The sequence below is a fragment of the Zunongwangia profunda SM-A87 genome (assembly GCF_000023465.1).
GTDB lineage: Bacteria > Bacteroidota > Bacteroidia > Flavobacteriales > Flavobacteriaceae > Zunongwangia > Zunongwangia profunda.
The window spans coordinates 1990001-2047671 of the sequence record NC_014041.1; the positions used below are offsets into that span (position 1 = coordinate 1990001).

The window sequence follows — 57671 nt, forward strand, 5'->3', positions numbered from 1 at the left end:
CTTTGAACTGGAACCAGAATAATTCTAATTGATGCATATTTTCATCGAAGAAGGCTTTTACTTTTGGCCAATCTTTTTTATTATTAATACTAACTTTTTCGTTTAAGAGCACATATACCCTGGAAACTATTTTGCCTTCTGGTAATTCAAATTCTTCGTCTAAAATAACTTCTGGTAGGTATTCGGATTTTAAAATTGTCCTTAAGGATTGAATTTTTTCAAAATAATAAGCTCGGATGAGTTCATCTTCAGCATCAATATCTAAAGAAACCATCGCTCTTTTTCGATCAAAAGAAAATTTGAATTGTATTTCTTTAATCTTGGTATTATACAGTATCCATTTTCTGGAATATTCTTGTCCAAAGCTCGTCCAAAATTCTTCTCTTATTCTTTTACTTTCTTCTTTACTAAACATGGCTACATAAAATAGGCTAATATAATTCCTAATATAATAACACCTAATTTGGATGCGTTAAACTTATGGTTTTTAGAAGCTTCAAATAAAATTGTGGTAGATATATGAAGAAAAACACCGATCACAATTGCATTTAAATAGGCTGCATAAGTTTGTATAAATTCAAATTGTAATTTTAGCCAGCTTCCTAAAGGCGTCATTAAAGCGAAAAGTAATAAAAATAAAAATGCCTTAATATTACCAATTTTAGAGTTAAATAAAAAGATACTTAATATCGCTGCTACTGGTATTTTATGAATAGCCACCCCATATAGTAAATGAGAACTTTCATTTAAAGGAAATCCTTCCAGTAAAGAATGAATGCCTAAGCTTACCAGTAACATCAAGGGGAATTGTTGAGTATTTGGGTTGTGGTGCATATGGCCATGTTCGAGCCCTTTCGATATAAACTCCAAAATAATTTGAAATAATAATCCCAGTAGTATAAAAACTCCGATTTCTTTGCCGCTATGCTCATAGACCTCAGGAAGCAATTCAAATACAGTCACTGACAATAGATAAGCACCACTAAAGGAAAGCAATAATTTAAAAGTGCTTGAAGAAGAAGGTTTTAAAAATTTTGCAATTAAATAACCAATAAGAACTGCTAAAAGCGGTAAAATAAATATCATTAAATAGTACTGTTAATTTAGGCTTTAGTTAGTCGGTTGTTTTATAAAATTATTTCAGTTGAAATTATTTTTTTAACCAATTAAGCTTGGGTTATTAATTGCTGCGAAAATAACGTAATTTTGCCACTCTTTAAAAAGATGATTATGGAAGGTAATTTTAAAATGATCGCTAAGACTTTCTTTGGTTTTGAGCCCATATTAGCAAAGGAGCTAAGAGATCTTGGTGCGATGGATGTAAAGGAAGGCAATAGAATGGTTAGTTTTGTAGGTGATAAGGGGTTTATGTATAAAGCAAACCTTTGTTTACGTACCGCCATAAAAATTTTAAAGCCTTTCGCTGGTTTTAAAGTATTTTCTGAAGAGGATTTATATCAAAATATAAAAAGATTGGATTGGGATGCTGTTTTGGACGTTAACGGCAGTCTTGCAGTTGATGCTACATTACATTCAGAGGTTTTTACCCATTCAAAATACATATCCCTTAAAACTAAGGATGCTATTGTAGATCGTTATAGAGAGAAATACGGAGCCAGGCCAAATGTTGACCTAAAGTTCCCTAGTCTTCGTGTAAATATTCATATCGAAAAAACATGGTGTAATGTATCTTTAGATACCAGTGGGGATTCTTTGCATAAAAGGGGATACCGTACGGCAACAAATATAGCTCCTATTAATGAGATTCTAGCTGCGGGGATGATATTGAAATCAGGATGGCAGGGACAATGTGATTTTCTTGATCCCATGTGTGGTAGTGGTACTATTCCTATTGAAGCTGCTATGATCGCCTGTAATATTCCCGCTAATATAAACCGTAAAGAATTTGGTTTTGAGCGTTGGAAGGATTGGGATGAAGATTTATTTGAAAAGATCGAAGCTTCCAGTCTTAAGAAAGTAAAGGATTTCCATTTTGAAATCGTAGGATATGATAAAGCACCATCTGCAGTTGAAAAAGCTAAGGATAATGTGAAGAATGCTAATCTTACCGAATTTATAAAAATAGAAAGAGTGGATTTTTTTGAAACTGAAAAAAGAAATGATCGCCACTTGCATATGGTATTTAATCCTCCATACGGAGAAAGGTTACAGGTGAATATTGCTGAATTTTATAAAAAAATAGGAGATACGTTGAAGCAAAACTATCCAGGTACACAATCTTGGTTTATAACTTCAGAAGATGAAGCAATGAAAAATGTTGGATTGAGACCATCTAGAAAAGTAAAGATGTTTAATGGGGGCTTGGAATCTCGTTTTTTGAAATATGAAATTTATGAGGGATCGAAAAAACGAAAAAACCAACTTTAAATATGTGCTAATTGAGCGAATTGACGGTTTACAATCCCTGGAGGAGCGTAAATTAAATATAAATTCACCAAAACTATTAAGATTGTTTAGAAAAATCTTTATTTAATAATCAATGCGATAGTATCCAAACTATGATTAAATGGATGAGCTATGATTAGAATGAATAGATTTTAAAAACAATTTTAATTTTCAAGTCAATGTCTTATAGACTGATCCTAATAGAATAGATAATTTAATTTTTTGCTTTTTTGAATATTGGAATCAGGTAAGAGATGGAATATCCATAGCCAATTCCGAAATTACTTTCGTCGAAGGTTCGACCGAAGCCAGGTATGGTAAGATTGTCAAAACCATCAGGTGTAGTTTGACTTAGTCTGCGTTTTAATTGCACATTAGCTGATAAAAATAAATTTTTAAGCACTTCAACTTTAAATCCGGCCATTAATTCGATCCAACTGGCATTTAATCCAGAGGCTTTCGAGCCATCGATTCTTATATCATCTCCAAAATAATTATTGGTAGTATAGATTTGGTATTCTTCAAGATCCTGGCTAAAAGTAGAGAAACCGTATCTTAAACCTGCAAAAACAATGTTTTGCATTCCTTCCCAGTTTTCGTAAGCATTATAATTTGCTCCAATCTTAACGAAGCTTCCAGATGATGAAACTTTAATATAATCTTCACCAAAAGGCAGGGTTTCGTTACCAATTTCAGCAGCTAAGTAGTAATTTTTATAAATGCGCATATCAGCTTCTAGCATAAAGCCGGTATAGTCATCATCAAGAACGGTTCTGGCTAATTTGCTTAGGTCTATACCCACTCTTAAACCATATTTTTCTTTATAAACGGTATCTTTTTTAGTCTCCAAAGCTATTGGTTCTTCCTGATTTTGTGCAAATAAGGAATCAGTGCTTATAGAAAAGAATATGGTGCTAAATACTAAAGCCGTTTTTATATAATTTCGGGATATTTTTTTAAGCATTAATCAAAAAATATATTTAAATGTGCAGTAGGCACATCTTCATTGTCATCATTATCCTCATCCTCCTCATCGTCATTTTCAAAATTGTCTGTGGTAATGTTATTTGTTAGAAATCTCATACGACTAATCCATCGGCCATCTTCCCCACCTTCAATGATGTAATCTATATTTAAATAATTCACCTTAAAAGAACAGGCTCTATTTATATATTCTTCTTCAGGGTCGTATGTAAATTCTATAATATCGGTATTGGTTTCAAGATTATTATCTTCATTTTCTATGATCTCTCCATTTTCATTATAAGCAGGCCCATTATAAATAAATTCATATTTTGTAGAATTTTGGCCTGTTTTCAGTGGAATACGGATGCTTTGGCTATTTACCCGATATAATAGCATATCTAAAGTATCCCTGCCTACTTCACGCACGGTAAGGTTTACAGAGGTTCTAGGTTCGTTTTGGGCATTATTTGCGTAAAAATTAATGACCAACATGGGCGTAGTATCTACCGTTTCTGGGCAAATATCATCTCTTTGGCATCCTGCAAAGATTAAAAGGCTTAAAAAGCCTAGAATAAATTGTTTTTTTTGAATGATAAATTTCATTATTTTCTTTCTAAACATACCACATTTTCAACATGAAATGTTTGTGGGAACATATCAACGGGCTGTACCTTTGTAACTTTGTAATATTCGTCCAGCAAAGCTAAATCTCTAGCCTGGGTTGCCGAATTACAACTAACGTAAACAATTTTTTTAGGTAAAATATTTATAATTTGCGCAACAACGTCTTTATGCATCCCATCACGTGGTGGATCTGTTATAATAACGTCTGGATGGCCATGTTTATTGATAAAGTTTTGAGTAAAAACTTTTTTCATGTCTCCAGCAAAGAATTTGGTGTTCGTAATACCATTTCTTTTTGCGTTTTCAATTGCATCGCTAATGGCTTCGGGAACAGCTTCAACACCAATTACCTCTTTGGCATTTTTGGCTACAAATTGTGCAATCGTTCCTGTACCGGTGTAAAGGTCGTAAACAAGTTCTTCCCCTTTAAGACCGGCAAATTCTCTTGTAATTTTATAAAGTTCGTAGGCCTGTGCAGAGTTAGTTTGATAGAATGATTTGGCATTGATCTTAAATGTAAGCCCCTCCATTTCCTCAAAGATATGGTCTCTACCTTTATAGCAAATTACCTCCTGATCATAAATAGTGTCATTTCCTTTATTGTTGATTACATACTGTAAAGAAGTAATTTCAGGAAATTCTTCCACAACCGCATTTAATAATAGCTCTCTAACTGTTTTATTTTCTTCGAAAAACTGAATAAGGACCATGATTTCCCCGGTGCTTGATGTTCTAATCATCAATGTACGTAGAAGTCCGTTTTGCGCTCTGGTATTAAAAAAGGGAATTTCGTTTTGAGTCGCAAAGATTTTTACAAAATTTCTAATAGCATTGCTTGGATCTTCCTGAAGGTGGCACTTCTTTATGTCTAAGATTTTATCCCACATTCCAGGAATATGGAATCCAAGTGCATTTTTATCTTCAAAATCTTTACCACTTTGAATTTCTTCTAATGTTAACCACCTACTGTCACTAAAAGAAAACTCCATTTTATTTCGATAAAAATAGATTTCTTTACTACCTAAAATAGGCGTGATTTCAGGCAATTCTATTTTACCCAGTCGCTTAAGGTTATTGGTTACTTCCTGTTGTTTGTAATCGAGTTGATATTTATAATCCATAAACTGCCATTTGCACCCCCCGCAGGTCCCAAAATGTTGGCAAACGGGTTCTACCCTTTTATCAGAATACGAATGAAAATTAACGGCAGTCCCTTCAAAATAGGACTTTCGTTTTTTTGTAGTTTGGACATCGATAACATCACCAGGGACTGCATTATTTACAAAAATAACACGACCATCTGGTGATTTCGCAATACTTTTACCCTTAGCACCGGCATCTACAACTTCAACAGCTTCAAAAAGCTTATTTTTATTCCTTCTTCCCATACCGCAAAAATAGAATAATTGCAGGATTAAAGGTAGGGGTCTCTAAAAAAATCAGTAAACATTTAGTAAATTGCGAAAACATTAAAAATGGATGATTTCTCTCCTAATCTGTAAAAGCAGAACAAGAAGGAATTGCAGATATTAATGAATAAAATTTGAAAAAGGAATGGCATTAACAAAAATCAATTCATCACAACAAGCTATCGAATTAGAAGATAAGCATGGGGCGCATAATTATCATCCGTTACCAGCTGTTTTAAGCAAAGGAGAAGGTGTGCATGTTTGGGATGTTGAAGGGAAAAAATATTATGATTTTCTTTCGGCCTATTCAGCAGTGAATCAGGGGCACTGTCATCCCAAAATTGTAGCAGCTTTAAATGATCAGGCAGCTACTTTAACCTTAACCTCAAGAGCATTTCATAATGATGTTTTGGGACCATTTGAAGAGTATGCTACAGAATATTTTGGCTTTGATAAGTTATTACCAATGAATACCGGAGCTGAAGCCGTAGAAACTGCTATTAAATTAGCCAGAAAATGGGCTTACGAAACTAAAGGTGTTAAAGAAACGGAAGCTGAGATCATTGTTTGTGAAAATAACTTCCACGGAAGAACGACCACTATAATATCATTTTCTAATGATGAGGATGCCAGAAAGAACTTTGGCCCTTACACGCCAGGTTTTCAGAAAATACCTTATGATAATATTGATGCTTTAGAGAAAGCATTAAATGAGAATAATAACATTGCGGGATTTTTAGTAGAACCTATTCAGGGAGAAGCAGGGGTTTATGTGCCATCTCAAGGTTTTTTAAAGCGCGCTAAAGCGCTTTGTGAAAAACACAACGTGCTTTTTATTGCTGATGAAGTTCAAACCGGTATTGCAAGAACAGGGAAATTATTAGCTGTAGATCACGAAGAGGTAAAACCTGATATTCTTATTCTAGGAAAGGCAATTTCAGGCGGAGTATATCCTGTTTCAGCAGTTTTAGCAAATAATAATGTTATGGATGTTATCAAGCCGGGACAGCATGGGTCAACTTTTGGAGGGAATCCACTAGCTTGTGCAGTTGCACATGCTGCTTTAGAGGTGATTAAAGAAGAAAAATTAGCAGAAAATGCGGAGAAATTAGGAGGATTATTCCGTAGACTCTTAGATGATTATATTAGAACCTCCAATATTGTGGAGTTAGTTAGGGGTAAAGGGCTTTTAAACGCAATTGTAATAAACGATACTCCAGATAGCTCTACTGCTTGGGATATTTGTATGGCTTTAAAAGAAAATGGTCTTTTAGCTAAACCTACACATGGAAATATTATACGTTTTGCACCACCTTTAGTGATGGACGAAGAGCAACTAAAGGATTGTGTGGAAATTATTATCAAAACGTTAAAAGCTTTTGAAAAATAGAAAGTAAGTCATAAAACCTAAAATCCCCGGAGTTACCGGGGATTTTAAGTTTATATATTGTTCTGGCTTTTTTTAAAATCCTGATCCGTATATTTCTCTTTGCATTTCCATAAGACCTTCTATACCTCCGGCGGTGATAATCATGATGATAGAAGAAATAAATGAAAGTGCACTTAGTACTAAACCGATAATTCCTAAAATCCGGCCAGTTTTTACATTTTCATATCCTGTATATAGTTCAGGATTCGCGTAATAAAGCTCTTTTGCTTTATTCGACATTACAATGGCTAGAATCCCAAACACGATCCCGAATAGGCCATAACAGCAACAGCCTATAATTGACAGTATTCCAAAGATTAAAATTAAGGTAGAATTAGGTAGTTTCTCTTTCATGATATTGCATTAATTGGTTAGGTTATAAAATTGTATCATTTTAAAAATATACGAAATTATCATTATCGATGCGTTTAAAATAATAAAGGCGATTTTAATTTTAAAATCGCCTTTAAATTTAAACTTAATATTTATAATTAAAAATATTGCAAAGATTACCAGAGTATAAATGGCAGGATACATTAAAAATGCTTCTCTAAAATTTCCCTGAAAAAGTAATATAGCAGCTCTTTGGCCTCCACAGCCGTAACAATCTATGCCCAACAATGTTTTGTTAAGGCATGGAAGCATATATTCTTCGTAACCCGTATTAATTTTTAACTGTAATTTTCTTTGTTACTGTTCTATTATCTGTGGTTTTGATTTGAACGATGTAAATGGCATCCATCAAATTAGTGGTAGAAAAGCTCAATTCCTTTTCTAAAGTGGAGATATCCTGGTTAATTACTGCGCCTGCATTCAAATTATATACAGCTACATGTTTTACTTTTACATCTTTTGGTACAACAATCTGTAAACGACCTTCATTATTATTTTGAAAAATATCGATAGAAGCTACAAAAGTCTCTTCTTCTTTAGTTTCCTGAATCTTTTCTTCTTCAGTAGGCTGGTCATTTTCAAAAGCAATAAAGAAGCGATCTTTAAAATCTCCGTTTAATTGTAGCTTGTAATGCTCTTTTTTAATATCGGTATATCTATTATTTTCAGAATCATAAAGATAAATATTTTCATTATCAAGGAAATCTGTAGTGTCAATAGAAAAATCGACTTCCATTTCACTTACGGTTACGATATTTAAAGGAATCATTTTTGAACGATCAAAGGGTAAAACGTTGATCATATATTCCTTTTCTTCAATATTAAAAGAAGCATCACTGGCCAGTTTTCCAAACATTGGTGCGTCCATAGCTTTATCTGGTCCAACGGTAGCATTCTCATTAAAAGCTACCAAAAGTTGTCTGGTATAGGTATCATTAAGATTAACATTCAATCTAATTTTTACCGCTTCATCATTTTTAATAATTACAGAGGAGTTAGTGCTCCCGGTTTCAGCTGATTTCTCACGTAATTTTATAGCTGTATTGGGATCATAGATACGATGACTATTCTTAAATGTCACGGTTCCTCCTGTAGCATTACCAATAACGTTAAAGCCCGCGCCAATTGGTAGATACTTTACATTATATTTAGCTCCACTTTCGCCAGCATTTCCAATCACATTTCCAGATTGATTGGCATACTTTTTAAAAATGGCGGGAACGTAACCTCCTGCTCCCGGTGAATAGGCTCCATAGCCTCCCTCGTAATCTTTTAAATAATGCGATTTTCCATTAGCCTCGCTATCCCAAAAATAAGCAATGCCCGTAATATCATTATCCGGATCTTTTAGAAATGCATCAAGATCTATAGCCGAAGGATAAGGGTTACCTACCAATATTGATTTATTTGGGTCGATGTTTAAGGTAATATTTCCATTATTTGGAATACCTCGAAAATCATATCTTTGAGCGCTTCCCGGATTGTTTTTTACTCCATCAATTGTGGTATTGTCAGTGCCATTTGTTCCTTTCATAGAGAAACCCAATCCTGCTGCAAGTTGATTAATATTATTCCCAATATGCTGCCATGAATTATAGCCTAAACCAGAAAATTTGTAAATCCAACGAGAAGATATGGTTAACGGGTTGGCGGAACCATTGAGATTAGAAGTTATCTGAACAGGTCTACTTGCTGTTTTGTCTATAGGTTCGTATAAAATTTGATTCAGTTTTTTACCGGTGGTTACTACCGGCATTCCCCAATAATTATAATCAAAAGCATTTGAAGTCCCCTCCTGGAAAACAGAAAGATAACCATCTCCAGAATTATCTATATCGTCTCCCTGTAGCAATTGTGCTTTACTTCTTAGATATATGCTCGCTTCTGTAGATGAATTATTATTTTTTTCAAGGTTTATTCCTTTAGTGACAAATAATATTTCATTATTCACATATACATAACTATCTTCCCCATCCGGAGATGGAGAGACACTTAAATCTACCTGAGCGTTTACAAATAGGGGAAAGATTAATACAAAGAATATGTAATATTGCTTCATAATTAAATTAATTTTGCATACAAAAATACTTCAATTTTTGATTTAATGGTCTAAATATTTTAAATTTTAGACAAAAGGTTTTAAAAATAAGATGAAAAAGAATAGTTCGCAAATACTTAATACTCTTGTGATTATAGTTGGAGCAGCGGTTTTGATTTATGGAATGTCTGTAGAGGACAATTCGCCATATGCAAAGATTATCGGACTGGTTATTTTAATGTTTGGTTTATACAGAGCCACTCAATACTGGTCGGCTACTAAAGATGATTATAAAAAAGATCAAGAAAATGAGAATGACTAATGGAATTTAGAATAGGGGATATTGTTCAGGTAATAGATGATGATATTGAAGGTGAAATTATTGAAATACTTGACAGTAATATATGGATTGAAACTTCAGATGGTTTTTCTATGAAATTTCAGTTGAAAGATTTGGTGAAAATAGAGAAAGAAACAGAACCTTTGCTAATTGTGGAGAAGGAAACTATAGCGGAGGCACTTCAGGAAAAAGAACATTTCAGGAAAAACAGGAAACGTACTTTCAGTAAAAAGAAAGAAAAACAGGCTCCGCCCATGGAAGTCGATTTACATATCGAAAAATTAGTTCCCTACCTAAAAGGCTTGTCAAATCATGATATTCTTACTAAACAAATAGATACCGCAAGAGGACAATTAGAGTTTGCCATTCGCAAAAGAATCCAGAAAATTGTTTTTATTCACGGAGTAGGTGAAGGGGTTTTAAAGGCAGAACTTGAGTATCTTTTTAGTAGGTATGACAATGTTAAGTTTTACGATGCCGATTATCAAAGATATGGATTAGGAGCTACTGAAGTTTATATTTTCCAGAATTCCTAATCCACTCTTTAAAAATATTTTACTCGATAATCAAGAGTAAATGTTGCAATCCCAATGGTTGCTGTGATGTCTTGCAAAAAATATAATAAATGCCTAATTGCTTTTAGGAAATTTACTCTACTTCGGTTTCGGTATCACTGTCTTCTTCAGAATCTATATTTCTTTGGTAGATTATGTTGTATGAGGAGGTAAAGCTTCCCATATTAAAAGCGACATTGGTGTTGATATCTGGCGAATTACCATCACGGTCTATTAAACTAAAACCAGAAATTCTCACTTCAGTAACTATGTTACGCTGAATTCTGTTAGGAATATAAGTTGGATTCTCTCCATTTCGTTGGAAATCTTTATTTAAGTAATCGGGAATCCCGTCTTGTTGCTGGTAAATCAATGGGTTTAAATATTGCCCTTCATCTAAATTTTCCAGGTCATTATCGTTTACTTCATTACGTGTGGGTACACCATCCCCATCATCATCGGTATCCAGATAATCTGCTGTGCCGTCCCCATCAGTATCTAAAAAACCAAAATCTTTCCAGGATCCTTCTTCCGGATTTAGTTCATTTTCGGTAAGTACATTGTCCCCGTCGTCATCGATATCCAGATAATCTGGTATGCCGTCTCCATCGGTATCCAGCATTTCTGCATCTGTAAGGTCAGGATCATAACCTTCTTCAATGTTAGGAATACCATCACCATCGGCGTCATCGGTGTCTTTGGAAACATCGCTGTAAGCTAATTTAATACTTACGATGCCCGCATCACCACTTGTAAATTCTTGCAAGACCTTAGGCTGGCTTGGCGGGATATTGGAGCAAAAATAAGAGTTCTCTATAGGTCCGTCGTAAATTCTGTATATAAGTTTATTATTGCCGCTTAAATTAAAAGTATATGCTGTATCTCGAACCTGCGTAATTAATGCATTACTTACACTGTCGTTTATGGGGCCGGTGGCATCTAAAATAAGAGAAATACTTTCGTAAACACCATCGTTATTTATGGCATAAATCACTTTTTGGTCTAATCCGCAAACATTAAGTGTAGCATCCTCAATTTCAAAATCGGTCACCACAATATCTCCATCGTCACAAGAGAAAAACAAGAATATAAGGCTTAATATGCCTAATGTCTTTTTCATAAATAAGCTTTTGAACAAAAATAGAAGTTTTATAGATTTTCAACGGAGCTTCTTTAAATTTATTTTAAATAGCCTTATCTTTGCGCACCATGGAAAAAGTATATTTAGACTCTGCTGCCACAACCCAAATGCGTCCGGAGGTTATCACCAAGATAACTGAAGTGATGCAAGAAAATTATGGAAACCCTTCATCTACACATAGTTTTGGTCGTTCTGCTAAATCATTGATTGAGAGGGCTAGAAAAACAATCGCAAAACAGTTAAATGTGACCGCCGCTGAAATTATTTTTACTTCTGGCGGTACTGAGGCCGATAATCTTGCCCTAAATAGTGCGGTTAGGGATTTGGGTGTTCGACGAATCATTACTTCGGAAATTGAACATCATGCTGTATTGTATTGCGTAAATCAGCTAAAAGATTGTTTTGATATAGAAGTTGAATATGTTAAACTTACCGCAGAGGGTGAAGTTGATCTAGAGGATTTAGGAAATCGTCTGGAACATTCAGATGTAAAAACTCTGGTAAGTTTAATGCATGTAAATAATGAAGTAGGGAATAAGCTTGATATTAAAAAAGTAGCCTTACTTTGTAAGCAAAACAATGCTCTATTTCATTCAGATACGGTACAATCTATAGGACATTATGAGTTGGATTTAAAAGAAATACCAGTAGATTTTACCGCGGTTAGCGCCCATAAATTTCATGGACCTAAAGGAGTAGGTTTTGCGTTTATAAGAAAAAATAGTGGCTTAAAACCGCTAATCTTTGGAGGGGAACAAGAGCGAGGTTATCGCGCCGGTACTGAGGGCTTGCATAATATTGTAGGTTTAGAGGAAGCATTTAAACTGGCCTATCAAAACCTTGAAGAAGAGAAGACCTACACGATGGCATTAAAATCTCATTTTATCGAATCGCTTAAAAAAGAAATTCCAGGAGTGAAATTTAATGGGAAATCTGGCGATTTAGATAAAAGTACGTATACGTTGATTAACGTAAACCTTCCTGTAAGTGAAGAAAAAGCTTTAATGCTCTTATTTCAATTAGACTTAAAAGGAATTGCCTGTTCTAAAGGTAGTGCATGCCAAAGTGGAAGTGATAAAGGATCTCATGTTTTAAACGCTTTTCTTCCAGAAGAAGATTTAAAAACGCCCTCAATCCGCTTTTCTTTTTCAAAATATAATACTAAAGAAGAGATTGATTATGTGGTAAAAACACTTAAGGAATTTATCGAATCTTAACTTGATAAGAGAGATAAAATGCCCAAAGTTTTGCCATATAGTAATTACTAATTAAAAGGCTTTAACTAAAAAACGCTTCGCAATTTGCGAAGCGTTTTTGTTATTTTACAGAATTAGTTTTTTCTAAAAAACTTCGCTTCGTAGGTGTTGATATTACCTACATTATCGGTAACGATCAATTTAAAGTTATTCTCGGTATCCGTTACCACGCCGTCGGTAAAATCATGCGTTAAGGTATTGTTTTTATACTCGTACTCCATTAAGATCCATTTGCCATTTACTGTAGCTCTAAAACTTTGGATGCCGCTTAAATCATCGCTAATTTTTACCTGTAAATTAGTGTTGCCTGAAATCCATTGTCCGTCTTTAAAATTTACCGGGCGTATAGAAGGCGGGTTCACATCTGAAACCAGGGTGTACTCTCCAAAAGTTCGTGTGCCGGTGGTAAAACGTGAGGGTTTTTTATAAGTTGTTGAATAACTTGGGCGCCCGTAAGCATTTAATCTTGCGATAAACATTTTTTCTTTTTGTGCCGTAGGGATATCGCTTACGTCAAAACCAATGGTGATATTTTTATGTAGCGGGACATCATCATGATGAACTTTTACGGTATCGCCCATAAATTCTATATCTAAAAATGTATCGTAATACAAAGCATTTTTAGGAATATAAATGTCGATTCCATTTTCTTCAATAGAGAAAGTTTGATTATAACTGGTAAAATAATCGGTTTTTTCTTCATCTTTTGGTGTGATATTGCCAGAGAAACTTCCTTTTATAGGAATTCTGATTGTTTTAGAATTTCCTTTAAAATCGGTGACCTGCACGACATAATTATAATCCAGCCCATCTTCAATTTCTAATTTTCCTTCGTTTACAACGCTGTTGTAAATACTTAAGGGGTTGTTAGCTTCTTTAAATAATTTCTGAACTCTTTTGCGGTGATTCGAGTAATATTCATAATCGATAAGAAAATTTAGATATCTGCTTTCTGCAAAAGAAAATCGTCGAAAATCCAGATTCATCACCGGGCTCCCGTTCAGGCTGGCCTCAATTTTATACACGCCGTTTTTATTGGGAGCCAAACTTTTTTGATCTACCGTAGAAATACCGAAGCCAATTTCTCCACAGGCTTCAACACTATTAGTTGTATATGAGCCATCATTTTGGGGTATCAAACGTAATTTTTGTCGTTTAGCCGAATTATTTACATGAGCTTCTCTTCCGATAGGGTAGGCAAACAATCCATCCACAATAGGATCGCGAGTATCCTGAATCTCGATGCCAAACATTTCAGGATTCATAGGTCGCTGGCTGCCATCGCGAATTTCAAAGTGAAGATGGGGGCCACCGCTACCACCGGTATTTCCGCTATAAGCGATAACTTCCCCCTGCTCAACCGATAATTCACCGGCTTCGGGAAATAATTCAATTTCATACGACTCTTTATTATATTGTCGTTCCTTTAGATATTCTTCGATTTTTGGCGCCAGTTTTTTTAGATGCCCGTAAACGGTGGTATAGCCATTAGGATGTTGGACGTACAATGCCTTGCCATAGCCGTAGTGCTGAATTTTGATTCGGCTTATAAAGCCTTTTGCTGAAGCTTTAACCTCTAATCCCTGGCGTCCCTGGGTTTTGATATCTAATCCGGCATGAAAATGATTAGATCTTAACTCCCCAAAAGTACCTGACAAGATGAGCGGGATATCTAAGGGATCTTTAAAATAATCCTGTGGAACATTATCTATCTGTGCATTTGCTATCAAAGAAAATACACCGAAAAAAAGGCTGAAAAATCGCTTCATATATCGTCAAAAATCATTAAATTCTACTGGTGTAAAGGTAATCAAACTTCGTGCAAAATTAAACCGCTATAATTTAGAAAGTTAGACTTTATAAGGCTTAAAAAAGAAAAATGAAATAAAAAATCATTGCAAATTTAAAACGGTATGTTAACTTTGTAAGGATTAGTATCGAGTTTGACTTTTATGAGCGAGATCACCGAAATAGTTGATAGCCTTGAGAATAGGATTAGTAAGTTGTTGCATCGGCACGAGTTGCTGAAGCAGGAAATGCAATCACTACAACGGGAAATGACAGCGGTTGAATCTGAAAATACATGGTTAAAAGGACAATTAGAGAATTCTAATAACCAGATAAAAGATCTAAAAGCTGCAAACGCGATGCTTGGCAGTAATGATTATAAAAAGGAAACTAAGCTTAAAATAAATAGTCTTATTAGGGAGATCGATCAATGTATCGTTCAGTTATCTGAATAAATGTGGATGGAAGACAAGCTTAAAATAAAAATTTCGATTGCAGATAGGGTATATCCCTTAACGATCAATCCCAGACAAGAAGAAGGGTTAAGAAAGGCTGCAAAAAAAATCGAAGCCATGATTAAGCAATTTGAGCAAAGTTATGCTGTTAGGGATAAGCAGGATGTATTGGCTATGTGCGCTTTACAATTTGCCGCCCAAACAGAACAAAAAGATATAGATAAAAGTGAAGAAATGCAGGAAGCAGAAGACAAGTTAAGGTCACTTAACGAGTTATTGCAAAAGCATATGGCTTCATAAACGTTCTTTAAATAAAACTAAGGTTACTGCCTGTATTAGTTATTTTTTGATAAACTCAACAGATAATTCTTTAAAGAGGGTGAGTCTAAGTTGTAAAAGCGCGCCGTTCCCTTTTAGGGATTACGGATTCTTGATCAGCTTGTTAGCCCTAAACCTGATTTTAAGGAGTTTAAACAAAACATCTACTAATACAGGCTTTTTTTATATATAAACAACAAATATGGATATAGTATACGCGATAATTGGAGTATTAGTTGGTCTTGGTATTGGCTTTGCCATTGCCAAATCTTTAGAAAAGAAAAAAGCTTCAGGAACTATTCTGGAAGCCCAGAATAAAGCTGCCGGAATAATAAAAGAGGCAAAAAGCGAAGCCGAAAGTATTAAAAAAGATAAAATCCTTCAGGCTAAAGAAAAGTTTATTGAGCTAAAATCAGAGCATGAAAAAGTAATTCTTGCCAGAGATAAAAAGATTGGTGATGCTGAAAAGCGTACCCGTGATAAAGAATCTCAAGTTTCTAGCGAGCTTTCTAAAAACAAGAAATTAAATAAAGAATTAGAGAATAAGAGTAAGCAACTGGATGATCAGATTGCAGATTACGAACATCGTACTGATTATTTAGAGAAGAAGCAGGAAGAGATTGATAAGTTGCACAGTAGTAAGGTGCAGCAATTAGAAGTAATTTCTGGTCTTTCTGCAGATGAGGCTAAATCTCAATTAGTAGAGAGTCTTAAGGAAGGAGCAAGAGCAGATGCGATGGCTTTGATTCAGGATACTATAGAAGAAGCTAAACTTACCGCACAGCAGGAAGCTAAAAAGATTATCATCAATACCATCCAGCGTATAGGGACAGAAGAAGCGGTAGAAAATTGTGTTTCTGTTTTTAATCTAGAAAGCGATGATGTTAAAGGAAGGATCATTGGTCGTGAAGGGCGAAATATTAGAGCCTTAGAAGCTGCCACGGGGGTAGAAATTATCGTAGATGATACTCCTGAAGCAATTATTCTTTCCTGTTTTGATTCGGTTAGAAGAGAAGTAGCACGTTTATCCTTACATAAACTTGTAACTGATGGTCGTATTCACCCTGCTCGTATTGAAGAGGTAGTAAAAAAGACTAAAAAACAAATCGAAGAAGAAATTATTGATATAGGAAAACGTACCGTAATTGATCTTGGTATTCATGGACTGCAACCGGAATTGATTAAAATGGTTGGTAGGATGAAGTATCGTTCTTCTTATGGCCAGAACCTTTTACAACACTCGCGTGAAGTAGCAAAACTTTGTGGGGTGATGGCAGCCGAATTAGGAATTAATCCTAAATTAGCGAAACGTGCCGGGCTGTTGCACGATATTGGTAAAGTTCCGGAAACTGAAACCGAAGTGCCTCATGCTATTTTAGGGATGCAATGGGCAGAGAAGCACGGAGAAAAACCAGAAGTTTGTAATGCTATTGGTGCTCACCACGACGAGATCGAAATGAATTCTTTATTATCTCCTATCGTTCAGGTTTGTGATGCGATTAGTGGCGCAAGACCGGGTGCAAGAAGACAGGTACTGGATTCTTATATTCAGCGTTTAAAAGATCTTGAAGAAATCGCTTTTGGTTTTGGTGGTGTTAAGAAGGCTTATGCTATCCAGGCGGGTAGAGAGCTTCGTGTGATCGTAGAGAGTGAAAAAGTAAATGACGAAAAGGCAAGTAATCTATCTTTTGAAATTTCCCAGAAAATACAAACCGATATGACCTATCCAGGTCAGGTTAAAGTGACGGTTATTCGTGAAACCAGAGCGGTAAATATTGCTAAATAGTTTTGAGCTAAAATGCAGCGAATATAGATTCTTAATAGGATCTAAGATTGGATAAATAGAAATAAAAAAATCCCCGGAATTAAGAAAAATTCCGGGGATTTTTGATTTATAGAATACAAAATGAATGTAGTTTATTCATCGTAAATATTGGAATACGAATTTCCGTCGGTCACAAAAAATTCTCCTGTTACGTATCTAAAGTGCTCATCTAATTTATCGATTTCAGCTAGATCTTCTTTATCTAATTGATATCCAGAGCTGGCCAAGTTTTCTATGATTCTTCCCTTATTGGTAGATTTTGGGATTACTGCCGTTCCTCGTTGTACTGCCCAGTTAATTAATACCTGTCCTGCAGAAGCGCCATGTTTTTTAGCGATTTTTACAATGGTAGGATTTTCCAGTAAACTTGGTTCGTCTTTAGCTTTCATTGCGTCGGCGCGATCACCGCTTCCTAATGGTGAATATGCAGTCACATTAATTCCGTTTTTACTGCAAAATTCTAAAAGTTCGTTTTGGTGTAAATATGGGTGCAATTCTACTTGTAGTGCTTCAGGTTTCTCATTGGTTTTGCTCATCAAATCTTTCAGTTTCTTTATACTGAAATTAGAGACGCCAATGTGTTTTACCAAACCTTGTTTTTTTGCTTCAACCATTGCTTCCCAGGTTTCGATAATGGGAACTTCTTCCAAAGAATAATATTCATCATCACTTTCAGGAAAACCAACTCCTTTTTTAAAGGCGACAGGCCAGTGAATTAAGTAAAGATCTAAGTAATCTAATTTTAAATCTTTAAGGGTTTTCTTTAATGCGGGGATAACATCTTCCTTTTTATGTGAATCATTCCATAATTTAGAAGTAATCCATACCTCTTCGCGATTAATCTCGCCCTCACCAAATACTTTTTCAAAAGCTTCTCCAACTTCGTTTTCATTGCCATAGGTTGCTGCACAGTCTATATGTCTATAGCCGTTATTTAAAGCAATTTCAACGGCCTTGGTAACCTCTCCTTTTCCAGATTTCCAGGTACCTAAACCAATTGCCGGTTGTTCGTCACCATTCTTATACTTTAGCGTTCTTAAAGGTTTCATAGTTAAATTTTGTTTTTCTCTAAATTAATAAGAGAAATTCCTAAAACGAAGCGTATAGCTACTTTTAGCAGAAATTTAATAGGAGTTCTTAACCTAAGTTAAGTTTTCTTTGGATGATAAGTTTCCAGGACTTCGCGTAGATACGTTCTATCCATATGCATATAAATTTCAGTTGTAGTGATGCTTTCGTGCCCCAACATTTGCTGTATCGCTCTTAAATCGGCTCCGTTTTCTAAAAGATGGGTTGCAAAAGAATGTCTAAAAGTATGCGGACTTATCTTTTTCCTGATATTCGCTTTTTCAGCTAACTGTCTTATAATGGTAAAAATCATCGCACGGGTGAGTTGTGCACCCCTTCGATTAAGAAATAAGGTGTCACTTGCTTCAGGTTTTATTTCCTGGTGTGCTCTTACCTGGTCTTTATAGATTGTAATATATTTAATATTGTAATCTGAAATGGGGACAAAGCGTTGTTTATCGCCTTTCCCTGTTACTTTTATAAATCCTTCTTCAAAATAGAGGTCTGAGATACGTAGATTTGTTAATTCTGACACCCGTAAACCACAGCCGTAAAGGGTTTCTATAATGGCCCGATTTCTTTCTCCTTCGGTCTTGGTTAAATCTATGGCAGCAATCAATTCGTCGATCTCCTCAACAGAAATGGTTTCTGGTAGTTTCCTTCCTATTTTAGGAGCTTCGATAAGATCTGTGGGGTTATCCTTTCTGTAATCTTCAAATATCAGATAATTAAAAAAGCTTTTTAATCCTGAAATAATACGAGCACGAGAGCGGGAATTTAGTTCTTTTGCTATCTCGTATAAAAATAATTGCAGTGTTTCCTGGTCGATTGTAAGTGGACTAGCCGAAATACTTTTAACTTTTAAAAAATTAATAAGTTTGATTAAATCCAGTTCGTAACTGCTAATTGAATTAACTGAAAGTCCGCGTTCTAACTTTAAATAGGTAAGGTAATCCTTTAAAATATATTCCCATTTCATGTGTTAAAGATACGATTTATGGCAATTTAACCTTAATAATACTTTAGCCTTTGGTAAGATTTCTTTAAGAATCGCTTGCTTACATTTGCCCCGTAATCAAAAACAAAATGTTATTATGAAGAAGTCAATTTTAATTATTGCTTTAGTATTGTTTGGAGCCACTACGATGAGTGCTCAGGAAGCTTGGAATTTTGGTATTAAAGGTGGTGTTAACTTCGCTAATTTTACCGGAGACGATTTTAGTTCAGATAATTCAAGAACAAGTTTTAATGTAGGTTTATTAGCTGAAATTCCTTTAGCAGACCGATTTTCTATTCAGCCAGAGGTTTTATATTCTGGGCAGGGATACGAGATTTACGAAAATGATCAGGCTAATTTTTTAGATGTAGATGATAATGTAGAATATCAACTAGACTACGTAAGTGTACCTGTTTTAGCTAAGATCTATTTAGTAGATGGATTAAGTGTACAAGCTGGACCTACCTTTAATTTTAAGGTTAATGAAGAGATCGATTATCAACCAACTCAAGACGGCGGAGATATCGATAATCCATATCCAGGAGCTCAGGATTTTGAATTTGGTGGAGCAGCAGGATTAGAGTATAAATTCAACAATGGATTTTTTATCCAGGGTAGATATACTTATGGATTCTCTGAAACTTTTGAAGATCTAGACATACATAACTCTGTATGGCAAGCCGGTGTAGGTTTTATGTTCTAAGAACCTATAAAGGTCAACTAACTAACCAAATTATGAATTAAAGCGGAAGTATTTTCTTCCGCTTTTTTTATTATTCCTATTCACGATTTGTAGATTTCAAATTGAAAAGTGAAGGATTTTATTATTGCCTAAGTTATTTTCACTCTTAAGAATAAAAAAACACTTTCCAATTTAATGTTTTATTAAAATTAGAATACTTTTATCCCATCAATTAAAAAATATCTTTTGATGCTTAAAAAATTATCATTTGTCATTTTCTTTTTAGCGGGAATGACTTCTTTTGCGCAGCGCACGGAATTCGGTATAAAGGGCGGTCTTAATTTTTCTAATTTAGCCGGTGATGCAAGTTCAGAATTTGAGTGGGTAACAAGCTTTCATATTGGAGGTTTGGTGGAATTTCAGGTTAATGACTTTTTGTCTATTCAACCAGAAGCTCAGTATTCATTGCAGGGGTTTGGATTTACTAATGATGAAAATGTTAGTATTGGGTATGTTAATATACCGGTATTAGCGAAATTTTATTTAGGGGGTAAAAACTTTAGTTTAGAAGCTGGCCCTCAATTTGGAATCAAAGTAAGTTCAAAATACGACTTTGATGGAGGAAGTGCAGATATTGAAGAAGGCTTGAATAACTTTGATTTCTCTGGAGTTTTAGGTGCATCGTATGAATTTGATAATAATTTATTTTTTAGTGCAAGATACATTGCAGGTTACACCAATGTTATAGAAAAGGAAGCATTCGCAGGAGAGGATGCCTCTACTCCTAATAGTGTTTTCCAATTCTCTGTAGGATATAAATTTCAATAAAAAATAATTTTCTGATAAATGTCCCATAGGATTACCTTGAGGTAGTTTATCTAAAGCGGAAGATTTTCTTCCGCTTTTTTTATATTTAAAATTTTTATCTTTATCATTAAATAGAATATATCATGAAGCTTCTAATTATAAACGGACCTAATCTAAATCTTTTGGGTACCAGAGAGCCTGAAATATACGGAAATCAGACGTTCAAAGAATATTTTGATGATCTACAAAAGAAATTTGAAATAATAAAGCTTTCTTATTTTCAAAGTAATATCGAAGGAGAGATTATAGATATGCTTCATGATGCGCGCAAGGAGTTTGACGGTGTGATTCTAAACGCTGCGGCTTACACGCATACTTCAGTAGCTATTGCAGATGCCATTAAAGCCATCGAAACTCCGGTGGTCGAGGTTCATATTTCTAACACTCATGCTAGAGAAAGTTTCAGACATAAATCATATTTGTCTCCAGTGGTGAAAGGCGTTATTTTGGGATTCGGACTTAAAAGTTATGACCTGGCTATACAAAGTTTTTTATAATTTTAGTCTGAATTCGATAATTTCAGTATTCCTTTAATTCGGAATTTCTTAAGCCAGTAAGAAATTTTATCAATTTTTTGTTCGTAATGAAAAAATCTTATTTGAATTGGAGTAGCGGTAAAGATGCCGCTTTTTCTTTATATGAACTTCAGCAACAGGGCGATTTTGATGTTGTTGAGCTTTTTACAGCAATCAATACTGATGTAAACCGAATTTCGATGCATGGAGTGCGTCTTGAACTGCTACAAGCGCAGGCTAGAAGTATTGGACTACCATTACATTTAGCCGAATTTTCCGGAAATGTTTCTATGGAAACCTACAATAGGGTTATGGAAACTGAAACTAAAAAACTGAAAGCAGCAGGAATCGATTTTGCCTGTTTTGGCGATATTTTTTTAGAAGATCTAAAAGAATATCGAGATTCGCAGTTAGCCAAGGTTGGTTTAACCGGTATATATCCGCTTTGGAAAAAAGAAACCACAAAATTAGTGGAAGATTTTATAGAATTAGGATTTAAAGCGATCATAGTATGTACCAATGCTCAATATTTAGATGAATCTTTCTGCGGAAGAGTGATCGACCATCAATTTTTAGCCGATTTGCCCGAAAATGTAGACCCATGTGGTGAAAACGGTGAGTTTCATACCTTCGTTTTCGATGGGCCTATTTTTTCTGAATCCATTAAATTTGAAATTGGCGAAAAAGTACATCGAACATACAAAAGCGTAGAAGACGGGGAGGATAATTGTTTTACAGATGAAGATACCAACTGGGATACTGGTTTTTGGTATTGCGATTTAATCTAGAATACAGACCGCTGCGCTATTAGATGTTAGAACATAGATTTTTTTGAATATAAAATAAAAAATATCCAAATTCGTCATTTTTAGATATTTTTTTACTTCACAAAAGCAGTTTCGCTTGTTTTTATCATATTTCTAAAAAGATTCGGTTTTTGTAAGCTCTTAGCTTCTTATTGAAACACGGAACTATCGACTAACTACTTTTACAAAATAAAACCAAATAAAAAAGCCCTGAAAATTGATATTTTCAGGGCTTTTTATCATGTCTAAGATCTAATCTCTAAAATCTCAAATGGTTAGCTTAGATATGAATTACTTCATCGTAAGCAGCAGCAACAGCTTCCATCACCGCTTCACTCATTGTAGGGTGAGGGTGAACTGTTTTTAATACTTCATGTCCTGTGGTTTCTAATTTTCTACCAAGAACGGCTTCAGCGATCATATCGGTAACACCGGCACCAATCATATGGCATCCTAACCACTCACCGTATTTTGCATCAAAGATTACTTTTACAAATCCGTCTGATTTTCCGGCAGCTTTTGCTTTACCAGAAGCAGAGAATGGGAATTTTCCCACTTTAATTTCGTAACCAGCTTCTTTGGCTTGCTTTTCAGTCATTCCTACTGATGCAATTTCAGGAGTTGCATAGGTACAACCAGGAATATTTCCGTAATCTAAAGGCTGTACATTCATTCCCTTAATTTTTTCAACACAAATAATTCCTTCTGCAGAAGCAACGTGTGCAAGCGCTGGGCCGTGAACAACATCACCAATAGCGTAAATCCCGTCTTTATTTGTTTTATAGAAATCGTCTACAACGATCTTGTCTTTATCGGTTTTGATCCCTAATTCTTCAAGACCAATATTTTCGATATTTGTTTTAATACCAACTGCAGAAAGCACGATATCTGCTTCTAAAGTTTCTTCTCCTTTTTTGGTTTTAACTTTTGCTTTAACGCCATCGCCAGAAGTATCAACGCTCTCTACAGAAGAGTTTGTCATCACTTTAATTCCGGCTTTTTTAACGCTACGCTCAAATTGCTTAGATACCTCTTCGTCTTCTAAAGGCACAAGATTTGGTAAGAATTCTACGATAGTAACCTCGGTTCCCATTGAATTATAAAAATGAGCAAACTCCACACCAATGGCGCCACTACCAACAACGATCATTTTCTTTGGTTGCTTGTCTAAAGACATAGCCTCACGATATCCAATAACTTTTTTACCGTCTTGTTTTAGGTTAGGCAGTTCACGAGAGCGAGCACCTGTAGCTACGATAATATGGTCGGCAGAATATTCTGTCTTTTTATCTTTAGCATCGGTAACTTCCACTTTTTTACCTGCCTTAAGTTTTCCGTAACCATCGATAACATCGATTTTGTTCTTTTTCATAAGGAATTGTACACCCTTACTCATCCCATTGGCCACATCACGACTTCTTTTAATTACGGCACCAAAATCCTTATCGGGGCTTTGAAGCTTTAAACCGTAGTCTTCTGCATGTTTAAGGTATTCAAAAACCTCTGCGCTTTTAAGCAATGCTTTTGTTGGGATACATCCCCAGTTTAGACAAACACCACCAAGGTTTTCTTTTTCCACAATGGCTGTTTTAAAGCCTAATTGTGAAGCACGGATAGCAGTTACATAACCACCCGGGCCACTACCTAAAACAATGATATCGTATTTACTCATATTTAGATTTTTTTATACAAAAAATAGTTCTTGCGAATTTAAGGAATAATCCCTTAACCGAAAAGTTTTGAACTTGTAGGATTGGCTAAAAGTTTTATGAGTTTCTCTCCAATAAAAAAAGCTTTACCGAAAAGATAAAGCCTCTGAATTTTAAACTATAAAGAATTTTAGTTAGCCATTTTTATATCTGAAGTTTTTATATTCAATTCTTTCATTACCGAATTATAATTGGTAATATCAAGTTCATTGTGGGAAGCTAAATAATTTGAAGGAACAACAACCACTCTAAATATTTGATTGTTGGTATAATCCGTACTAAGGTTACTTAAATCAAAATTTCCTTCAATAATGATCTCCACATCTGATGCGGTATGATTGTAAACATATTGAATTGTTCCATCATTTAGAAAGAAATTTTGAGGGATTAAACTCCAGGTATCCATAAAATTACCTTCATTATCTTGAATTTCTCGGTATCGATACACTAAAACCGCATCAGCTTCAGGGTTTATTGTTTGCACATCATCTGGAATTAAAATTACCCTTGAATAACTATTCGTGTCATCATAATAATCAAAAGTAATTTGCTCTTCTAAAGTATAAGCTAATCCATCAAGTCCATCTTCTCCCGGAGGACCTTGTGGTCCTGGTTCTCCATCATCAGAACAGGAAGTAAATAAAAATGTGGTTACAAAAAGTAAGGTGAATATCTTTTTCATAGTGGTAAATATTTAAGGGTTTCTAATTGTTTTTAAAATCTATACTGGCCGAATTTACACAATAGCGCTGGCCGGTTTCTGTAGGGCCATCGTCAAAGACATGGCCCAAATGACTTCCACAGTTGGCGCATAGAATTTCGGTTCTTATCATTCCAAAGGTGCGATCCTGTACATACTCAATTTTGCCTTCTATAGCTTCATCGAAGCTTGGCCAGCCACAACCGCTTTCAAACTTACTATCGCTTTCGAATAACTTTTCATTACAAGCGGCGCAACGATATTCTCCATCTTCAAAATGTAGGTTATATTTACCGGTGTGCGGTGCTTCAGTTCCTTTTTTTCTTAAAACACGGTATTGTTCCTCAGATAGCTGCTCTTTCCATTCAGCTTCCGGTTTCTCGATATTATATTTTTTCATTGGGGTTAATTATTTTTCAGTTGGTATAAAGTTCATAGCGACACCGTTTATACAATGTCTTTTTCCGGTAGTTTCTCTTGGTCCATCATCAAAAACATGACCTAAATGTCCACCACACTTTGCGCAGTGCACTTCGTCGCGTTGGTAGCCCAGTTTAGAATCAGAGCCAAAAGCTACTCCACCTTCTATAGCACGATCAAAACTTGGCCATCCGGTACCGCTTTCGAACTTGTGTTTATTTTCATAAAGTTCGTTTCCGCAGGCAGCGCAAACAAATGTTCCGTTTCCTTTTACCGTTAGAAGGTCACTGGAATAAGGACGCTCGGTCGCAGCTTTTCGAAGTACTTTAAATTCGGCATCTGTAAGTTCTTTTTTCCATTCGCTTTCAGATTTAGAAATTTCGAACTTTTGCTTCTTTTTAGAATTTTCGTCCTGAGCGTTTCCTTTGCAACTTACCAGGGTAAACACGGCAATAAATATGAATAGTAACTTTCTCATTTGTTTTTATGTTGAAAGTTACAAAGATTATGCCGTGATGAACGTTGTGATTTTGTTAATAACCTTTTGGTCTCCCAGGATTCGACGATGTCCAAGACCTTCGGTTAAATAGAGTTCGCTGTTTTTTAGTTTGATTATGAATTTCTTCAGCACATTTGTAATGCACATCCACATCATTTTTATCGTGGATTACCAAAGTAGGAATATGAACACTTTGCGCTGAAATTGCTCCAGAGTAATTATCCATATCCTGCCCAAATTTTTTATCAAAATGGGCTTTCATCAAATAAGCCACTTCTTTGTCCATATGCAGGTTTTTCACAAATTCCTGCGTGATCGCAGTCACGCTATTTGCGGTGCCAATAATCACGGCTCTTTCTGGAGATATTCCTTCTTTAATTGCTTTTAGTGTAGACATTCCGCCTAAGGAATGTCCAATGATCGAATGAAACGGACCATATTTTTTATTCAAAAAATGAATAGCTTCTATAAAGTGAGGCATCATGCTCATTTTTCCCGAAGCTTTGCCGTGGGCAGGAGCATCAAAGCTTATTGTACTAAATCCTTCTTTTAGCACGGCATCGGCGATTTTAGAAAGTTGTGTACCACGGCCACTCCATCCATGTACGAGTAAAACTTTTTGGGCACTTTCACCATATTCATAAACAATGATTTGTTTTTTGCTTTTTGGTAAAATCTGTTGCGTTTGTATGGTATTTTGATCCATAGCCTTTTCGCGATTGGGAAGCTTATATTTTAGTGGAGTGAGAAATAATTTACCTGCAAATTTACTGGCTAGATAAGGGGACACCCAGTTTAAAAATTTACCGGTATATAAAATATACCAGGGAAGCAGTAATTGCTGAATAGGGGTTTTATCTTTATGCTTTTTTGCCATTTTTAAAATGAATTGTTATTCAGATTCGAAAATTTTGGAATCCTTTTTGAAAGCTGAAAAATTGTTAAATCCTACTTAAACAAAACTTTAAAGCGCTGTGGCTTTTGTAATTTTAACAAAACTAATCTAATTAAAATATGAAAGTAAAGAAGTGGATAGTAGTTCTTTTTGTTGCTACTTTAACAGTAGTCGCCTGTAAAGTAAATCCTTTCACAGGACAAAAGAATTTAAATTTTGTAAGTAATGATCAATTGTTCTCCGCCTCGTTTCAGCAATACGATGCATTTTTGGATAGTAGTAATGTGGTGACCGGTACTGCTGAATCCAGGATGGTAAAAAGAGTTGGTGATAAAATTAAAACTGCAGCTGAGCGTTATTTAAACGCAAATGGATACCAGGGATTTTTGGACGATTTTAGATTTGAATATAATCTTGTAAAGGACGATCAGGTAAACGCATTTGCTATGCCAGGAGGAAAAACCGTGGTATATACTGGTATTTTGCCAATTACTCAGGACGAAACTGGTCTGGCGGTCGTGATGGGACACGAGGTGGCACATGCATTAGCCGATCATGGTGCGCAACGAATGAGTGCAGCACAAGTGCAGCAAGTGGTTGGTGGAGTAGGAGCAGCGGCTCTTAGTGGTAAAAGCCAGCAAACCCAACAGATTTTTGCTCAGGCTTACGGAATTGGAACACAGTTAGGAGTGATGCTACCTTTTAGTAGAAGTCATGAATCTGAAGCCGACGGAATAGGCTTGACCTTAATGGCTATTGCCGGATATAATCCAGATGAGGCAGCCGATTTATGGAGAAGGATGCAGCAAAACAGTGGAGGAGCTTCAACACCCCAATTTTTAAGTACACACCCGTCAAATCAAACCAGAATAAATAATCTTGAAGCCTGGGCTCCTGAAGCAAAAGCTGAAGCCCGAAAATATGGAGTAACAAGTTTTCAATAATATTTAGAAATAAATAAGTTGAAAAAGCTACACTATCTGGTGTAGCTTTTTTATTTTTAGTCCATGAAAAATCTTCCAAAGGGTAGCAAAAAGCTACTTAACGCATGGGCATTTTACGACTGGGCAAACTCGGTGTACAGTCTGGTTATTTCTTCAGCAATATTTCCTATTTTTTATGGGGCACTAACCATTATTAGAGATGCTGAAGGCAATAATATTAATGATACCGTTCATTTCTTAGGATTTGATTTTAATAACGATGCCCTAATTTCTTATGTAACCGCAGCAGCTTTTCTGGTCGTTTCTGTACTTAGTCCGTTTCTGTCAGGAATTGCGGATTATGTTGGGAACAAGAAGAATTTTCTGAAGTTTTTCTGTTACCTGGGCGCTTTATCATGCATAGGTTTGTTTTGGTTTAATATGGAATTTTTATGGTTCGGTTTACTTTGTTATTTCCTGGCGCTAATTGGTTTTTGGTCAAGTTTGGTATTTTATAATAGTTATTTACCAGATATCGCTTTTCCAGAGCAACAGGACAAAATAAGTGCTAAAGGTTTTTCTTTAGGATATATAGGTAGTGTTATCCTGCTTATTCTTTGTTTATTGATGATCCTTAAATACGACATGTTTGGTTTTGAAGATGAAGGATTACCAACCCGCTTATCCTTTGTCTTAACTGGAATATGGTGGATAGGTTTTAGCCAGTACACCTATTACTATTTACCAAAAGGGACGAAAAAAGCGAAGCTTACCAAAAATGTACTGTTTAACGGATTTAAAGAACTTCGTAAAATCTGGAGTTCTCTAAATCATAACCTTCAGCTAAAAAGGTATCTTGGAGCTTTTTTCGTATATAGTATGGCGGTACAAACCATTATGCTTATCGCTACGTATTTTGGAATTAAAGAATTAAATTGGGGAGAGCAGGATGCTACAACAGGATTAATTGTAAGTATTTTACTCATCCAGTTAGTGGCTGTTTTGGGAGCCACCTTAACGTCGAGAATAGCCGCTAAGATTGGTAATATTAAAACCCTGATTTTTATAAATATTATCTGGGCTTTAATTTGCGTATATGCCTATTTTATAACCACGCCTAATCAATTTTACGTGGCAGCGGCCAGCGTTGGTTTGGTAATGGGAGGTATCCAGTCACTTTCACGGTCTACCTATTCTAAAATGCTTCCTGAAAATGCTATTGATACCGCCAGTTACTTTAGTTTTTATGATGTTTCAGAAAAAATAGGGATTGTTATCGGGATGTTTATGTATGGTTTAATAGCCCAGCTTACCGGGAGTATTCGAAATTCGATATTATTTTTGATCATTTTTTTTATAGGTGGGATTATTTTATTGATTAGAGTACCGAAAATTAGAAGTTAGGATTTAGAGCGCTGCGCTGCGAGAATATAGAAAAGAGAATATAGACCATATACGAGAGAAATAAGATCCAGGAATAAAGCTTAAAAATGCTAAATTTTGTATGCTAAATTTTGGATTTGAACAAGGACGTCGTCTCAACCTTGCCTCACCGGCATGCAAAGTGGATAGCTCTTTTTTGAGTTAGAAGTAGCATTTAGACCGCTACGTCGTTAAATAGAAAATAAACTAGAGATACATAAATCTGGAATCAGCATTGATTTGGGATGAATGTGCCAACAATTTATGTTTAGTTCCGGCTGATTACAAGTTAATATTCTTCATTTTACCCAAATAAAAACTAGAGATGTGAGATGAAATAATTAGTTTTAAATTCCTGATTCCTGATTCCTGATTCCTGATTCCTGATTCCTGATTCCTGATTCCTGATAACCCTAAACAATTTCCAAACAAAAAATCCCTTCTTTAAGGGAGAAGGGACTTCGCATTCAAAAAAATTAAACAATAATTATCAATATTGGGAATTAATGTTTTGAGATATCTCCAGATCCTGAAGTTTTAAAGTTTTCTTTGCTGGGATTCCCTTTATATTCAATATCTCCAGAGCCTGCAACTCGTGCTTCAAGCTCTTCTTCGGCATAAACCATCACATCACCAGAACCAGAAACCTGTGCGCTTACTTTTTTTGCTCTAAGTTTAAAAGCGTCAAAATCTCCAGATCCGGTTACGCCGCAATCCAGGCTTTTTGCGTTTCCTATTAATACTACATCACCGCTGCCGGTAACGTTTCCGGTAATATCATCAGCTTCGATTTCTAGTTTTAAATCGCCACTTCCGGTTACCGATAAGGAAAAATCTTTTGCGGTGATTTTATCCTCAGTCCAGATATCACCGCTTCCGGTTAAATGAGCCCCCTCTAAATCTTCAAAAGGAACGGTTACTTTAATCATGTTGTTTTTAGAAGGACTAATATTTACCCCTTTTTCTACTGAAATTTTTAAAGTTCCGTTTTTCACTTCCGTAGTAATATATTCCTGAAGATTGCTTTCGGCTTCAATGGTCAGGTTTCCTTCAGTTCCGCTAACCAAGACAACATCCATAAAACCTACAAGGCTTACTTTGTCGTAATCTGATGTTTTGCGGCTTTTATTTACCATATCGCCATTTCCTTTAATACTTTTATTGCTGCTCCACCATTGGGCACTTGCTGAGGTGATGCTTATACAAAAGATAACTACTACTGTTAAAATTGATTTTTTCATGATGTGATTGATTAATGGTTATGCCAGATGGCTATTTTTATTGGCACCGCCAAAGGGTTTAATACCCCGAGACTCGCCTCGAAATTATAATTTTGTCTCTATCGGATACCTCATGGGCTTGCCCCAAGGTTGTTTACTTGCTGAATTATATGTTTTTAATATTCTTTATGGAAACTAACGCTTCCATAGCTTGTGGTGATGTTTATTGAATTTTGGCTGTTTTGTTTACCATAATATCCTGAAATCTCCTTGCTGGTATTACGATCATGCCTTTTTTGAACTTCCAGATCATCCGTACCTTTTACGCTCCCGTAAGAGGTATGCACGTTAAAGATAAAATCCATTTCTGCATCAAAACCTAATTTGATTCCCGCGTAGTCGGTATCAATATTTACGCTTTTTACCCCGTTGATTAATTTTTCAATAGAAATCGAACCGTAGTCCTGATTTAGGCTAAGGGATGAGAACACCCGGCCAATCTTAGTACTTAAGTAATCACCATCAGCTTCAAGGTCTTTTACTTTATCTACTCTAAAGCTTCCGTAATCACAATTGTATCGAAGACGTTCAACTTTTTCAACTTTCGAGTCGGTATAATCAGCACTAATGATCAAGTCTTCAGCTTCTTCAATGGTAAATTCAGAATAATCGGCATCGATTTCCGCAGAAGAAATAAACCCAAAGTGAGAATTTCGGGTATAATCGAAATTCAAAATATTTCTGGATCCTCTTAATTCTCCGATGTCAATTTTTCCATAATCACAGGAAATATCGGTATTTCCGTTTACTTTATCGATGTAAATGGCTCCGTAATCATTATCGATTACCATATCATGATTTACAGGAGCTTTTACTACATAATTGATCTCCATATTGACATTATTACTGCTGCTAAATAAACCGCTCCACCAGGATTTTTCTTCTTTTTGATACCGCGTTCTTGCACTTACACGATTGCCGCTTTGCTGAAAATCTACTGAAATATCGTTTAATTTTTTCTGAACTCTTTCAGGATCATCGCCGTTTGTTTTTATAAAAACCTGAATGACAATTCGGTTTTCGTCCCAGGTAGAAATATCTATATTTCCGTAGTTATTATTAATGTCCAAAACACCTCTTTGGGATACTTTAAATTCTTTTTTTATCGTTTTTTCTTTAGTATGCCTGCCATCCAAATCTTTGTTGGCAAAACCTAATGCCGGCACTAATAGTGCGCAGAACAAGAGCTTATATAATGTTAGTTTCATTTTTTTGTGTGTTTAGTTGTTTTATCGTTTCAATTTGGTCCAGTACCTGATTTAACAGGTCAATTCTTTTTTGAAAGTTGTTAATCATGGCGTAGATTACGCGTTTATCCTGCCCACTTTCTAAAAGGTCTTTTTTTAGTTTATTGTATTCTTTTTCTAAGGTTTCTAGTTGCACCAAGGCATCGTTAATGATTTTATTGGTTTGTGGGCTGCGCTCTCCTTCGATAGATTTAAGTTCCCTTTCGATAAGTGTACTATAAAAATCCTGTGTTTCCTTCATTTGCGGGGATACCGCAGCAAGGCCTGTTTCCTTAGCAAAGGCAGGAGTATTAAATACCTTTCCAAAAGCAAAAAATACTATGATAAGGGCGGCTGCTATGCTACTTAGAGGGATCCAAAGTTTTCTTAGTTTTCCTTTTTTAGGATGTTTGTTTTGATGCCGCCGGTCAAGTTTTTCGAGAAATCGATCTTCGTGTCCTGAATTTGGTTCAGCAATATCGAAGTTCAATTTTTTCAGATCCTCAAAGTATTCGTCATTTTTCATCTTTCATCATTTTTTTTCTTAAACTTTCTTTAGCTCGCGAGATGGTCGTCCTACAATTGGCATAAGAGATATTTAAAATATCGCCTATTTCTTCATAATCATAACCTTCAATTAAATGAAGTGTTAGGCAAATCCTGTAATTCTCCTTTAGTTCTTGCATGGCGTTTAAAACCATTTTCACTTTTTGATTTTGAGTATCAGTAGTAGTTATTCCTTCATTATCGTCTATTTCGTTTTTAAGATAATCCTTGTAGCTTACTTCTTCGTATTTCGATCTTTTACTGTGTGCATTAATGCTGTTATTTACCACAATTCGCTTTAGCCAGGCACCAAAAGAAGCTTCAGCTTTAAACTGATCAATTTTTTCGAAAGCACTTAAAAAAGACTCTTGCATAATATCTTCTGCCTCGGCGCTGTGATGAACGATTCTTAATGCGGTATTATACATGGCCCTGTAATACCTGTTGTAAATCTCCATTTGGGCGCGTTGGTTACCCAGACGGCAGTCATTTACAAGATTGTTAATATGTGTGATGGTTGATTGCAAAAAATTATCTTGTTTCTAATATAAAGATAGGGGTAGTTTCTGTTTGTTACAGTTTTTGAAAATTATTTCAGAAAAAATATGCTGGCATAGGAATTGAAACATCTAATAGATAACAATTTTAAGTGCCTGAAATATAGGAATTGCAGGTGTAGAGGTCTCAAAACAAATTGAAATAAACAAACTGTAATGACAGTTTGACTTTTAAAGATAACTTATGGCTAAAACAAAATTCACGGATATTGACAGTTTGTCATTACAAGGTATAAATGAAGATGCAGAGTTGATACCGTTAATGACGCCTGAAGATGAAGAGGAAATAAACAGAGAAAAATTACCTGAAAATTTACCAATATTACCTTTAAGGAACACGGTGCTCTTTCCGGGAGTAGTAATCCCAATTACTGCAGGAAGAGATGCTTCGATTAAATTAATTAACGAGGCGAACAATAATGAAAAAATTATTGGTGTTGTCTCCCAAAAAGATGAAGAAGTAGAAAATCCCGGTATTAAAGATATTAATAATATTGGTGTAGTAGCCCGTATTCTAAGGGTTTTAAAAATGCCCGATGGAAATACAACGGTGATTATACAAGGTAAAAAACGTTTTAATATTTCTGAAATAACGCAGGAGGAGCCGTTTCTAAGAGCAAATGTTGAAGAAATTCCTGAAACGAAGCCGGATGTTCAAAATGAAGAATTTGGAGCTATAATCGATGCAATCAAAGATTTGGCGCTTCAGATTATTAAAAGTAGTCCTAACATTCCCTCTGAAGCTTCTTTTGCAATTAAGAATATCGAGAGTAATTCGTTCTTAATCAATTTTGTTTCTTCTAATATGAATCTATCGGTAGAGGAGAAACAAAATCTTTTAGCGACTAATGACCTTAAAGAAAGGGCTTTGGCTACGCTTAAATTTATGAATATCGAAAACCAAAAACTTGCGTTGAAAAACGATATTCAGTCGAAGGTGCAAAGCGATATGAGCCAGCAACAGCGTGAATATTTTCTTCATCAGCAGATGAAAACCATTCAGGAAGAATTGGGTGGCGTTTCTCATGAAGATGAAATTGAAGAAATGCGTGTTCGTGCCAAGGATAAAAAATGGAGTGAAGATGTACAAAAGCATTTTGAAAAAGAACTTTCCAAAATGCAACGTATGAATCCCCAGGTAGCTGAATATTCTATTCAACGTAACTATCTGGATTTATTTTTAGATCTTCCCTGGGATGAATTTAGTAAAGATAAATTTGATCTTAAACGTGCTAAGAAAATTTTAGATCGTGATCATTACGGTTTAGATGATGTAAAAAGAAGAATTATAGAATATCTGGCAGTATTAAAATTGCGTAACGATATGAAGTCTCCTATTCTTTGTCTTTATGGGCCTCCCGGAGTTGGTAAAACAAGTTTAGGAAAATCTGTAGCAGAGGCTTTAGGTCGTGAATATGTTCGAATTTCTTTAGGTGGTTTAAGAGACGAAGCTGAAATTAGAGGGCATCGTAAAACCTATATTGGTGCGATGCCGGGAAGGATTATACAGAGTCTTAAAAAAGCAGGAACCAGTAATCCAGTTTTTGTATTGGATGAAATTGATAAGCTAAGCATTGGGAATGCCGGCGATCCATCTTCAGCCTTATTAGAAGTTTTAGATCCCGAACAGAATAGCGAATTTCACGATAACTTTTTAGAATTAGGTTTCGATCTGTCTAAAGTGATGTTCATTGCTACTTGTAATAGTTTAAATACTATTCAGCCTGCATTACGTGATCGTATGGAGATCATTAATGTTACGGGGTATACTATTGAAGAGAAGATTGAGATTGCTAAAAGGCATTTACTTCCGAAGCAATTAAAAGAGCATGGATTAACGAAAGACGATCTTAAAATTGGTAAAGCACAGCTTGAAAAAATAGTGGAAGGCTATACTCGTGAATCTGGAGTTCGAGCTTTAGAAAAACAGATCGCTAAAGTAGTACGCTATGGTGCAAAAAGTATCGCCATGGAAGAGGATTATAATAAAAAAATAACGAACGAAGATATTATCGAAATTTTAGGTAGTCCTCGTTTAGAGCGTGATAAATATGAGAATAATGAGGTTGCCGGAGTGGTAACCGGATTGGCCTGGACGCAGGTGGGGGGTGATATTCTCTTTATCGAATCGATTTTATCCAAAGGAAAAGGCAATTTAAATATTACTGGAAACCTGGGTAAAGTGATGAAAGAGTCGGCAACCATTGCCATGGAGTATATTAAATCTAACGCGGAAGAATTAGGTATAGAAGCCGGTATTTTTGAGAAATATAACGTACATATTCACGTACCTGAAGGAGCTACACCTAAAGATGGGCCTAGTGCAGGTATTACGATGTTAACATCTTTAGTTTCTTTATTCACTCAGAGAAAGGTAAAGAAAAGTATAGCTATGACCGGTGAGATAACTTTAAGAGGAAAAGTGCTTCCGGTTGGTGGTATTAAAGAGAAAATCCTTGCAGCTAAAAGAGCCAGAATAAAAGAGCTTATTCTGTGTAAAGAGAACGAACGTGATATTAAAGAAATTAAAGACGAATATTTAAAAGGTCTTACGTTTCATTATGTAAACGAAATGAGTGAGGTTATTGATATTGCGATCACTAATGAAAAGGTGAAAAACGCAAAGGAGTTGTGATCATAAATTTATATTTTAAAAGCCTCGAAGAAATTCGGGGCTTTTTTGTTTTAGCCATTTTCAAATCTCTATTTTTGTACAAACTTCAGCTAGATGACTAAAAAAATTACTATTGCCATCGATGGGCATTCTTCAACAGGAAAAAGTACAGTTGCAAAGCAATTAGCTAAAAAGCTAGGTTATATATATGTAGATACCGGCGCTATGTATCGTGCAGTAACGCTGTATGCTATGCGTAAGGTAATGGTAACAGATGATAAATTAGATGAGGAAGCTTTGTTAAGGCATTTAGCTTTTATTAGTATTAAATTTGAGTTTGATAAGGATCTTGGGTATGGTGTAGTACATTTAAATAATGAAAATGTGGAAGAGGAAATCCGATTGATGGAAGTTTCTAATAATGTGAGCAAAGTCGCGGCGATTCCCCAGGTTCGTAAAATGTTAGTAGCACAGCAGCAAGAAATAGGGAAAGAAGGAGGTGTGGTTATGGATGGCCGTGATATTGGCACTGTGGTATTTCCTAATGCAGAATTAAAGTTGTTTATGACCGCTTCTGCGGAAAAAAGAGCTGAGCGTCGTTACAATGAACTAAAACAAAAAGGAAACGATGTTAGTTACGAAGAAGTACTCAAAAATGTGGAAGAACGTGATCATTTAGATTCTACCCGGGAAACGTCTCCATTAGTTAAAGCTCAAGATGCTATCGAGATCGATAATACTAATCTTAGCAAAGAGGAGCAATTCGACAAGATTCTTAGTTTGGTAAAAGAAAAAACTGACGCCTAAAATGGCCAAAGTTGATAATGCTTCTGAAGAGGGAATTAGTAAATCGGTACTTTATTTAATGTCGGCCGGTGCAGGTTTAGTAGTGGCCAACAATTACTATAATCAGCCTTTATTAAATTTAATAGCCAAAGATTTTGGGGTATCAGAGTCAGCCGTAAGTAATATTCCGCTTTTTACACAATTGGGATATGCCTTTGGATTACTGTTTATTATTCCATTAGGTGATAAATTTCCTCGGAAAAAAATGGTAATGATTGATTTTATATTTATCATCGCAAGTCTTTTAGTGATGGCTTTAGCTCCAAGCTTACCAGTGCTTACCATATCTGGCTTTTTTGTAGGTTTTAGTTGTGTGGTACCACAGGTGTTTGTGCCAATGGCGGCGCAGTTAGCAAAACCAGAAAAGAGGGGTAGTGCCATTGGAATCGTAATGAGTGGATTGCTGATAGGGATACTGGGAAGCCGATTTGTAAGTGGTTTTGTGGGAGAATATTTGGGCTGGCGTGTGATGTATTATATTGCAGCTGGAATGATGCTAGTTTTATGGGGATTATTAAAATTGAAATTACCCGAATTACAACCCGATTTTACAGGAACCTATAAAGAACTTATGCAATCTTTATGGGATTATTTTAAAACCGAATCTTCTGTACGATTAGCTGCGCTTCGTGGCGCTTTAGGTTTTGCTGGTTTTAGCGCTTTCTGGACTACTCTGGTTTTTCTTATGGAAGATAATTTTAGTTACGGAAGCGGGATAGCGGGTACCTTTGGTATATTGGGAATTGCTGGCGCCTTAGCCGCAAGCTTAATTGGTAAATTAAGCGATACAATGAATAAAAACCTATTGATCATTATTGCCACTTTAGTCATGATACTTGCCTGGGCAGTTTTTGAATTTTCGGGATATTCAATTATTGGGTTAGTTATAGGAGTGATTTTGGTTGATATGGGGTTACAGTCCTTACATATCACCAATCAAAATATTATCTTTTCCAGAAATCCTGATGCACGCAACAGGATTAATACCATATACATGGTGGGGTACTTTATTGGAGGTGCTTTGGGAACAACTACCGGGGCTTATGCATGGGAACTTTTTCAGTGGAGGGGTGTAGCTTCTTTGGGTTTGATTTACAGTGTTTTGATACTTGTTTTTCATCTTCTTTTTCGAAAACCTATGCCTGATGAAAATTAAGTTTTTATTGAGTTTGAAAATACTGAAATTAGTTGTATTTTTGCACTCCTTTTTGGCAAAAGAACGGAAATCCAAAAGGGTTTGAAAATCAAAACGTAAAACATCTTCTTAGTTTTATTTTGCTTAAATATTTCCGAAAAACTTAGAATACAAATTTTAATCAGCAGTTATTATGGCTGAAGAACAAAAAGAACAAGAAGTTCAGGAAGTAGCAGGAATGGCTACAGCATCTCAACCAGAAGTAGAGGAGCAACAAGCTAATCCTGACAAATTCCTTAAAGAATTTAACTGGCATAATTACGAAGAGGGTATTGACCCTATCGCAGATGATAAGCTGGAAGAATTCGAAAAGTTAGTAGAAGAAAATTTCGTAGACACTCTTGATGATGAGGTTGTAACAGGAAAAGTAATCAATATTACTGATCGTGATGCAATTATCGACATTAACGCAAAAAGTGAAGGTGTAATCTCTCTTAACGAGTTTCGTTACAACCCAGATCTTAAAGTAGGGGATGAGGTAGAAGTTTTAATCGACGTTAGAGAAGATGCTACCGGTCAGTTAGTACTTTCTCATCGTAAGGCTCGTGTGATTATGGCATGGGATCGTGTGAACAAAGCACATGATGAAGGTCTTATCGTTAACGGTTTTGTTAAGTGTCGTACTAAAGGTGGTATGATCGTAGATGTATTTGGTATCGAAGCTTTCTTACCAGGTTCTCAAATCGATGTGAAGCCAATTAGAGATTACGATGCTTATGTAGGTAAAACAATGGAATTTAAAGTGGTGAAAATCAACCACGAATTCAAAAACGTTGTGGTATCTCATAAAGCACTTATCGAAGCTGATATTGAAGAGCAGAAGAAAGAAATTATTGGTCAATTAGAAAAAGGTCAGGTATTAGAAGGTACTGTTAAGAATATTACTTCTTACGGTGTATTCGTTGATCTTGGTGGTGTTGACGGACTTATCCACATTACTGATCTTTCTTGGTCTAGAATTAACCATCCAAACGAGATCGTAGAGCTAGATCAAAAACTTAACGTTGTAATCTTAGACTTTGATGAGGCTAAAACAAGAATTCAGTTAGGTCTTAAGCAATTACATAAACACCCATGGGAAGCTCTGGACGAAGAGTTAAAAGTAGGTGACAAAGTAAAAGGTAAAGTAGTTGTAATCGCAGATTACGGTGCATTTATCGAAGTTGCTGAAGGTGTAGAAGGATTGATTCACGTTTCTGAAATGTCCTGGAGTACGCACCTAAGATCTGCTCAGGATTTCGTAAATGTAGGAGACGAGGTTGAAGCTCAAATCCTTACTTTAGATCGTGACGATCGTAAAATGTCTCTTGGAATTAAGCAATTAACTCCAGACCCATGGACAGATATCACTTCTAAATATCCTGTTGGATCTAAGCATACAGGTGTAGTTCGTAACTTTACTAACTTTGGAGTATTTGTAGAGTTAGAAGAAGGAATCGACGGACTTATCTATATCTCTGATCTTTCTTGGACTAAGAAGATTAAGCACCCATCAGAGTTCTGTAATGTTGGTGATAAATTAGATGTTGTAGTATTAGAATTAGATGTTGAAGGACGTAAGCTTAGTTTAGGTCACAAACAAATAGAAGATAACCCTTGGGATAAATACGAAACTGAATTTGCCGTAGGTACAACTCATACTGCTGCAATTTCTGAAATCGTAGACAAAGGAGCTACTATTGATTTTAATGAAGATATTACTGCATTTGTACCACAAAGACACCTTGAAAAAGAAGACGGAAGTAAACTTAAGAAAGGTGAAACTGCAGAATTCCAAATCATTGAATTTAATAAAGAGTTTAAACGTGTTGTAGCATCTCACGCTGCTATCCACAGAGAAGAAGAGCAAAAAATCGTTAAGCAAGCTGCTAAAAAAGCCGCTTCTCAAAATAACGATAAAACCACTATTGGTGATGTAAATGCAGATCTTCAGGCTCTTAAAGATAAAATGGAAGGAAAATAATTCTTTCAGTTTATAAAATTAAAAACCTCCTTTTTAAGGAGGTTTTTTATACCCTAATTTTTCAATGTTTATTATTTCAACTTATAGTCAAACATTTGTTTTTTGCCATTATACTCAGAAGTAAGAACCATTACATCATCATCAACCTTTAGCAGTCTTTCGTTATTTGAAAATATACCATTTGCTGGCTTTTCAGAAGACTTGTAAAATTCAAATCGGATGTAAATTTCATTATTTTCCTTTTCAGTATAAAATTTTCCTTCAGCAGTAATAGTTTCAGCAGGTGTCATTCTTTTTTTTAGGAAGGTGCTATCAGGTAATAAGAGATAGCTTTCTTGCCAGGCCATTTTTAAGCCTTTTTGCTGTAAGTTTTCTGAAGGAAAGCGTACCTGTATCAATTCCCATTTTTGAGGGAAATTATTAGAGGTATGTAAATCGGAATATTCTGGTTGGTCTATATTACACGAAAAAATACCGAAAAAAAGCATTAAAGTAAAAACATGTTTCATATTTGAGGATTTGAGATCTACTTTATAGATGCTCTAATCCTCAAATAGTTGCGTAAAAAAGTTAATAAAATCTAAAAATTATATTGATAAGTTAATTTTGGTGATTTTGAAGTACACTTTTTAAACTATCTATGGTGACCGGTTTTACAATATAATTGTTTACGTTGTGGTATGATTTTGCTTTGTTTATATCACTGGGATCAATGGAAGAACTTACTATATAGATGGTAATTGCTTTTTCACTTTTAATTTTTATAAATTCTTCTAGAAACTCCCATCCGTCCATTACTGGCATATTAAGATCAAGTAATATTACGTCTGGTAATTCCTCATTACTGGAAATTATCGTATTTAAATGATTTAAAGCTTCTTTGCCATTATGAAAAACGATAAAACCTTTACAGAAATCTGCTAATTCCATTAATTTTTTTGCACTAAAAATGAATATAGGGTCATCATCTATAATACAGGCAAGATCAATTTTTTTCATTTTTTAAATAGATTTTAAACAGGGTGCCTTTGTTTACTTCACTTTCTACTTCTATTTTTCCACCTATGGCTTCAATTTGGTTTTTTGTAATAAAAAGTCCAATCCCTCTGGCATCTTCATGCTTATGAAATGTATTGTACATTCCAAAAATTTTATGTTTGTGGCGCTTTAAATCAATTCCTAAGCCATTATCTTCAATATTTAGAATAGTTTCACCACTTGCCAAATTGGATTGAGTATACAATTTAATAAAACTCTCTCGTTCTAAGGATCGATACTTAATTCCGTTAGTAATAAAATTAAGTAGTATACTATCTAAATATGCAGGGATACCAAGTATGTTAACTTTTTTATCAATTTCAAATTTTATTTTTACCGCTGCTTTCATGGCCAGGGCACTGGTGTTTTTTACAGCATTTTCTACAAAATCATGTAAATTCAAGGGATTTAGATTTTCTTTTACTAGTGTATTTATAACTACTACTTCATTAAGATGCTCTATAGTTTCCTCTAGGTTTTCACTAGCTGTTCCCAAAAGTTGTATGATTTGATTTTCATTTAGCTCAGGGTGTTCCATTTTAAAAAGATCCAATAGAGCTGAAAAATTACTAGAATGACTTCTTAAATTATGAGATACAATATGGGCAAAATTTCTTAATCGTTGGTTTTGATCCTTAGTGACTTCTAAAAGATTTAATATCTCGTTTTGAGCTTTCTTTAAATCCGTTATTTCAAGAGCTGCATGTAAATAGCCAATTAATTGCTCATCTTGTAAAATTGGTGTTATCGTTAATAAAACCGGAATTTCATTTTTATTAATGTCTACGTAATTCAACTCCTGTATAGTGCTTTTTCTCTTTTTCGCTTCAAGAACCAAGGCCTCAAAACTGGTGAATTTTATAGAGGATTTTTTATTTAAATATTCAGTTTTTTGGTGTAGTTCTTTAGGATCATGAAAGAGTAAGACACTTTCATTTTTAATATTTTCAGCTTTATATCCTAAAAGATTTTGGGCTCCCTGATTAAAATCGGTAATTACACCTTTTTTATCGGTAGCAACAAAACTAATTTTTGTACTTGAGTCTAATAAGGCCTTTTGATGCGCTAGCGTTTTATTTAGCTGTTGCTGCGCTAATTTCCTAAGGCTGATATTCTTTATTTGCATCGTAATTAATAGTGGCTCACCATTACTATCTGTGATCAGGGATGCAAAAATTAGCACATATATTTTTTCATTTTTATTGGATAAAAACCGAACTTCAACATGAAAATGATCTTGTTTTTTATTTACTAATTCTTTTATGAGTGTATGTAATCGCTTTAAATCTTTTTGATCTACGAGTTTAAAAAGGGACTTTTCTAAAAGATCCTTCTGAGTGTAATTTAATATGGAACAAAGGCTTTTATTGACTTTAAGAGGTCTTGCATTAAGATCACAGATGGCCATACCGATGGCGGCGTTTTCAAAATTTCCTCGAAAAGTTTCTTCGCTTAATCTTAATTTTTCCTGAGCTTTTTTGAATGCAGTGATATCGTGCATGGCTATAACAGCACCTATAATCGCACCATTTTTATCCCTGATTTGTGAACCACGTACAGATATTAATCTATCTTGACCGTACTTAGGTTTAATTTTTATATTAGGATTACTAATATAGTCATGCTTTAACAATTGAAATAAAGGAATTTCAGCAGTAGTAAGCCGTGTTTTACCATCCTCATGATACAGACCATAATATTCCGGAAATTTATCAGGATTCATAGTTGTGACAGGTAATCCATACCATTCTCTTGTCTTTCGGTTAAAAATTTCTAGTTCTCCCTTTGCGTTACAGGAAACGATACCAACTTCTAAGGATTCCAAAACTGTTTCTAAAAATTGCTTGCGACCTTCACTAATGCGTTCAAGTTCCTTAACCTCCGTAATATCACTGGTATGAATTATAATTCCACCTATTTTTTGCTCATTAGTGTACCAGGGTCTCATCGACCATTTTATATATCGCTGTTTCCCAAATCGATCAATAAACTCATCTTCTTCGCTATGCATCGAATTTCCTTCAAGCCCCAGAAGATGTATAGCCTTCCATTCTTCCTTTACGTCAGGAAAAATATCATAATGATGTTTATTAATAAGATCTATATCTTCTACATGGTAATCCTGCTTCCATTTTTTAGAGGTAACGATATAGCGCATTTCAGTATCGAACATGGCAATAGATGTAGGCGCTTCTTCAATAAATTTTTGACTCCTTTCTGTTTCTTTTTTTTGCTGTGTGATTTCTTCATGATATCCCGTCATCCATTCAGGTTTTCCATCTGCTGTCCAGCTTACTACTTTACCACGGTCTGCAACCCAAACCCAGTGTCCTTTTTTATGGCGCATTCTTGCTTCGGTCCTGTATACATTTGTGTTTCCGGCAAAATGTTCATTTAAAATTTTCTGGCAGTTTTCAGCGTCATCGGGATTTGCAAATCTATGCCAGGTATCCACCGAAGTTGGTTGTAATTCTTCAAGTTTGTAACCTAAAATTTTTGCCCATTGTTTGCTAAAGATGGTCTCTCCAGTTTGAATGTTCCATTCCCATGCACCAATACCAGTTCCGTCTAAAACATGTTCATAGCGTTTAACCTGCTCATGTAAATGAAGATCTGGCTTCTTAAATTTAGTAACGTCTTTTACTGCCACTAGTATTCTTTTTTCTAAAGAAAGATTAGTAAAGGTAATAATAGCACATTCCAGCCATAGCGTGTACTTGTGGCTATGAACAAATCTAAAGGTTATTTTTTTCTCTGGTTGATTATAACCATCTATGGAGGCGATGACCTTATTGAATTGGTCTTGATCTTTGCTATAAACAATGTCTTTCCAAGTCCAATTGTCTTGAGAAGAAGTGTTATATCCAAGTAATTCCAGAAGTTTAGGAGCGCAAAAAAAATAATCTTTTTGGATATCTATGATAAAAAGTCCATCAAGAGCGTATTGCTGAATAAAATCGAAATAAGACTTATCTTTTGTAATTGCTGAGTATAACTCATCATAGAGATAAGAACTATTCTCTTTTATAGGGGTGATTTGGGTATATGTAGAACGCATTATGTATTTGTAGGGATTTTAAAAATACATAAAATATAATTATTAAGCTATTTTTTTTAGAATAATTTAATTATAATAGTTTAAAATACGTTTATTATTGGTTATTGGTGTGTTGTGTTAATAATACCTTAATTTTACCAGGCTTCTTTGAACCCGTTTTCTAAAGCTTCATTATAAACCTCCAAATTGAAAGTATATAAATTAGGAGCTTTATGTGCCCCTCCTTTACGGGTTTCTTTTAATTTTTTCAGGATGCCGTATTTAGTCATTTTACGATAAAAATTACCACGATTAAGCGATTTGTCCAGAATTATCTCGTATAGTTTCTGCAGCTCGGGCATAGTAAATTTTTCAGGCAACAGATTTAATCCTACCGGACGGTAATTAAGCCCTTTCCGGAGCTCTAATAACGCAGTATTAAATATTTCTTCATGGTCCATCATAAGATTAGGGAGCTCATGGACATTCTTCCATTCAGAAGCATCAGATAATTCATCAACTTTAGGATCTACTTTTGCAAAATTTGTTAGCGCATAATATCCTACCGAAACAAATCGTTGTTTTTGCCACAGATCATCCGGATAGCCTTCAAAGAAATATTCACTTCGGTTTAGTCTACCAAAAGTTTTAAATTGATTGAGATAGATTTGTTTTGCTCCGGTTCGTTGTTCCAGAATTCTGTGGGCACCTTCATCCAGGTTTTCATTTTTCCATAAATAGCCTCCCGGTAGAGACCACTCATCTTTCCCCTTTAATTTAACTAGCAAGACTTTTAGCGAAGAAGTATCAAAACCAAAAACAACGCAATCGATAGAAATACTTGGTAAACTTTTTTCTTTGTTTAATTTTGAATATTTATCTAAAATACCAGCTAATTCTGATTTCATTCTAATCTGTTTAATTCTCAAAATTACATTTAGATTTTTATTAATCAAACTTTAATTTTCATAAAACCTGATATTTAATAAAAAAACAGGATAATTTAATTTCTAAAAATTCTAAATTCTTAAAATAGTATTTTATTCTTTTTAATGTTATTAATCAATTAGAGATAGGTTTCATTACCTCTTAATTTTTGCTCTATAGCCATGATATAAATGTGCGCTTCAGTTTAGTTCAATAATCGTAATTAAAAGCTTTAATCCTTTAAATATAAAGCAGAGATTGCGCTGCAACGACATCAAAAATAATGTTCTACTAAAAATTTTATTTGCGTACCCACAAATAACTTATTTTGACAGGGTTTAAATCAACACTAAATAGCTTAAACAAACAAACTTGGAGCGTATAATGCGATTTTAATAATTATTTAAATCATTTGTTTGTGGCTTGGTCGTATTATTAATTTCATCTTTTATTTTAAGGGTTTTATCGATAATGTCTTAATTTATATAAGAAAAGTTTTCTTTATTGAATGTAATATTTTAATATTGTTGTTAGATGAAGCAATGGTTTTTTCATCTTATAATATCATTCATTTTTTGGTTAGGTTGGTATGATATTAGAAACTGGTTAGTTGTAAAAAGGGATGTATTGCATCCCTTTTTTAGTACTTTACATATCACTAAAATCAATTTGAATTTTCTTCTCCTTTTAAAAATTGATCTCGTTACATAGTTTACTATCGACATCGAATTGATAATTTTTTGAGCTTATATATTCTTCATAAGTATAGGTTTCTCCATCAAATTGAATCTGGAATTCGTAAGTGTTTCCAGCTTCCATTTCATAAGATTTTAGTCTTAGATCTTTTATCACACCGTTTATCCATTCTGTTTCTCCTTGTTTACGGTACTTAATAGGATAACTTGCTACATTAAGTTCTACATCTTCACAGGGGATATTAATGGTGATAGTTACTAATTCACTATCAGGTTCGGGCAGCGTAATAGCAGGAGATTCCCCACAAGAAATATCGTTTACAGTTAATACTTCTCCAGATGCATAAAGTTTAAGGCTTATAATATCTCCTATACCATTATATGGAATTTTGTTTATTCCGGGAACGAGATTTTGCTCAATAATTTTATAGGTTCTGGTTGCAGTACTGCCAGTAATTTCTAATTCAATCTTTGCCTGAATATTAGCCTCAGTTGGATTGTTGATTTCAAAAATGTCTGAACAAACCGGTAATTCGGCTACGATAGAATAATCTGTTAAATGATCTGTATCAAAATTTACGAATAACTCATCACCAGATCCAGAAATAGTAACCTCTTTTTCAAATGCCCATGTATCCTTTTCTAATTCATAACTATATAAAGATAATTGATCACCAATCTTGACTTGGTGCCCGGTATTAGGATTGTATAAGTTTTTATCAATTTCTATGTTTACTGTTATCGATTCGCTAAAGTCTTTAACCTCTTGAGGTCCAATATACATGTTGATAGAGGTATAACTCATAGGTAAGAATGATTTTTCTTCCTTGAAACCATTTTTTAACACAGACTGATTGGTAAAGCCACCAGGAAAGATTTTAGATAGCTTTACATTATTGGCATCCATGTCGATAACCTCCATATTTATATGGCTGCCGGATAATAACTCTCCATTACCATTTAAAAAATTTGTTCCTTCTTTAAGATTAATAAAGCCATCTGTTTGTTTAGAAGGCTTTTTGCCAAAATTGATAGATTTATTTTCTCTTAATTGGCTTCCGGATAGTTCGGCATTATCATTTATCGTACTAATACCTGGTGTTTCCCTGTTTTTGTGAAGTAAATATACCGGCATTTGTACGGTTTTATTATTTTCTTCAAAATTAATTTTCAATTTCGTGGTTTGATATCCAGGTGCCGAGGCAATAAAATCAAAACTTTTAATCTCATTAGGAGATTGTGGCCTATCTGCAGGATTCAGTATAAGTGTTATGCTGCCTTCAGATAAATTGTAGTTCTTTTTTCCGGCAGAGTTTAGTATAGATGTCCCATAATCTGCTGCGGGGACTAAGGTAATATTATTTGGATAAGTACCATCTTCTAAATCTTTAATCTCAATTTGAGCGGTATACTCTAAAAAGTTTACATCAAGGCCAAGTTTAAAATCATCTGCAATTTCGTTTGGCGTCTTCTCGCATGCTGTAGGAATTATAGTTACAGCAATCAGCATCATTAGTAAAAATATTTTTTTCATCTTTTAAAGGATTTAATTAAATTCTAACGGATAATCTTAAGTTTAAGAATGGGAACCACCTATAATCTCTAATATCTTCCTGGAGTGACACCGCCTGATTGGCAGTAGGGGCAAGCATTCCAGTAGCTGTAATATCTACTTTAGGTTCAGGAAGATAGAAACTTCCGGCTTCAAAGGACACTCCAAATTTATTTTTAGGTACTGCTCTACCAAAGCCTAAACCTAAGTATGGAGCGAAACCATTATAATCCAACGTAAGCTCCAAATCACCAATTTCTTCTGGTCCCAATATAATCTCACCATATTCTAAAGTGCCGTCATAGGTAGCCAGTGCATTCGTTTTTCCATCGCTAAAATGAGCTGCACCTCCAATGACTTTAAAACTGCTGGATTTAAATGGCAAATATTCTAAGCTAAGATCGAATTCTAAAAAACGGGTATCTGCAGTCACATTAAGATTTGCATCATCAACCTCGATCTCCTGAACAAAATCTTTTATACTAAGGATATTACCCCTAAGCCTAAGGTTAAAATGTTGGGATAAATTTCTGGCTATTTCAAGTCCGCCACCTAAAGTTGAGCCATTTAAAGCTATAGCAAATTTATTGCTATAGTTTGATTCAGTAACTCCCTGACCAAAACAGGTGCAAGAAATACACAGTAAAGCAAAATAAAATAAGTTTCTTTTTATCGACATCGTCCAGTTTCTTAAGACTTACCTTAAAGAATTTAAGATAAAATTAATATTTGCAAATTTATACATTTATCTATCAAATATACCTTTTGTCGGATTTTTTATTGATTTAAGCTAATTTATGTGTCATTAATGTTATTTTTCCATATAAATTGTAGGAAAAATCTTTATTGATAAGTCTTAAAGAAAGAAAAATTAGAATCTTAGTTTTGTTGATAGTCTAAACATCCTAAATTTAAGAATGATTTCTATTGAAACTTTAAGTCTAAAAAAGCAGTTTATTCTTCATAAAGTTCTAAAGGTAAATCATCCGGATCGCTAAAGAAAGTGAATTTTTTCCCTGTTTGTGGATCCATACGAATATCTTCAGTTTTGATTCCTTTTGAATTTAATTTTAAAATCATATTTGCGAGATCATCTACTGCAAAGGCAAGGTGCCGTAACCCCAGAGCTTCCGGATGGCTTGGACGTTTTGGTGAATTTGGAAAAGAAAATAACTCGATGATGTATTCCCCATTCAAAGCTAAATCTAATTTGTAAGAATCCCGCTCTTTACGATACACTTCGCGTATAATCTCTAATTCCAGAATTTCGCTATAAAATTTTTTTGAAGCTGGATAATCAGAACAAATTATAGCAATGTGATGAACGGATTTAAGCATGATCGATTTTGTGGTTTTTCAAGTTAGATTTTAAAGATACACCACTAATTTTTTTCGCGAACGATTCATTAATTAAAAACTCCAAAAGATTTGTAGCATCTGTTATACCCATTCCATCGCTATGAATATTAGAAATACAGTTTCTTCTTTCATCTGTAGTACCACTCTTAGGCAGGTAAGTAGTATAAATGCCTAAACTTTTTGGGCTCGATAAACCGGGACGCTCCCCAATAAAAGTAGCAGTAAATTTTGCATTTAGCTTTTCTGCGATTTCGTCACCAATAGCTACTCGACCATTCTGCACGATACTCATCGCGATGGAATATTTGTCCTTTAACTTCGGAAGTAATTTTTCGATAATTTTTGGGCTTTGCAGGGTAGCCTCAGGTGATAAACCATCAACAATATTAAAGATAATATCAAATTCTAAAGTTTTTTCAATTTTAGATGATGCCAAAAGCTTTCCTAAATCCGGACGTTTTAAATATTCTTCACGATCTTTTGCCTTACTTTTAAAATGGAAAATTTTTAAGTCGAAATTCTTTAACTCTGATTCAATTTTTACAATTTCAAATTCCTTGTAAATCGCATCCCGAGCTTTGGCATGATCTAACTGAAATTGTAAAACATGCTTTAACGATTGGCTTCCTCCGGTATTTCCAAGCGCGATACGTGCCTTAGAAAGCTTGCGTAGCTGAGTATAAGGATCTTCTTGGAGCTCACTTTTATATATTTTTGGTTTATCCATTACTTATGAGTTTATGAGATTCATTTAAGCGCTGGCGATTTCCCTGTTTATCAAAAATACCCATTTTTAACAGCCATTTTTCGAATTCTGGTGCCGGTCGTTTATTCAAAACCTTCCTAAGGTACATCGCATCATGAAAAGAGGTGCTTTGGTAATTCAGCATTACATCATCAGCTCCTGGAACCCCCATTATATAATTGCAACCGGCCACACCTAGAAGCGTTAATAAAGAATCCATATCATCCTGATCGGCTTCTGCATGGTTGGTATAACATACGTCACAACCCATAGGCAGTCCCATCATTTTTCCGCAAAAATGGTCCTCTAAAGCTGCACGCGTAATTTGCTTTGCATCATATAAATATTCTGGCCCAATAAAGCCAACTACAGTATTTACTAAAAGAGGACTATATTTTCTTGCCACAGCATAAGCTCTAACTTCGCAAGTTTGCTGATCTACACCATGGTGTGCATTTGCAGAAAGTTCAGATCCCTGACCGGTTTCAAAATACATTATATTATTTCCTATTGTTCCCCTATTTAGCTGTAATCCCGCATCATAGGCTTCCTGAAGCATATTTAGATTAATCCCGAAAGACTCGTTTGCTTTTTGAGTCCCACCAATCGACTGAAAAATAAGGTCTACAGGTGCTTTTTCGATAATCTCCATGGTGGTGGTAATATGACTTAAAATGCAGGTTTGTGTTGGAATTTCGTATTGTTGTCTAAAATTGTCCAGTAGTTTTAATAATTCTGACACGGCCTTTGGGCTATCCGTAGCAGGGTTGATGCCAATTACCGCATCACCACAGCCATAAAGTAATCCGTCAATCGTACTCGCAGCAATCGCCTTTGGATCATCAATAGGATTATTGGGTTGCAATCGAACCGAAAACCGATCTTTTAAGCCGAGTGTATTCCTGAATTTTGTTATCACTTCACATTTTTGGGCCACTTTTATAAGGTCCTGATTACGCATTAATTTAGAAACGGCTGCGACCATTTCCGGGGCTAATCCAGGGGAAATATCTTTTAAAATTGTAGGAGTGGCCTCATAACTTAGCAACCAATCCCTAAACTCTCCAACACTAAATGCAGAAATGGGATAGAAAGCTTCAGCGTTATGATCGTTCATAATTAAGCGGGTAACTTCATCTTCAGCATAAGGAATAATAGGATTTTCCAGAAATACCTTTAGCGGTAGATCACTTAAAACATATTGCGCGGCAACCCGTTCTTTATTGTCCTTTGCAGCAATCCCGGCCAGGACATCACCAGATCGTTCAGGACTGGCTTTGGCCAATAAAGTTTTTAAATCTTTAAAATTGTAAGTGATGTTATTGATACTGAACTTATATTCCATAAACTAAATTTAACTTGATAATAGAGCATAATTCTCATGTCACATACAGCCCCATGATTAGCCGGATGGGATCGGGACCCAAAAAAATGGCAAACATTTTCTCCAAAACCCCTAAGAACAAGCTTTTAGGTTTATCTGAAATTTAGTAAAAACCTGAATAGAAGTTAGCTTAGCGAATATTAATTTATATAAAAAACTAGTATTTTGATATTTATGAATTTAAGTGGGGATCTTATTGTCAAATTATAAATCTTAAGTCCTATTTTTTGCTGTTCACGTTTCTTATCCGGTTTCTTATTTTTTAAAGTTAATTTAATTGGTTATATTACAGGAAATCAATTGTTTAATGATTCAACTTTTACATAAATTTTCTTTATATTTTATTTTTAAAAAGTTTTTCGTACTACTTTTTCTTTTTAGTTGTTTTGTAAGCTGTTCTGAAAAAAAGAATCTGAACGATGGAGCTGAAATTACTCCAAAACTGTACTCTAAAGATCTTTCAGCTATTAAAGAAGATGGTAAGCTAACGGTCATTACCATTTATAATTCTACCAGTTATTTTTTATATCGAGGGAAACCTATGGGCTTTGAATACGAATTGGTAAAAAAACTCGCTGATCATTTAGAACTTGAATTAGATATCAAAGTTGCTAAAGATATGGATCATTTGTTCGATATGTTAAATGCGGGTGTGGGCGATTTAATAGCCTTTGGACTCTCTGTTACCGAAGACCGTAAAAAGATAGTCAATTTTACCGAATATCACTATTTAACACATCAGGTATTGGTGCAACGCCGGCCTGAAAATTGGCGTAGATTACCCATGTACAAGATCAAAAAGCATACAATTAACGATCCTATTGAAATGATCGGGAAAACGGTGCACGTACGTAAAAATTCTTCCTATTACGAACGCTTAGAGAACCTGGAAAATGAGATTGGTGGGCAAATTGATATTCAACTGGTTTCGGGAAATAAAACCACCGAGGATATTATAAAAATGGTTGTGGATGGTGAAATAGATTATACCGTTTCAGATTATAATATTGCCGCCATTAATCAAACTTACAATCCAATTTTAGATATCGATACAGAGATTAGCTTCTCGCAACGTATCGCTTGGTCGGTTCGTAAAAACTCACCTGAATTGTTGGCTGAGATTAATTCCTGGCTAAGAAATATTAAAAAGAAAGATTTTTATTACGTCGTGTACAACAAGTATTTTAAGAACAAAAAATCGTACCGTCGACGTATAAAAAGTGAATTTTATAGTAAAAATCAGGGAAAAATCAGTCAGTATGATGCTATTGTAAAAAATAATGTCGAGCGTTTAGGATGGGATTGGCGACTACTGAGTTCACAAATCTTCCAGGAATCACGCTTTCAGCCAAATGAAAATTCCTGGGCTGGCGCTGGTGGTTTAATGCAATTAATGCCGGCAACGGCAGAAGAATTAGGGGTGAAAAATATTACCAATCCTTCAGAAAATATTCGTGGTGGTACACAATATTTAAAGAAATTAATTCAAAATTTTACCAAAGTCGAAGATAGCATTCAGAAGATAAAATTCACTTTAGCTGCATATAATTGTGGTTTGGGACATGTTCGCGACGCGCAACGCTTAACCAAGGCTTCTGGCGAGGATCCGTACGTATGGGACGATAACGTAGAAGATTATTTACTGAAATTGAGTTCCAGAGAATTTTTTAGCCGGCCTGAAGTAAAATATGGATTTGTAAGAGGTAGGGAACCTTATTTATATGTAAAGGAAATTTTCCTTCGGTATGAGCATTATAAAACACTTATTCCTTTTAAAACACCCGATTCCACTTCTCAGTTGGTTTCAAATTAAATAGATTTTAAGTAATTTTTTATTTCGAATAATCTTTATTTGAATATATTTGTATCGTAAACGATTTAATCGTAAAAGATAAAATATTTTAATTATGAAAACACAATATCAAACAACAGTTTCAGCCACAGGAGGAAGAAACGGACATGTGAAAAGCGAAGATGGACTTATAGATTTTGACATTTTAATGCCCAAAGAATTAGGGGGAAAAGGCGGAACTACAAATCCAGAACAATTATTTGCAGCAGGTTATGCAGCTTGTTTCGATAGCGCTTTAAATATGGTTATCGGTAAAGCTAAGGTGAAGCCAGAAAAAGAAACTACTGTAACTGCAATAGTAGGGATTGGCCCAAATAATGAAGGTGGCTTTCAATTAGCGGTAAAACTTAGCATAGAAATTCCTGGAGTAGAGAAGGAGAAAGCACAAGAATTGGTAGAAAAGGCACACCAGGTTTGTCCTTATTCTAACGCTACCCGCGGAAATATAGAAGTTGAATTAGAAGTTATTTAATTCCACATAGCGGAATAATTGCCTGGTTACAGCCTGGGACAGTTGATTTCGATGTTAAAAATTACTGAATTCTCTTTTTGCTTATTGCAAAAAGGGAATTTTTATTACTTTCAATAATGTAAAAGGCTGTGAACATTTAAAAATTGCGGAAGGATGAATGAGAAATATGAAAATTTAAAACTTGATAACCAACTTTGTTTTCCATTGTATACAGCTTCAAGATTGGTCATTCAGAGGTATCAACCAATGTTGAAGGATTTAGACCTTACCTATCCGCAATATCTGGTATTAATGGTACTTTGGGAAAAAGATGAGGTGAATTTAAGTGTGATAGCAGAAAAACTTCAGTTACAATCCAATACCTTAACGCCACTTTTAAAACGACTTCAGCAACGTGGATTTTTAGACCGTAAACGCTCTGAATCTGATGAAAGAAATATCGTAATTACGCTAACTGATCAAGGGAAAAAGCTAAAAGACCAGGCCTGTAATGTGCCAAAGCTATTGTCTGAGCAACTTCCATTGGCAGCAGAAGAAGCCAAAGAATTGTATCGAATATTATACAAAATGATTGATAAAATGAACAAAAAATAGTTTCAGTATACTTTTACCGAACGTGTTCTTCTGCAGAAAACCTATTCTTTTTTATCGGTTTTACTCATTTCAGTGATGCCTTTTTTTGAGCCTCTATGTTCATAGTTTTAGTAGTTGAAAAAAAGTCTGGACTTTAAATATGTTAATCATGATTACTAGAATTAACTAGAATCTAACAGCATTTTTTAACAATAGAGCTTACCTTTATTCAGTAAAAAAGAATAGAATGAGCAAGTTGGGGGTTTGTTCCTGGATATTAGGAATATCAGATATCAATGCGTTGATGGAAAAAGTCAAAATGCTGGGACTGGATGGGGTACAGCTTAATGGTGACTGGAGTGACTATAATGCGAAGGAAGTAATTGAAGCCGCAGATCTTTTTGATCTGGAGATTTTTGCTATAGATCCTTTTGACTCGGTCCCTCCAGCCCAAGGACAGGCGAATGCTGAAACTGCTATAGCTTTTTACAAAAACATTATTGATTTTGCAGTGCAGGTGAAAGCTTCCTGGGTAAACCTTCAGGGCCTAGCTAAGTGGACTGTTAACTGTAAAGATCCTAAGGAGTCTTGGGAAATGCTGGTGCATTGTTGTAAAACTCTGGATGCCTATGCACAACTAAAAAAAGTAAAAATAGCTTACGAATGTGTTAACCGATACGAATCGCCAATGATCCATACAGCACAAAAGGCTATGGAATTAATAAAAGCGGTGGGGCATCGCAATTTTGGGTTAATCTTGAATAGTTTTCATATGCATATTGAAGAACCAGATCCTTTAGAAGCGTTAAGAAAATCTGAGAAGCTATTATTTAGCTATCAAATTTCTGATTCCAATAGATCGGGAATCGGAAGAGGACAGGTAGATTTTGTTAAACATCATGGCGTATTAGAAGAAATAGGTTTTGACGGTCCCATAATTATTGAAGTGGTTTTACCCGAATTAGTGCCTGGCAATACGCCAAAAACAGCATTGGAAAGAGAACGCTTAGATGAAGAAATTAGGCGAAGTATAAGAGTATGGGAAAATTTAAAAGAAAAGCCCCATATTTAAAAATTTAAATTTTGAAATAAAAAAACCGAATCTTAATAATCGATTCGGTTTTCTTTTCTATCCCATTTCTCAAAAACAGGTAATCCTTCCTCCCGCAGAATATTTACAAAAGGTACTTTTCTATTTTCGATGTCCTTATCCAGTTCTTCATAGATAAACTGATCATCAAAACCAATTTTAGCGGCATCACTATGGTTTAAGGCATAAAATACTTTTTTAGGCCTCGCCCAATAGATCGCGCCTAAACACATGGGGCAAGGTTCACAACTAGTATAAAGCACGCAATTTTCTAATTGAAATGTATTTAAATTTTCACATGCTCTCCTTATCGCAGTTATTTCAGCATGGGCGGTAGGATCATTACTGGATGTTACGATATTCCATCCTTCAGCGATAATTTCACCATCTTTAACCACAACTGCACCAAAAGGTCCACCAGCTCCTGTATTCATTCCTTCTTCTGCCAGGGCTATAGCCCTACGCATAAATTTTTTATCGTCCTCTGTCATACTTAGCAATTTTTCCTCAAAATCAAATCTAAATAAAAAAGGAGAGTAAAAGCTTTCTAATATTAGATCTTATGATTTTTATAACTTAAAGGCATCTTTTTTTATTAGAAATGTTTTACACCGTAAAAAAAGAATATAATTTCTAGATTTCGCTGCTTATTGGTATTCCTCAAAAATTATAAATATGTTTTCTAGTTCATACCTCAAATTAATAGGATCTTAATAAGTCTTGGTTTTTAGTTATTGTATTGCAAAGTGTTTTTACAGATGGATTCTTGACGCAATAATTAAAGTTTCTATTACATGAAATTCCTGGCAATAGCCCCAAAGCCGTCTGGTAAATCGATTGCTTTATTAAAAGGAATTATCTGTGATAACTGCTCTTTTTGATCGAGGACCAAAAAATATTCAGTGATCAACTGTGCTAAAAGTATTCGGTGCGATTTGCTAAGATGTGCCGTATTAATTAAAATATAATCGTTTTTTACCTTTAAAGCTTTACTACCAATAGGATTCCAAAGTCCTTTTATAGTGACTTTTTTATTTATGGATCGAAGTTCTTTTAAGAAATTAGAAGCTGTTTCTTCATCATACTTGAGTTGAAGATATTTTTCTATTTCGATGTAATAAAAACTACTTAATAATATTTCATTGGCACGTTTAACAACTCGGGAAAGTTTTCGGTTTCCACCATTGTAAATTAATTTCATTTTTGATTTTTTAGAATTTATGTTTGGTTTAGGTCTAATAATTATTTAAAAAATGAAATAAAATATATAGTATGTTAAGTAATCTTAGGGCTCTAAATTAGGGCTAAAGTTAGGTTATATTTGTCTGTAATTCAATTAAATATTCATTTGTAAATTATTATTGTGATTTATTGAATTTTTACCCTTCAAATTTTTAGTTTAAAAATTAAAAGCCTTGTAATAATTTATTTTTTTGATAAAAACTATGTTCTTATTTGATTCGAAGAATCAAAAAATACCTTATTTTTGCTCTCCGAACCTTCATTTCAACCCAGTATATGAGTCAAAAAGTGCTACTTACCGCTAAAGAAGTACAAATTATTTTGCAACGACTGGCTTGCCAGCTTGTAGAAAATCATTCTGACTTTTCTAATACTGTTCTTATCGGGATACAACCCAGGGGTATATTTTTACTAAATAGACTTCAGGAAATTTTGGAACAGGAATATCAGCTTAAGGATCTTAAAACGGGCCAATTGGATATTACATTCTACAGGGATGATTTCCGCAGAAGCGATAAGCCGTTAGAAGCCAATAAAACAAAAATCGATTTTGTAGTAGAAGATAAGCGTGTGGTTTTTATCGATGATGTTTTATATACCGGTAGAAGCATAAGGGCAGCCCTTACTGCGATTCAATCTTTTGGAAGGCCCAAAGAAATTGAATTGTTAAGTTTTATTGATCGTCGTTTTAGTAGACATTTACCTATTCAGCCAGATTATAATGGTAGACAGGTAGATGCTATAAACGAGGAAAAAGTAAAAGTAAACTGGAAGGAAAATGAAGGCGAAGATATTGTTTACCTTATTTCAAAATAACTAGCGTAATGAACGAATTAAGTGTTAACCACTTACTTGGGATTAAGTACCTGCAAAAATCGGATATTGACTTAATTTTTAATACTGCCGATCATTTTAAAGAAGTTATTAACCGGCCTATTAAAAAAGTCCCATCGTTACGAGATATAACCATAGCCAACTTATTTTTTGAAAATAGTACCAGAACCCGCCTTTCTTTTGAGCTTGCCGAAAAACGTTTAAGTGCTGATACGATTAATTTTTCAGCTGCTTCTTCCTCGGTTAAAAAAGGAGAAACGCTTATTGATACCGTAAATAATATCTTATCGATGAAAGTCGATATGGTGGTTATGAGACATCCTAATCCTGGAGCAGGAATTTTTCTTTCTAAACACGTAAAAGCTAGCATTGTAAACGCAGGGGATGGAGCACATGAGCACCCCACACAAGCCTTGCTGGATTCGTATTCTATACGTGAACGTTTAGGAGAGGTTGCCGGAAAGAATGTGGTGATTGTAGGAGATATTTTGCATAGTCGAGTAGCCCTTTCTAATATTTTTGCCTTAAAATTACTGGGAGCAAACGTAAAAGTTTGCGGACCTAAAACGCTAATTCCAAAATATATTGATTCTTTGGGAGTAGAGGTGGAAACCAATCTTATAAAAGCATTAGAATGGTGCGATGTTGCCAACATGCTGAGGGTTCAAAATGAAAGGATGGATATTAGTTATTTCCCTTCTACCAGAGAATACACGCAACAATTTGGTTTAAATAAGAAAATACTGAATAGTCTAAACAAAGAAATCATTGTAATGCACCCGGGACCGATTAATCGCGGCGTAGAAATTACCAGTGATGTTGCAGACAGTGATCAGGCAATTATTTTGGATCAGGTACAGAATGGTGTTGCGGTAAGGATGGCGGTTATATATTTATTGGCTTCTAAAATCAAGCAATAGATTTTATTTTTTAAATTAGTATTTTATATGACAAAAAGAGGCTAATGAAAATTGAAAAGAAAGAAAGTTATCTTTTAATTACCGATGATAAGGATTCTATAACCGATTTTACTTCACGATTAACAACGAATCATCATGAGTTTGAAAATGAAAACCTTGTAATCGATATTCTTGAATATGGTGAAATGGAGTTAGTAGAGTTATTAGGATTTTTAGAACTTTCTACCATACATCGTGCTAACAAAAAATCTTTTGTAATCGTTAATGACGCTATTAACATAGATAAAATCCCAGAAGAATTATTTGTAGTGCCTACCTTAAGAGAAGCCGAAGATGTGATCCAGATGGAAGAGCTGGAGCGAGAGCTTGGCTTTTAAATCTGTCTTTCTAAAACATTGCCGTTTTTCTTTAAAATCCGATTTTAATGAAGCTTGATATTTTAGGCTGTTATGCAGCTACTCCACGTTCTTTGACCAATCCCACCTCGCAGGTTTTAACGATGCAAAATCAAATGTTTTTGATCGATTGCGGGGAAGGTACCCAGGTTCAACTTCGTAAAAATAAGATCAAATTCGGTAAAATCGAACACATATTCATTTCGCATCTGCATGGCGATCATTTTTATGGGCTAATAGGGCTTATCTCTACTTTTATGTTGCTTAATAGGGAAAAGGAGCTTCATGTTTACGGTCCAAAAGGAATAAAAGAAGTGATTTTACTTCAACTTAAATTATCAAAGGCCTGGACACCATATCCCCTTTATTTTCACGAATTAACTTCAACTCAACCAGAAAAAATTTACGAAAACGAAAAGCTTTCCGTTGAAACGATCCCACTTAAGCACAGGGTGTATACCAATGGATTTTTATTTAAGGAAAAACAAGGCGACCGTAAATTATTAGTGGAAGAAGCTCGAAAATATAAAATAGACGTAGCGCTTTTTAAAAGTCTTAAAAAGGGTAAAGATGTAATTTCTGAAGAAGGTAAACTTATAAAAAACGAGCTTGTAACAGAAAGCGGAGATGCCCCTAAAAGTTATGCTTTTTGTAGTGATACAGTTTTTTCTGAAGAAATCATTCCGCAATTATCCAATATTGATGTGCTGTACCACGAATCTACTTTTTTACAGGAGCAGCTTAAATTAACAGATCCTACTAAACATAGCACTGCAATGCAGGCTGCGACGATAGCTAAACAAGCTAATGTAAAACAACTTATTTTAGGACATTACTCTACTCGATATCCTGATATTAAACTATTTAAAATTGAAGCCGAGCAG

General features: G+C 34.8%; 58 protein-coding genes and 1 other RNA gene (2 of these 59 running past the window's edge). 27 read left to right on the forward strand and 32 right to left on the reverse strand.

What is annotated here, in order from left to right; translation table 11 throughout:
* Both ZPR_RS08775 and ZPR_RS08780 read right to left on the reverse strand, forming a co-directional pair.
* Positions 1–415, reverse strand: the 5' portion of a protein-coding gene (locus ZPR_RS08775) for a DUF4268 domain-containing protein (protein ID WP_013071277.1). The gene continues 17 nt to the left of window position 1, outside the view; only the first 415 of its 432 coding nucleotides appear in the window; it begins with the start codon at positions 413–415; its stop codon lies beyond the left edge, outside the window.
* A gap of 2 nt (positions 416–417) precedes the next feature.
* Positions 418–1086, reverse strand: coding sequence for a ZIP family metal transporter (locus ZPR_RS08780; RefSeq protein ID WP_013071278.1), 669 nt, complete (start codon positions 1084–1086; stop codon positions 418–420).
* 144 nt (positions 1087–1230) lie between these two features.
* Between ZPR_RS08780 and ZPR_RS08785 the strand changes: the two genes are divergently transcribed.
* Positions 1231–2388 carry a THUMP domain-containing class I SAM-dependent RNA methyltransferase gene (locus tag ZPR_RS08785; RefSeq protein WP_013071279.1) on the forward strand — a complete coding sequence of 386 codons (1158 nt, stop codon included), beginning with the start codon at positions 1231–1233 and terminating at the stop codon, positions 2386–2388.
* A 232-nt stretch (positions 2389–2620) separates the two neighbouring features.
* Here ZPR_RS08785 and ZPR_RS08790 read toward each other — a convergent pair whose 3' ends face one another.
* Genes ZPR_RS08790 through rlmD form a run of 3 tightly spaced genes read right to left on the reverse strand, consistent with a single transcriptional unit; the run spans position 2621 to position 5384 of the window.
* Entirely contained in the window at positions 2621–3370 is a 750-nt protein-coding gene (locus ZPR_RS08790; RefSeq protein ID WP_013071281.1) for a DUF6048 family protein, read from the reverse strand.
* Complete coding sequence (locus ZPR_RS08795; RefSeq protein ID WP_148211694.1) at positions 3370–3975, reverse strand: DUF6452 family protein; 606 nt, start codon at positions 3973–3975, stop codon at positions 3370–3372. The genes ZPR_RS08790 and ZPR_RS08795 overlap by 1 nt, the downstream gene beginning before the upstream one ends.
* Positions 3975–5384: a 23S rRNA (uracil(1939)-C(5))-methyltransferase RlmD gene (gene rlmD, locus ZPR_RS08800; protein ID WP_013071283.1), complete on the reverse strand. Its 1410-nt coding sequence runs from the start codon at positions 5382–5384 to the stop codon at positions 3975–3977. The genes ZPR_RS08795 and rlmD overlap by 1 nt, the downstream gene beginning before the upstream one ends.
* A 166-nt stretch (positions 5385–5550) precedes the next feature.
* Here rlmD and rocD point away from each other — a divergent pair, with 166 nt between their 5' ends.
* A complete protein-coding gene (rocD, locus tag ZPR_RS08805) occupies positions 5551–6795 on the forward strand; it encodes an ornithine--oxo-acid transaminase (RefSeq protein ID WP_013071284.1) in 1245 nt (414 codons plus the stop codon).
* A 72-nt stretch (positions 6796–6867) separates the two neighbouring features.
* On the opposite strand, the gene ZPR_RS08810 is transcribed toward rocD, so the two are convergent.
* The 3 genes from ZPR_RS08810 to ZPR_RS08820 are packed head-to-tail and all read right to left on the reverse strand — an operon-like array spanning position 6868 to position 9286.
* Positions 6868–7188 (reverse strand): CCC motif membrane protein, encoded by a 321-nt coding sequence (locus ZPR_RS08810; protein ID WP_228251014.1) that lies wholly within the window; start codon positions 7186–7188, stop codon positions 6868–6870.
* A 9-nt stretch (positions 7189–7197) separates the two neighbouring features.
* On the reverse strand, positions 7198–7479 hold the full coding sequence (locus ZPR_RS08815) for a DUF2752 domain-containing protein (protein WP_041578799.1): 282 nt from the start codon (positions 7477–7479) through the stop codon (positions 7198–7200).
* Between the two features lie 19 nt (positions 7480–7498).
* Positions 7499–9286: a T9SS type A sorting domain-containing protein gene (locus tag ZPR_RS08820; RefSeq protein WP_013071287.1), complete on the reverse strand. Its 1788-nt coding sequence runs from the start codon at positions 9284–9286 to the stop codon at positions 7499–7501.
* 91 nt (positions 9287–9377) lie between these two features.
* Here ZPR_RS08820 and ZPR_RS08825 point away from each other — a divergent pair, with 91 nt between their 5' ends.
* Together ZPR_RS08825 and ZPR_RS08830 are read left to right on the forward strand one after the other, a co-directional pair.
* Complete coding sequence (locus ZPR_RS08825) at positions 9378–9587, forward strand: hypothetical protein (RefSeq protein WP_013071288.1); 210 nt, start codon at positions 9378–9380, stop codon at positions 9585–9587.
* Positions 9587–10141 (forward strand): Smr/MutS family protein, encoded by a 555-nt coding sequence (locus ZPR_RS08830; protein ID WP_013071289.1) that lies wholly within the window; start codon positions 9587–9589, stop codon positions 10139–10141. Before ZPR_RS08825 ends, ZPR_RS08830 begins: the two co-directional genes overlap by 1 nt.
* 112 nt (positions 10142–10253) lie before the next feature.
* On the opposite strand, the gene ZPR_RS08835 is transcribed toward ZPR_RS08830, so the two are convergent.
* Positions 10254–11279 (reverse strand): hypothetical protein, encoded by a 1026-nt coding sequence (locus ZPR_RS08835; protein WP_013071290.1) that lies wholly within the window; start codon positions 11277–11279, stop codon positions 10254–10256.
* 89 nt (positions 11280–11368) lie between these two features.
* Between ZPR_RS08835 and ZPR_RS08840 the strand changes: the two genes are divergently transcribed.
* Complete coding sequence (locus tag ZPR_RS08840; RefSeq protein ID WP_013071291.1) at positions 11369–12517, forward strand: cysteine desulfurase family protein; 1149 nt, start codon at positions 11369–11371, stop codon at positions 12515–12517.
* Between the two features lie 113 nt (positions 12518–12630).
* Here the strand turns inward: ZPR_RS08840 and ZPR_RS08845 are convergent, their stop codons facing one another.
* On the reverse strand, positions 12631–14325 hold the full coding sequence (locus ZPR_RS08845; RefSeq protein ID WP_013071292.1) for a M23 family metallopeptidase: 1695 nt from the start codon (positions 14323–14325) through the stop codon (positions 12631–12633).
* A gap of 183 nt (positions 14326–14508) precedes the next feature.
* Here ZPR_RS08845 and ZPR_RS08850 point away from each other — a divergent pair, with 183 nt between their 5' ends.
* The 4 genes from ZPR_RS08850 to rny all read left to right on the forward strand — a co-directional run bounded on the left by ZPR_RS08850 (position 14509) and on the right by rny (position 16903).
* Complete coding sequence (locus ZPR_RS08850) at positions 14509–14799, forward strand: hypothetical protein (RefSeq protein ID WP_013071293.1); 291 nt, start codon at positions 14509–14511, stop codon at positions 14797–14799.
* Positions 14800–14805: 6 nt separating this feature from the next.
* Positions 14806–15099 (forward strand): cell division protein ZapA, encoded by a 294-nt coding sequence (locus tag ZPR_RS08855; protein WP_041579872.1) that lies wholly within the window; start codon positions 14806–14808, stop codon positions 15097–15099.
* 53 nt (positions 15100–15152) lie between these two features.
* Positions 15153–15270: non-coding RNA, 6S RNA (ssrS, locus tag ZPR_RS22940), on the forward strand.
* A gap of 49 nt (positions 15271–15319) precedes the next feature.
* Positions 15320–16903 carry a ribonuclease Y gene (rny, locus tag ZPR_RS08860; RefSeq protein WP_013071295.1) on the forward strand — a complete coding sequence of 528 codons (1584 nt, stop codon included), beginning with the start codon at positions 15320–15322 and terminating at the stop codon, positions 16901–16903.
* Positions 16904–17034: 131 nt separating this feature from the next.
* Here the strand turns inward: rny and ZPR_RS08865 are convergent, their stop codons facing one another.
* Both ZPR_RS08865 and xerD read right to left on the reverse strand, forming a co-directional pair.
* The gene (locus ZPR_RS08865) at positions 17035–17991 is read right to left on the reverse strand and encodes an aldo/keto reductase (protein WP_013071296.1); all 957 of its coding nucleotides are present in this window, start codon (positions 17989–17991) and stop codon (positions 17035–17037) included.
* A gap of 98 nt (positions 17992–18089) precedes the next feature.
* Positions 18090–18989, reverse strand: a complete 900-nt coding sequence (gene xerD, locus ZPR_RS08870; protein WP_013071297.1) for a site-specific tyrosine recombinase XerD — start codon at positions 18987–18989, stop codon at positions 18090–18092.
* 115 nt (positions 18990–19104) lie between these two features.
* Here xerD and ZPR_RS08875 point away from each other — a divergent pair, with 115 nt between their 5' ends.
* The 4 genes from ZPR_RS08875 (at position 19105) to ZPR_RS08890 (ending at position 21859) form a co-directional block, all read left to right on the forward strand.
* Positions 19105–19710 (forward strand): porin family protein, encoded by a 606-nt coding sequence (locus ZPR_RS08875; RefSeq protein ID WP_013071298.1) that lies wholly within the window; start codon positions 19105–19107, stop codon positions 19708–19710.
* Between the two features lie 228 nt (positions 19711–19938).
* On the forward strand, positions 19939–20517 hold the full coding sequence (locus tag ZPR_RS08880) for a porin family protein (protein ID WP_013071299.1): 579 nt from the start codon (positions 19939–19941) through the stop codon (positions 20515–20517).
* Between the two features lie 122 nt (positions 20518–20639).
* The gene (gene aroQ, locus ZPR_RS08885) at positions 20640–21053 is read left to right on the forward strand and encodes a type II 3-dehydroquinate dehydratase (RefSeq protein ID WP_013071300.1); all 414 of its coding nucleotides are present in this window, start codon (positions 20640–20642) and stop codon (positions 21051–21053) included.
* Positions 21054–21139: 86 nt separating this feature from the next.
* Positions 21140–21859: a Dph6-related ATP pyrophosphatase gene (locus tag ZPR_RS08890; RefSeq protein ID WP_013071301.1), complete on the forward strand. Its 720-nt coding sequence runs from the start codon at positions 21140–21142 to the stop codon at positions 21857–21859.
* A 298-nt stretch (positions 21860–22157) separates the two neighbouring features.
* Here the strand turns inward: ZPR_RS08890 and lpdA are convergent, their stop codons facing one another.
* The 5 genes from lpdA to ZPR_RS08915 all read right to left on the reverse strand — a co-directional run bounded on the left by lpdA (position 22158) and on the right by ZPR_RS08915 (position 26082).
* Positions 22158–23549, reverse strand: coding sequence for a dihydrolipoyl dehydrogenase (lpdA, locus tag ZPR_RS08895; RefSeq protein WP_013071302.1), 1392 nt, complete (start codon positions 23547–23549; stop codon positions 22158–22160).
* A 167-nt stretch (positions 23550–23716) separates the two neighbouring features.
* The gene (locus tag ZPR_RS08900) at positions 23717–24268 is read right to left on the reverse strand and encodes a hypothetical protein (RefSeq protein WP_013071303.1); all 552 of its coding nucleotides are present in this window, start codon (positions 24266–24268) and stop codon (positions 23717–23719) included.
* Positions 24269–24290: 22 nt separating this feature from the next.
* On the reverse strand, positions 24291–24686 hold the full coding sequence (gene msrB / locus ZPR_RS08905) for a peptide-methionine (R)-S-oxide reductase MsrB (RefSeq protein ID WP_013071304.1): 396 nt from the start codon (positions 24684–24686) through the stop codon (positions 24291–24293).
* A gap of 9 nt (positions 24687–24695) precedes the next feature.
* The gene (msrB, locus tag ZPR_RS08910; RefSeq protein ID WP_041578800.1) at positions 24696–25184 is read right to left on the reverse strand and encodes a peptide-methionine (R)-S-oxide reductase MsrB; all 489 of its coding nucleotides are present in this window, start codon (positions 25182–25184) and stop codon (positions 24696–24698) included.
* A gap of 55 nt (positions 25185–25239) precedes the next feature.
* Positions 25240–26082: an alpha/beta fold hydrolase gene (locus ZPR_RS08915; protein ID WP_013071306.1), complete on the reverse strand. Its 843-nt coding sequence runs from the start codon at positions 26080–26082 to the stop codon at positions 25240–25242.
* A gap of 137 nt (positions 26083–26219) precedes the next feature.
* On the opposite strand from ZPR_RS08915, the gene ZPR_RS08920 reads away from it, so the two are divergent.
* Positions 26220–27044, forward strand: coding sequence for a M48 family metallopeptidase (locus ZPR_RS08920; RefSeq protein WP_013071307.1), 825 nt, complete (start codon positions 26220–26222; stop codon positions 27042–27044).
* A 63-nt stretch (positions 27045–27107) separates the two neighbouring features.
* The gene (locus tag ZPR_RS08925) at positions 27108–28427 is read left to right on the forward strand and encodes an MFS transporter (RefSeq protein WP_013071308.1); all 1320 of its coding nucleotides are present in this window, start codon (positions 27108–27110) and stop codon (positions 28425–28427) included.
* Positions 28428–28948: 521 nt separating this feature from the next.
* Here the strand turns inward: ZPR_RS08925 and ZPR_RS08930 are convergent.
* The 4 genes from ZPR_RS08930 to ZPR_RS08945 all read right to left on the reverse strand — a co-directional run bounded on the left by ZPR_RS08930 (position 28949) and on the right by ZPR_RS08945 (position 32024).
* Positions 28949–29686 carry a head GIN domain-containing protein gene (locus tag ZPR_RS08930; protein WP_013071309.1) on the reverse strand — a complete coding sequence of 246 codons (738 nt, stop codon included), beginning with the start codon at positions 29684–29686 and terminating at the stop codon, positions 28949–28951.
* 155 nt (positions 29687–29841) lie between these two features.
* Entirely contained in the window at positions 29842–30933 is a 1092-nt protein-coding gene (locus ZPR_RS08935) for a DUF4097 family beta strand repeat-containing protein (protein ID WP_041578801.1), read from the reverse strand.
* A complete protein-coding gene (locus tag ZPR_RS08940; protein WP_013071311.1) occupies positions 30914–31477 on the reverse strand; it encodes a coiled-coil domain-containing protein in 564 nt (187 codons plus the stop codon). Before ZPR_RS08940 ends, ZPR_RS08935 begins: the two co-directional genes overlap by 20 nt.
* Positions 31467–32024, reverse strand: coding sequence for an RNA polymerase sigma factor (locus ZPR_RS08945; protein ID WP_041578802.1), 558 nt, complete (start codon positions 32022–32024; stop codon positions 31467–31469). The genes ZPR_RS08940 and ZPR_RS08945 overlap by 11 nt, the downstream gene beginning before the upstream one ends.
* 214 nt (positions 32025–32238) lie before the next feature.
* Between ZPR_RS08945 and lon the strand changes: the two genes are divergently transcribed.
* The 4 genes from lon (at position 32239) to rpsA (ending at position 38672) form a co-directional block, all read left to right on the forward strand.
* The gene (gene lon / locus ZPR_RS08950) at positions 32239–34689 is read left to right on the forward strand and encodes an endopeptidase La (protein WP_013071313.1); all 2451 of its coding nucleotides are present in this window, start codon (positions 32239–32241) and stop codon (positions 34687–34689) included.
* 93 nt (positions 34690–34782) lie between these two features.
* On the forward strand, positions 34783–35475 hold the full coding sequence (gene cmk, locus ZPR_RS08955; RefSeq protein ID WP_013071314.1) for a (d)CMP kinase: 693 nt from the start codon (positions 34783–34785) through the stop codon (positions 35473–35475).
* Between the two features lies 1 nt (position 35476).
* Positions 35477–36670, forward strand: a complete 1194-nt coding sequence (locus ZPR_RS08960) for an MFS transporter (RefSeq protein ID WP_013071315.1) — start codon at positions 35477–35479, stop codon at positions 36668–36670.
* A gap of 172 nt (positions 36671–36842) precedes the next feature.
* The gene (rpsA, locus tag ZPR_RS08965) at positions 36843–38672 is read left to right on the forward strand and encodes a 30S ribosomal protein S1 (protein ID WP_013071317.1); all 1830 of its coding nucleotides are present in this window, start codon (positions 36843–36845) and stop codon (positions 38670–38672) included.
* A gap of 71 nt (positions 38673–38743) precedes the next feature.
* Here the strand turns inward: rpsA and ZPR_RS08970 are convergent, their stop codons facing one another.
* From ZPR_RS08970 to ZPR_RS09010, 9 genes are all read right to left on the reverse strand, one after another.
* Positions 38744–39181, reverse strand: a complete 438-nt coding sequence (locus ZPR_RS08970) for a hypothetical protein (RefSeq protein WP_013071318.1) — start codon at positions 39179–39181, stop codon at positions 38744–38746.
* Positions 39182–39272: 91 nt separating this feature from the next.
* Positions 39273–39671: a response regulator gene (locus ZPR_RS08975; protein ID WP_013071319.1), complete on the reverse strand. Its 399-nt coding sequence runs from the start codon at positions 39669–39671 to the stop codon at positions 39273–39275.
* Positions 39658–42768, reverse strand: a complete 3111-nt coding sequence (locus tag ZPR_RS22495; protein ID WP_013071320.1) for a PAS domain S-box protein — start codon at positions 42766–42768, stop codon at positions 39658–39660. Before ZPR_RS22495 ends, ZPR_RS08975 begins: the two co-directional genes overlap by 14 nt.
* Positions 42769–42902: 134 nt before the next feature.
* Positions 42903–43655 (reverse strand): NUDIX hydrolase, encoded by a 753-nt coding sequence (locus ZPR_RS08985; protein WP_013071321.1) that lies wholly within the window; start codon positions 43653–43655, stop codon positions 42903–42905.
* Between the two features lie 706 nt (positions 43656–44361).
* Positions 44362–45903, reverse strand: coding sequence for a hypothetical protein (locus ZPR_RS08990; RefSeq protein ID WP_013071322.1), 1542 nt, complete (start codon positions 45901–45903; stop codon positions 44362–44364).
* Positions 45904–45919: 16 nt separating this feature from the next.
* Positions 45920–46600 (reverse strand): hypothetical protein, encoded by a 681-nt coding sequence (locus ZPR_RS08995; RefSeq protein WP_013071323.1) that lies wholly within the window; start codon positions 46598–46600, stop codon positions 45920–45922.
* A 275-nt stretch (positions 46601–46875) separates the two neighbouring features.
* Complete coding sequence (gene gloA2, locus ZPR_RS09000; RefSeq protein WP_013071324.1) at positions 46876–47259, reverse strand: SMU1112c/YaeR family gloxylase I-like metalloprotein; 384 nt, start codon at positions 47257–47259, stop codon at positions 46876–46878.
* Complete coding sequence (gene eutC / locus ZPR_RS09005) at positions 47252–48007, reverse strand: ethanolamine ammonia-lyase subunit EutC (RefSeq protein ID WP_013071325.1); 756 nt, start codon at positions 48005–48007, stop codon at positions 47252–47254. Before eutC ends, gloA2 begins: the two co-directional genes overlap by 8 nt.
* Positions 48000–49370 (reverse strand): ethanolamine ammonia-lyase subunit EutB, encoded by a 1371-nt coding sequence (locus ZPR_RS09010; protein ID WP_013071326.1) that lies wholly within the window; start codon positions 49368–49370, stop codon positions 48000–48002. The genes eutC and ZPR_RS09010 overlap by 8 nt, the downstream gene beginning before the upstream one ends.
* Before the next feature lie 346 nt (positions 49371–49716).
* On the opposite strand from ZPR_RS09010, the gene ZPR_RS09015 reads away from it, so the two are divergent.
* The 4 genes from ZPR_RS09015 to ZPR_RS09030 all read left to right on the forward strand — a co-directional run bounded on the left by ZPR_RS09015 (position 49717) and on the right by ZPR_RS09030 (position 53378).
* Positions 49717–51222, forward strand: coding sequence for an MltF family protein (locus tag ZPR_RS09015; RefSeq protein WP_013071327.1), 1506 nt, complete (start codon positions 49717–49719; stop codon positions 51220–51222).
* A 94-nt stretch (positions 51223–51316) separates the two neighbouring features.
* Complete coding sequence (locus ZPR_RS09020) at positions 51317–51733, forward strand: organic hydroperoxide resistance protein (protein ID WP_013071328.1); 417 nt, start codon at positions 51317–51319, stop codon at positions 51731–51733.
* 153 nt (positions 51734–51886) lie between these two features.
* Positions 51887–52327, forward strand: coding sequence for a MarR family winged helix-turn-helix transcriptional regulator (locus ZPR_RS09025; protein ID WP_013071329.1), 441 nt, complete (start codon positions 51887–51889; stop codon positions 52325–52327).
* A 226-nt stretch (positions 52328–52553) separates the two neighbouring features.
* Complete coding sequence (locus ZPR_RS09030; protein WP_013071330.1) at positions 52554–53378, forward strand: sugar phosphate isomerase/epimerase family protein; 825 nt, start codon at positions 52554–52556, stop codon at positions 53376–53378.
* Between the two features lie 32 nt (positions 53379–53410).
* Here ZPR_RS09030 and ZPR_RS09035 read toward each other — a convergent pair whose 3' ends face one another.
* Both ZPR_RS09035 and ZPR_RS09040 read right to left on the reverse strand, forming a co-directional pair.
* The gene (locus ZPR_RS09035) at positions 53411–53887 is read right to left on the reverse strand and encodes a nucleoside deaminase (RefSeq protein ID WP_013071331.1); all 477 of its coding nucleotides are present in this window, start codon (positions 53885–53887) and stop codon (positions 53411–53413) included.
* Positions 53888–54186: 299 nt separating this feature from the next.
* Entirely contained in the window at positions 54187–54597 is a 411-nt protein-coding gene (locus ZPR_RS09040) for a hypothetical protein (RefSeq protein ID WP_013071332.1), read from the reverse strand.
* A 317-nt stretch (positions 54598–54914) separates the two neighbouring features.
* Here ZPR_RS09040 and pyrR point away from each other — a divergent pair, with 317 nt between their 5' ends.
* The 4 genes in view from pyrR to ZPR_RS09060 are tightly spaced (at most 47 nt apart) and all read left to right on the forward strand, a layout consistent with a single transcriptional unit that may run on beyond the window.
* On the forward strand, positions 54915–55454 hold the full coding sequence (pyrR, locus tag ZPR_RS09045) for a bifunctional pyr operon transcriptional regulator/uracil phosphoribosyltransferase PyrR (RefSeq protein ID WP_013071333.1): 540 nt from the start codon (positions 54915–54917) through the stop codon (positions 55452–55454).
* Between the two features lie 8 nt (positions 55455–55462).
* Positions 55463–56392 (forward strand): aspartate carbamoyltransferase catalytic subunit, encoded by a 930-nt coding sequence (locus ZPR_RS09050; RefSeq protein ID WP_013071334.1) that lies wholly within the window; start codon positions 55463–55465, stop codon positions 56390–56392.
* Positions 56393–56436: 44 nt separating this feature from the next.
* The gene (locus ZPR_RS09055; protein ID WP_013071335.1) at positions 56437–56769 is read left to right on the forward strand and encodes a hypothetical protein; all 333 of its coding nucleotides are present in this window, start codon (positions 56437–56439) and stop codon (positions 56767–56769) included.
* A gap of 47 nt (positions 56770–56816) precedes the next feature.
* Positions 56817–57671, forward strand: the 5' portion of a protein-coding gene (locus ZPR_RS09060) for a ribonuclease Z (RefSeq protein ID WP_013071336.1). It continues 51 nt past the right edge of the window; the window shows 855 of its 906 coding nt (coding positions 1–855); it begins with the start codon at positions 56817–56819; the stop codon falls past the right edge of the window.

Bases quoted from the DNA above. Each gene is read 5' to 3' on its own strand.
- ZPR_RS08780 (WP_013071278.1), bottom strand. From the start codon at position 1,086: ATGATATTTATTTTACCGCTTTTAGCAGTTCTTATTGGTTATTTAATT.
- ZPR_RS08785 (WP_013071279.1), top strand. From the start codon at position 1,231: ATGGAAGGTAATTTTAAAATGATCGCTAAGACTTTCTTTGGTTTTGAG.
- ZPR_RS08790 (WP_013071281.1), bottom strand. From the start codon at position 3,370: ATGCTTAAAAAAATATCCCGAAATTATATAAAAACGGCTTTAGTATTT.
- ZPR_RS08795 (WP_148211694.1), bottom strand. From the start codon at position 3,975: ATGAAATTTATCATTCAAAAAAAACAATTTATTCTAGGCTTTTTAAGC.
- rlmD (WP_013071283.1), bottom strand. From the start codon at position 5,384: ATGGGAAGAAGGAATAAAAATAAGCTTTTTGAAGCTGTTGAAGTTGTA.
- rocD (WP_013071284.1), top strand. From the start codon at position 5,551: ATGGCATTAACAAAAATCAATTCATCACAACAAGCTATCGAATTAGAA.
- ZPR_RS08810 (WP_228251014.1), bottom strand. From the start codon at position 7,188: ATGAAAGAGAAACTACCTAATTCTACCTTAATTTTAATCTTTGGAATA.
- ZPR_RS08815 (WP_041578799.1), bottom strand. From the start codon at position 7,479: ATGCTTCCATGCCTTAACAAAACATTGTTGGGCATAGATTGTTACGGC.
- ZPR_RS08820 (WP_013071287.1), bottom strand. From the start codon at position 9,286: ATGAAGCAATATTACATATTCTTTGTATTAATCTTTCCCCTATTTGTA.
- ZPR_RS08825 (WP_013071288.1), top strand. From the start codon at position 9,378: ATGAAAAAGAATAGTTCGCAAATACTTAATACTCTTGTGATTATAGTT.
- ZPR_RS08830 (WP_013071289.1), top strand. From the start codon at position 9,587: ATGGAATTTAGAATAGGGGATATTGTTCAGGTAATAGATGATGATATT.
- ZPR_RS08835 (WP_013071290.1), bottom strand. From the start codon at position 11,279: ATGAAAAAGACATTAGGCATATTAAGCCTTATATTCTTGTTTTTCTCT.
- ZPR_RS08840 (WP_013071291.1), top strand. From the start codon at position 11,369: ATGGAAAAAGTATATTTAGACTCTGCTGCCACAACCCAAATGCGTCCG.
- ZPR_RS08845 (WP_013071292.1), bottom strand. From the start codon at position 14,325: ATGAAGCGATTTTTCAGCCTTTTTTTCGGTGTATTTTCTTTGATAGCA.
- ZPR_RS08850 (WP_013071293.1), top strand. From the start codon at position 14,509: ATGAGCGAGATCACCGAAATAGTTGATAGCCTTGAGAATAGGATTAGT.
- ZPR_RS08855 (WP_041579872.1), top strand. From the start codon at position 14,806: ATGGAAGACAAGCTTAAAATAAAAATTTCGATTGCAGATAGGGTATAT.
- rny (WP_013071295.1), top strand. From the start codon at position 15,320: ATGGATATAGTATACGCGATAATTGGAGTATTAGTTGGTCTTGGTATT.
- ZPR_RS08865 (WP_013071296.1), bottom strand. From the start codon at position 17,991: ATGAAACCTTTAAGAACGCTAAAGTATAAGAATGGTGACGAACAACCG.
- xerD (WP_013071297.1), bottom strand. From the start codon at position 18,989: ATGAAATGGGAATATATTTTAAAGGATTACCTTACCTATTTAAAGTTA.
- ZPR_RS08875 (WP_013071298.1), top strand. From the start codon at position 19,105: ATGAAGAAGTCAATTTTAATTATTGCTTTAGTATTGTTTGGAGCCACT.
- ZPR_RS08880 (WP_013071299.1), top strand. From the start codon at position 19,939: ATGCTTAAAAAATTATCATTTGTCATTTTCTTTTTAGCGGGAATGACT.
- aroQ (WP_013071300.1), top strand. From the start codon at position 20,640: ATGAAGCTTCTAATTATAAACGGACCTAATCTAAATCTTTTGGGTACC.
- ZPR_RS08890 (WP_013071301.1), top strand. From the start codon at position 21,140: ATGAAAAAATCTTATTTGAATTGGAGTAGCGGTAAAGATGCCGCTTTT.
- lpdA (WP_013071302.1), bottom strand. From the start codon at position 23,549: ATGAGTAAATACGATATCATTGTTTTAGGTAGTGGCCCGGGTGGTTAT.
- ZPR_RS08900 (WP_013071303.1), bottom strand. From the start codon at position 24,268: ATGAAAAAGATATTCACCTTACTTTTTGTAACCACATTTTTATTTACT.
- msrB (WP_013071304.1), bottom strand. From the start codon at position 24,686: ATGAAAAAATATAATATCGAGAAACCGGAAGCTGAATGGAAAGAGCAG.
- msrB (WP_041578800.1), bottom strand. From the start codon at position 25,184: ATGAGAAAGTTACTATTCATATTTATTGCCGTGTTTACCCTGGTAAGT.
- ZPR_RS08915 (WP_013071306.1), bottom strand. From the start codon at position 26,082: ATGGCAAAAAAGCATAAAGATAAAACCCCTATTCAGCAATTACTGCTT.
- ZPR_RS08920 (WP_013071307.1), top strand. From the start codon at position 26,220: ATGAAAGTAAAGAAGTGGATAGTAGTTCTTTTTGTTGCTACTTTAACA.
- ZPR_RS08925 (WP_013071308.1), top strand. From the start codon at position 27,108: ATGAAAAATCTTCCAAAGGGTAGCAAAAAGCTACTTAACGCATGGGCA.
- ZPR_RS08930 (WP_013071309.1), bottom strand. From the start codon at position 29,686: ATGAAAAAATCAATTTTAACAGTAGTAGTTATCTTTTGTATAAGCATC.
- ZPR_RS08935 (WP_041578801.1), bottom strand. From the start codon at position 30,933: ATGAAACTAACATTATATAAGCTCTTGTTCTGCGCACTATTAGTGCCG.
- ZPR_RS08940 (WP_013071311.1), bottom strand. From the start codon at position 31,477: ATGAAAAATGACGAATACTTTGAGGATCTGAAAAAATTGAACTTCGAT.
- lon (WP_013071313.1), top strand. From the start codon at position 32,239: ATGGCTAAAACAAAATTCACGGATATTGACAGTTTGTCATTACAAGGT.
- cmk (WP_013071314.1), top strand. From the start codon at position 34,783: ATGACTAAAAAAATTACTATTGCCATCGATGGGCATTCTTCAACAGGA.
- ZPR_RS08960 (WP_013071315.1), top strand. From the start codon at position 35,477: ATGGCCAAAGTTGATAATGCTTCTGAAGAGGGAATTAGTAAATCGGTA.
- rpsA (WP_013071317.1), top strand. From the start codon at position 36,843: ATGGCTGAAGAACAAAAAGAACAAGAAGTTCAGGAAGTAGCAGGAATG.
- ZPR_RS08970 (WP_013071318.1), bottom strand. From the start codon at position 39,181: ATGAAACATGTTTTTACTTTAATGCTTTTTTTCGGTATTTTTTCGTGT.
- ZPR_RS08975 (WP_013071319.1), bottom strand. From the start codon at position 39,671: ATGAAAAAAATTGATCTTGCCTGTATTATAGATGATGACCCTATATTC.
- ZPR_RS22495 (WP_013071320.1), bottom strand. From the start codon at position 42,768: ATGCGTTCTACATATACCCAAATCACCCCTATAAAAGAGAATAGTTCT.
- ZPR_RS08985 (WP_013071321.1), bottom strand. From the start codon at position 43,655: ATGAAATCAGAATTAGCTGGTATTTTAGATAAATATTCAAAATTAAAC.
- ZPR_RS08990 (WP_013071322.1), bottom strand. From the start codon at position 45,903: ATGAAAAAAATATTTTTACTAATGATGCTGATTGCTGTAACTATAATT.
- ZPR_RS08995 (WP_013071323.1), bottom strand. From the start codon at position 46,600: ATGTCGATAAAAAGAAACTTATTTTATTTTGCTTTACTGTGTATTTCT.
- gloA2 (WP_013071324.1), bottom strand. From the start codon at position 47,259: ATGCTTAAATCCGTTCATCACATTGCTATAATTTGTTCTGATTATCCA.
- eutC (WP_013071325.1), bottom strand. From the start codon at position 48,007: ATGGATAAACCAAAAATATATAAAAGTGAGCTCCAAGAAGATCCTTAT.
- ZPR_RS09010 (WP_013071326.1), bottom strand. From the start codon at position 49,370: ATGGAATATAAGTTCAGTATCAATAACATCACTTACAATTTTAAAGAT.
- ZPR_RS09015 (WP_013071327.1), top strand. From the start codon at position 49,717: ATGATTCAACTTTTACATAAATTTTCTTTATATTTTATTTTTAAAAAG.
- ZPR_RS09020 (WP_013071328.1), top strand. From the start codon at position 51,317: ATGAAAACACAATATCAAACAACAGTTTCAGCCACAGGAGGAAGAAAC.
- ZPR_RS09025 (WP_013071329.1), top strand. From the start codon at position 51,887: ATGAATGAGAAATATGAAAATTTAAAACTTGATAACCAACTTTGTTTT.
- ZPR_RS09030 (WP_013071330.1), top strand. From the start codon at position 52,554: ATGAGCAAGTTGGGGGTTTGTTCCTGGATATTAGGAATATCAGATATC.
- ZPR_RS09035 (WP_013071331.1), bottom strand. From the start codon at position 53,887: ATGACAGAGGACGATAAAAAATTTATGCGTAGGGCTATAGCCCTGGCA.
- ZPR_RS09040 (WP_013071332.1), bottom strand. From the start codon at position 54,597: ATGAAATTAATTTACAATGGTGGAAACCGAAAACTTTCCCGAGTTGTT.
- pyrR (WP_013071333.1), top strand. From the start codon at position 54,915: ATGAGTCAAAAAGTGCTACTTACCGCTAAAGAAGTACAAATTATTTTG.
- ZPR_RS09050 (WP_013071334.1), top strand. From the start codon at position 55,463: ATGAACGAATTAAGTGTTAACCACTTACTTGGGATTAAGTACCTGCAA.
- ZPR_RS09055 (WP_013071335.1), top strand. From the start codon at position 56,437: ATGAAAATTGAAAAGAAAGAAAGTTATCTTTTAATTACCGATGATAAG.